Annotated in this window: 51 protein-coding genes and 1 tRNA gene (1 of these 52 running past the window's edge); 22 read left to right on the forward strand and 30 right to left on the reverse strand. The window is 59.6% G+C overall.

Going from position 1 to position 57,323, the window contains the following annotated elements; translation table 11 throughout:
• Nucleotides 1–58 precede the first annotated feature (58 nt).
• Entirely contained in the window at nt 59–1,249 is a 1,191-nt protein-coding gene (locus tag ADM64_RS05240) for an IS1249 family transposase (RefSeq protein ID WP_162838042.1), read from the reverse strand.
• Between the two features lie 199 nt (nt 1,250–1,448).
• On the opposite strand from ADM64_RS05240, the gene ADM64_RS05245 reads away from it, so the two are divergent.
• Nucleotides 1,449–1,841, forward strand: coding sequence for a hypothetical protein (locus ADM64_RS05245; protein WP_187405454.1), 393 nt, complete (start codon nt 1,449–1,451; stop codon nt 1,839–1,841).
• A 3-nt stretch (nt 1,842–1,844) separates the two neighbouring features.
• On the opposite strand, the gene ADM64_RS05250 is transcribed toward ADM64_RS05245, so the two are convergent.
• Nucleotides 1,845–2,726, reverse strand: a complete 882-nt coding sequence (locus ADM64_RS05250) for a VOC family protein (protein WP_005510913.1) — start codon at nt 2,724–2,726, stop codon at nt 1,845–1,847.
• 3 nt (nt 2,727–2,729) lie between these two features.
• Nucleotides 2,730–3,023: an RNA-binding S4 domain-containing protein gene (locus ADM64_RS05255; protein ID WP_005510922.1), complete on the reverse strand. Its 294-nt coding sequence runs from the start codon at nt 3,021–3,023 to the stop codon at nt 2,730–2,732.
• Nucleotides 3,024–3,187: 164 nt separating this feature from the next.
• On the opposite strand from ADM64_RS05255, the gene ADM64_RS05260 reads away from it, so the two are divergent.
• Both ADM64_RS05260 and ADM64_RS05265 read left to right on the forward strand, forming a co-directional pair.
• The gene (locus ADM64_RS05260) at nt 3,188–3,715 is read left to right on the forward strand and encodes an HPP family protein (RefSeq protein WP_049193366.1); all 528 of its coding nucleotides are present in this window, start codon (nt 3,188–3,190) and stop codon (nt 3,713–3,715) included.
• Nucleotides 3,716–3,773: 58 nt separating this feature from the next.
• On the forward strand, nt 3,774–4,469 hold the full coding sequence (locus tag ADM64_RS05265; protein ID WP_049172520.1) for a NeuD/PglB/VioB family sugar acetyltransferase: 696 nt from the start codon (nt 3,774–3,776) through the stop codon (nt 4,467–4,469).
• Here the strand turns inward: ADM64_RS05265 and ADM64_RS05270 are convergent.
• The 6 genes from ADM64_RS05270 to ADM64_RS05295 are packed head-to-tail and all read right to left on the reverse strand — an operon-like array spanning nt 4,453 to nt 12,185.
• Nucleotides 4,453–5,103: a sugar transferase gene (locus ADM64_RS05270; RefSeq protein ID WP_049172523.1), complete on the reverse strand. Its 651-nt coding sequence runs from the start codon at nt 5,101–5,103 to the stop codon at nt 4,453–4,455. The genes ADM64_RS05265 and ADM64_RS05270 overlap by 17 nt on opposite strands.
• A 10-nt stretch (nt 5,104–5,113) precedes the next feature.
• Nucleotides 5,114–6,676: an O-antigen ligase family protein gene (locus ADM64_RS05275; protein WP_049193367.1), complete on the reverse strand. Its 1,563-nt coding sequence runs from the start codon at nt 6,674–6,676 to the stop codon at nt 5,114–5,116.
• Nucleotides 6,673–7,851 carry a DegT/DnrJ/EryC1/StrS family aminotransferase gene (locus ADM64_RS05280; RefSeq protein ID WP_049193368.1) on the reverse strand — a complete coding sequence of 393 codons (1,179 nt, stop codon included), beginning with the start codon at nt 7,849–7,851 and terminating at the stop codon, nt 6,673–6,675. The genes ADM64_RS05275 and ADM64_RS05280 overlap by 4 nt, the downstream gene beginning before the upstream one ends.
• Nucleotides 7,851–9,041, reverse strand: coding sequence for a glycosyltransferase family 4 protein (locus ADM64_RS05285; protein ID WP_049193369.1), 1,191 nt, complete (start codon nt 9,039–9,041; stop codon nt 7,851–7,853). The genes ADM64_RS05280 and ADM64_RS05285 overlap by 1 nt, the downstream gene beginning before the upstream one ends.
• Before the next feature lie 3 nt (nt 9,042–9,044).
• Complete coding sequence (locus tag ADM64_RS05290) at nt 9,045–10,289, reverse strand: lipopolysaccharide biosynthesis protein (RefSeq protein ID WP_049193371.1); 1,245 nt, start codon at nt 10,287–10,289, stop codon at nt 9,045–9,047.
• Between the two features lie 18 nt (nt 10,290–10,307).
• Complete coding sequence (locus tag ADM64_RS05295) at nt 10,308–12,185, reverse strand: polysaccharide biosynthesis protein (protein WP_049193373.1); 1,878 nt, start codon at nt 12,183–12,185, stop codon at nt 10,308–10,310.
• Nucleotides 12,186–12,761: 576 nt separating this feature from the next.
• On the opposite strand from ADM64_RS05295, the gene ADM64_RS05300 reads away from it, so the two are divergent.
• Nucleotides 12,762–15,404: a multicopper oxidase domain-containing protein gene (locus ADM64_RS05300; RefSeq protein ID WP_049193375.1), complete on the forward strand. Its 2,643-nt coding sequence runs from the start codon at nt 12,762–12,764 to the stop codon at nt 15,402–15,404.
• Nucleotides 15,405–15,412: 8 nt separating this feature from the next.
• Here the strand turns inward: ADM64_RS05300 and ADM64_RS05305 are convergent, their stop codons facing one another.
• On the reverse strand, nt 15,413–16,954 hold the full coding sequence (locus tag ADM64_RS05305; protein WP_049193376.1) for a glutamate synthase subunit beta: 1,542 nt from the start codon (nt 16,952–16,954) through the stop codon (nt 15,413–15,415).
• A complete protein-coding gene (gene gltB, locus ADM64_RS05310) occupies nt 16,947–21,569 on the reverse strand; it encodes a glutamate synthase large subunit (RefSeq protein ID WP_049193422.1) in 4,623 nt (1,540 codons plus the stop codon). The genes ADM64_RS05305 and gltB overlap by 8 nt, the downstream gene beginning before the upstream one ends.
• Before the next feature lie 325 nt (nt 21,570–21,894).
• On the opposite strand from gltB, the gene ADM64_RS05315 reads away from it, so the two are divergent.
• Together ADM64_RS05315 and ADM64_RS05320 are read left to right on the forward strand one after the other, a co-directional pair.
• Nucleotides 21,895–22,740 (forward strand): HNH endonuclease family protein, encoded by an 846-nt coding sequence (locus tag ADM64_RS05315; protein WP_049193423.1) that lies wholly within the window; start codon nt 21,895–21,897, stop codon nt 22,738–22,740.
• 539 nt (nt 22,741–23,279) lie between these two features.
• On the forward strand, nt 23,280–24,977 hold the full coding sequence (locus ADM64_RS05320) for an AMP-binding protein (protein ID WP_049193377.1): 1,698 nt from the start codon (nt 23,280–23,282) through the stop codon (nt 24,975–24,977).
• Between the two features lie 82 nt (nt 24,978–25,059).
• Here ADM64_RS05320 and ADM64_RS05325 read toward each other — a convergent pair whose 3' ends face one another.
• Both ADM64_RS05325 and ADM64_RS05330 read right to left on the reverse strand, forming a co-directional pair.
• Nucleotides 25,060–25,791 carry an SDR family oxidoreductase gene (locus ADM64_RS05325; RefSeq protein ID WP_049193379.1) on the reverse strand — a complete coding sequence of 244 codons (732 nt, stop codon included), beginning with the start codon at nt 25,789–25,791 and terminating at the stop codon, nt 25,060–25,062.
• 24 nt (nt 25,792–25,815) lie between these two features.
• The gene (locus ADM64_RS05330; RefSeq protein WP_049193380.1) at nt 25,816–26,577 is read right to left on the reverse strand and encodes an SDR family oxidoreductase; all 762 of its coding nucleotides are present in this window, start codon (nt 26,575–26,577) and stop codon (nt 25,816–25,818) included.
• A gap of 183 nt (nt 26,578–26,760) precedes the next feature.
• Here ADM64_RS05330 and ADM64_RS05335 point away from each other — a divergent pair, with 183 nt between their 5' ends.
• Complete coding sequence (locus ADM64_RS05335) at nt 26,761–28,821, forward strand: FAD-dependent oxidoreductase (RefSeq protein ID WP_049193381.1); 2,061 nt, start codon at nt 26,761–26,763, stop codon at nt 28,819–28,821.
• Between the two features lie 11 nt (nt 28,822–28,832).
• Here ADM64_RS05335 and ADM64_RS05340 read toward each other — a convergent pair whose 3' ends face one another.
• The 4 genes from ADM64_RS05340 to ADM64_RS05355 all read right to left on the reverse strand — a co-directional run bounded on the left by ADM64_RS05340 (nt 28,833) and on the right by ADM64_RS05355 (nt 31,962).
• Entirely contained in the window at nt 28,833–29,495 is a 663-nt protein-coding gene (locus ADM64_RS05340; RefSeq protein ID WP_049193382.1) for a nitroreductase family protein, read from the reverse strand.
• A gap of 3 nt (nt 29,496–29,498) precedes the next feature.
• Nucleotides 29,499–29,999 carry a methylated-DNA--[protein]-cysteine S-methyltransferase gene (locus tag ADM64_RS05345; RefSeq protein WP_049172545.1) on the reverse strand — a complete coding sequence of 167 codons (501 nt, stop codon included), beginning with the start codon at nt 29,997–29,999 and terminating at the stop codon, nt 29,499–29,501.
• A 12-nt stretch (nt 30,000–30,011) separates the two neighbouring features.
• Nucleotides 30,012–30,959, reverse strand: coding sequence for an alpha/beta fold hydrolase (locus ADM64_RS05350; RefSeq protein ID WP_049189819.1), 948 nt, complete (start codon nt 30,957–30,959; stop codon nt 30,012–30,014).
• A 109-nt stretch (nt 30,960–31,068) separates the two neighbouring features.
• On the reverse strand, nt 31,069–31,962 hold the full coding sequence (locus ADM64_RS05355) for a cation diffusion facilitator family transporter (protein WP_049193384.1): 894 nt from the start codon (nt 31,960–31,962) through the stop codon (nt 31,069–31,071).
• 43 nt (nt 31,963–32,005) lie between these two features.
• On the opposite strand from ADM64_RS05355, the gene ADM64_RS05360 reads away from it, so the two are divergent.
• Nucleotides 32,006–34,423 (forward strand): ATP-dependent RNA helicase, encoded by a 2,418-nt coding sequence (locus ADM64_RS05360; RefSeq protein WP_049193386.1) that lies wholly within the window; start codon nt 32,006–32,008, stop codon nt 34,421–34,423.
• Nucleotides 34,424–34,435: 12 nt separating this feature from the next.
• Here the strand turns inward: ADM64_RS05360 and ADM64_RS05365 are convergent, their stop codons facing one another.
• Nucleotides 34,436–35,602, reverse strand: a complete 1,167-nt coding sequence (locus ADM64_RS05365) for a glycosyltransferase 87 family protein (RefSeq protein WP_241486335.1) — start codon at nt 35,600–35,602, stop codon at nt 34,436–34,438.
• Between the two features lie 84 nt (nt 35,603–35,686).
• Between ADM64_RS05365 and ADM64_RS05370 the strand changes: the two genes are divergently transcribed.
• Both ADM64_RS05370 and ADM64_RS05375 read left to right on the forward strand, forming a co-directional pair.
• Entirely contained in the window at nt 35,687–36,409 is a 723-nt protein-coding gene (locus ADM64_RS05370) for a YggS family pyridoxal phosphate-dependent enzyme (RefSeq protein ID WP_049193390.1), read from the forward strand.
• 30 nt (nt 36,410–36,439) lie between these two features.
• On the forward strand, nt 36,440–36,826 hold the full coding sequence (locus ADM64_RS05375) for a Rieske (2Fe-2S) protein (RefSeq protein ID WP_049193391.1): 387 nt from the start codon (nt 36,440–36,442) through the stop codon (nt 36,824–36,826).
• A 14-nt stretch (nt 36,827–36,840) separates the two neighbouring features.
• On the opposite strand, the gene ADM64_RS05380 is transcribed toward ADM64_RS05375, so the two are convergent.
• Nucleotides 36,841–38,088 carry a Fic family protein gene (locus ADM64_RS05380; RefSeq protein WP_049193392.1) on the reverse strand — a complete coding sequence of 416 codons (1,248 nt, stop codon included), beginning with the start codon at nt 38,086–38,088 and terminating at the stop codon, nt 36,841–36,843.
• Nucleotides 38,089–38,255: 167 nt separating this feature from the next.
• A complete protein-coding gene (locus ADM64_RS05385; protein WP_049193393.1) occupies nt 38,256–39,464 on the reverse strand; it encodes an MFS transporter in 1,209 nt (402 codons plus the stop codon).
• 106 nt (nt 39,465–39,570) lie between these two features.
• Between ADM64_RS05385 and ADM64_RS05390 the strand changes: the two genes are divergently transcribed.
• Nucleotides 39,571–40,788, forward strand: a complete 1,218-nt coding sequence (locus ADM64_RS05390; RefSeq protein ID WP_049193394.1) for a saccharopine dehydrogenase family protein — start codon at nt 39,571–39,573, stop codon at nt 40,786–40,788.
• Nucleotides 40,785–41,636, forward strand: coding sequence for an SDR family NAD(P)-dependent oxidoreductase (locus tag ADM64_RS05395; RefSeq protein ID WP_049172563.1), 852 nt, complete (start codon nt 40,785–40,787; stop codon nt 41,634–41,636). Before ADM64_RS05390 ends, ADM64_RS05395 begins: the two co-directional genes overlap by 4 nt.
• Nucleotide 41,637: 1 nt before the next feature.
• Here the strand turns inward: ADM64_RS05395 and ADM64_RS05400 are convergent, their stop codons facing one another.
• The 3 genes from ADM64_RS05400 to ADM64_RS05410 form a co-directional block, all read right to left on the reverse strand.
• Complete coding sequence (locus ADM64_RS05400; protein WP_049189837.1) at nt 41,638–41,973, reverse strand: YciI family protein; 336 nt, start codon at nt 41,971–41,973, stop codon at nt 41,638–41,640.
• Between the two features lie 108 nt (nt 41,974–42,081).
• Entirely contained in the window at nt 42,082–42,567 is a 486-nt protein-coding gene (locus ADM64_RS05405) for a hypothetical protein (protein WP_049193396.1), read from the reverse strand.
• A 79-nt stretch (nt 42,568–42,646) separates the two neighbouring features.
• Entirely contained in the window at nt 42,647–43,975 is a 1,329-nt protein-coding gene (locus tag ADM64_RS05410; protein ID WP_049193397.1) for a PepSY-associated TM helix domain-containing protein, read from the reverse strand.
• A 145-nt stretch (nt 43,976–44,120) separates the two neighbouring features.
• On the opposite strand from ADM64_RS05410, the gene ADM64_RS05415 reads away from it, so the two are divergent.
• A complete protein-coding gene (locus ADM64_RS05415) occupies nt 44,121–45,158 on the forward strand; it encodes an aldo/keto reductase (protein WP_049193398.1) in 1,038 nt (345 codons plus the stop codon).
• On the opposite strand, the gene ADM64_RS05420 is transcribed toward ADM64_RS05415, so the two are convergent.
• On the reverse strand, nt 45,142–46,140 hold the full coding sequence (locus ADM64_RS05420; RefSeq protein WP_049193400.1) for an LLM class oxidoreductase: 999 nt from the start codon (nt 46,138–46,140) through the stop codon (nt 45,142–45,144). The two genes, ADM64_RS05415 and ADM64_RS05420, sit on opposite strands and share 17 nt — an antisense overlap.
• 54 nt (nt 46,141–46,194) lie before the next feature.
• On the opposite strand from ADM64_RS05420, the gene ADM64_RS05425 reads away from it, so the two are divergent.
• The gene (locus tag ADM64_RS05425; RefSeq protein WP_049193402.1) at nt 46,195–47,112 is read left to right on the forward strand and encodes an FAD-dependent oxidoreductase; all 918 of its coding nucleotides are present in this window, start codon (nt 46,195–46,197) and stop codon (nt 47,110–47,112) included.
• Here ADM64_RS05425 and ADM64_RS10680 read toward each other — a convergent pair.
• Together ADM64_RS10680 and ADM64_RS11200 are read right to left on the reverse strand one after the other, a co-directional pair.
• Complete coding sequence (locus tag ADM64_RS10680; RefSeq protein ID WP_318155830.1) at nt 47,069–47,308, reverse strand: GNAT family N-acetyltransferase; 240 nt, start codon at nt 47,306–47,308, stop codon at nt 47,069–47,071. The two genes, ADM64_RS05425 and ADM64_RS10680, sit on opposite strands and share 44 nt — an antisense overlap.
• Nucleotides 47,287–47,430 carry a GNAT family N-acetyltransferase gene (locus ADM64_RS11200; protein ID WP_342585536.1) on the reverse strand — a complete coding sequence of 48 codons (144 nt, stop codon included), beginning with the start codon at nt 47,428–47,430 and terminating at the stop codon, nt 47,287–47,289. Before ADM64_RS11200 ends, ADM64_RS10680 begins: the two co-directional genes overlap by 22 nt.
• A 286-nt stretch (nt 47,431–47,716) precedes the next feature.
• Between ADM64_RS11200 and ADM64_RS05430 the strand changes: the two genes are divergently transcribed.
• Complete coding sequence (locus ADM64_RS05430; protein WP_049193404.1) at nt 47,717–48,946, forward strand: HNH endonuclease signature motif containing protein; 1,230 nt, start codon at nt 47,717–47,719, stop codon at nt 48,944–48,946.
• On the opposite strand, the gene ADM64_RS05435 is transcribed toward ADM64_RS05430, so the two are convergent.
• Entirely contained in the window at nt 48,943–49,269 is a 327-nt protein-coding gene (locus ADM64_RS05435) for a transglycosylase family protein (protein ID WP_005511827.1), read from the reverse strand. The two genes, ADM64_RS05430 and ADM64_RS05435, sit on opposite strands and share 4 nt — an antisense overlap.
• Before the next feature lie 93 nt (nt 49,270–49,362).
• Here ADM64_RS05435 and ADM64_RS05440 point away from each other — a divergent pair, with 93 nt between their 5' ends.
• Genes ADM64_RS05440 through ADM64_RS11135 form a run of 3 tightly spaced genes read left to right on the forward strand, consistent with a single transcriptional unit; the run spans nt 49,363 to nt 51,066 of the window.
• A complete protein-coding gene (locus tag ADM64_RS05440; protein WP_049193407.1) occupies nt 49,363–50,376 on the forward strand; it encodes an App1 family protein in 1,014 nt (337 codons plus the stop codon).
• Complete coding sequence (locus tag ADM64_RS11130; protein ID WP_241486336.1) at nt 50,373–50,801, forward strand: AAA family ATPase; 429 nt, start codon at nt 50,373–50,375, stop codon at nt 50,799–50,801. Before ADM64_RS05440 ends, ADM64_RS11130 begins: the two co-directional genes overlap by 4 nt.
• Entirely contained in the window at nt 50,752–51,066 is a 315-nt protein-coding gene (locus tag ADM64_RS11135) for an AAA family ATPase (RefSeq protein WP_241486337.1), read from the forward strand. The genes ADM64_RS11130 and ADM64_RS11135 overlap by 50 nt, the downstream gene beginning before the upstream one ends.
• Here ADM64_RS11135 and ADM64_RS05450 read toward each other — a convergent pair.
• A complete protein-coding gene (locus ADM64_RS05450) occupies nt 51,050–52,432 on the reverse strand; it encodes a DHA2 family efflux MFS transporter permease subunit (protein ID WP_049193409.1) in 1,383 nt (460 codons plus the stop codon). The genes ADM64_RS11135 and ADM64_RS05450 overlap by 17 nt on opposite strands.
• Before the next feature lie 59 nt (nt 52,433–52,491).
• Between ADM64_RS05450 and ADM64_RS05455 the strand changes: the two genes are divergently transcribed.
• Nucleotides 52,492–52,908: an iron chaperone gene (locus ADM64_RS05455; RefSeq protein WP_049193410.1), complete on the forward strand. Its 417-nt coding sequence runs from the start codon at nt 52,492–52,494 to the stop codon at nt 52,906–52,908.
• A gap of 38 nt (nt 52,909–52,946) precedes the next feature.
• On the opposite strand, the gene ADM64_RS05460 is transcribed toward ADM64_RS05455, so the two are convergent.
• Both ADM64_RS05460 and ADM64_RS05465 read right to left on the reverse strand, forming a co-directional pair.
• Nucleotides 52,947–53,762, reverse strand: coding sequence for a hypothetical protein (locus ADM64_RS05460; RefSeq protein WP_049193411.1), 816 nt, complete (start codon nt 53,760–53,762; stop codon nt 52,947–52,949).
• A 653-nt stretch (nt 53,763–54,415) separates the two neighbouring features.
• Nucleotides 54,416–54,499 (reverse strand) — tRNA-Leu (locus ADM64_RS05465).
• Nucleotides 54,500–54,798: 299 nt separating this feature from the next.
• Here ADM64_RS05465 and ADM64_RS05470 point away from each other — a divergent pair.
• The 3 genes from ADM64_RS05470 to ADM64_RS05480 form a co-directional block, all read left to right on the forward strand.
• Complete coding sequence (locus ADM64_RS05470; protein WP_049193412.1) at nt 54,799–55,698, forward strand: DUF3662 and FHA domain-containing protein; 900 nt, start codon at nt 54,799–54,801, stop codon at nt 55,696–55,698.
• 136 nt (nt 55,699–55,834) lie between these two features.
• On the forward strand, nt 55,835–56,296 hold the full coding sequence (locus ADM64_RS05475) for an FHA domain-containing protein FhaB/FipA (protein ID WP_016421758.1): 462 nt from the start codon (nt 55,835–55,837) through the stop codon (nt 56,294–56,296).
• On the forward strand, nt 56,293–57,323 hold the 5' portion of the coding sequence (locus ADM64_RS05480; RefSeq protein WP_049193413.1) for a PP2C family protein-serine/threonine phosphatase. Its footprint extends 304 nt past the window's final position; 1,031 of the gene's 1,335 nt are visible here — the first part of the coding sequence; it begins with the start codon at nt 56,293–56,295; its stop codon lies beyond the right edge, outside the window. Before ADM64_RS05475 ends, ADM64_RS05480 begins: the two co-directional genes overlap by 4 nt.

Genomic DNA, 57,323 nt, shown 5'->3' on the forward strand with positions numbered 1-57,323 from the left:
GGGTTAAGTAGCAAAAAGTGTGTCCGCTCGGCGTGTTGCGGGGCGGGCACACCGTTTGTTACTTCATGGGGCCTTTTCTGATTCCTATCGAGTGTTCGTACTCGGTTGGGATAGCGTTGTCGTAGAAGGCTGGTCGGCCTGTTTCATGGTCGGCTTTGTTGTGGTCTTCTTCGACAAGATCGTTGACTTTGGCGAGTTGATCTTGGCCGAAATTGCACTGCCTGGCGATCTTTAATGGGTCGTCAGGCAGTTGCGTTTTCGAGTGCAGGTACCACTCGAGCATTTTTCGTTGGCGTTCCCCGGACCTGCCGCGATGCGCGTCGGCGATGCGTTTGAGCCCGGCGTTGATGCCGCCTTCCAGACTGTTTGTCGTTGAAGCCCAGCGTTGAGGCTCAAGCGCATTCGGTGGTGGCTGCAGGTAGGTAAACAGCCATCCTTTCCGTGAGAGGTGCAGCAGGGAGTTGTATGCCTTGCGAACTCGCAGATGGGTCCATTCCCACTGGTTGTTGAGTGTGCGGCGCTCTTTTGACACGGGCGTTTTCTCGTTGAGGAATGCTTTGAATACCTGTCCGAAGTCGTGCAGACGCAGCGTCCACTCCCGTGCCTGGTCGAGTGTGGTGATACGGGTCAGTTTCAACGCCAGGGCGTAGATGGCTTTGCCGGCGTCGGTGCGTGGTCGTGATGTGGTGTAGCGGCGGATGACGCGTTGCGCATGGACGAGGCATCGTTGGATTATCGCGTTCGGCCAGCAGGCTTTAATCGCAGTAAGTGCGCCTTGTCCGCCGTCGAGGACGACGCAGAGCGGCTCAGCGATTTTGCGGAGTAGCTGCGTGTAGGCGTGGGCGGTTTCGTGTTTGGTCCAGTGCCATGCGATGACGTGGTCGTGGCTGGCTGCGACGAGCAAGCATCCGGCGGCGGTGTAGGTACCGTCGATGAAGATCTGGTCGTAGATGCGCTGTGGGTCACCGTCGTTGGGGATGTCGATGAGCCAGAACGGTTTGAATCGGCGGTCAAGTGTCCAACGGCTTACCCCTTGTTGCTGGGCGAGTTCAGACAACGTTGCTGTGGAGGTGGCATAAGAGACGAAGGCTTTAAAGTCGCGGGTCTGCGTGCGGTCGGTGCGGGTTCGTGTCGTGGAACTGCCGCAGTTCGGGTCCTTGCATCGCCACCTGGTTGTGCCTTTAGAAGTGGTTCCGTTTTTCTTCATTTGCCCAGCGCATATCGGGCATCGTGGTCTGTTTTTACTCACCCGGAAAGCACACCAACCCCCGATTAGCACATGCGGGTGCCATTCCGGTGGATTGAACACTAATCGGGCGGATATAAGGTCTTGATGCTTATATCCGCCCGATTTACCCAGCCTAATCAGCAGTAATGCTGAAAGTCAGACACACTTTTTGCTACTTAACCCATGACTGGGATTACTCATAGGGGGAGGGCCAAGAAATATGAGTAGAAACAGATATAGTGCTGCGCGAGCTGTGCCTTTACGCGAGATCACTACAGCAGTGCTTGTTGATGGTGGCTTTTACCGCAAACGCGCGGCAACACTGTTTGGTCATAAGACCGCAGAGGATCGCGCTGATGAACTGGTCAAGTACTGCCATCGCCATATACGTGAATCGCGCGCTGGACTGTACCGAATCTTTTACTACGGCTGCCCACCGTCACAGCGGGTTGTTTATCACCCATTGCTCCAGCAGCAAGTCAACCTTGGTAAAAGTGAACTTTTTACCTGGACCAATGACTTCTTCGCTGCATTGGCTAAAAACGAAGACAATCCTTTACACGTTAACTACACCGGAAAACAGGACCCTGAGGACGACGAAGAAGAGCTCTAGCGCCTACTGGAACTGGCTGAGGTCAATGCCTTCCAGCGGGTCGGACTCGCGGATGTCCTCCTCCGGTGGCAGCGGCACCTCGCAGAGTACAACTGCCGCACCACACGGATCCTGCACAGTTGCCAGCGGGCCGAACTCGGTGGCCTGCGGGGCAACGAGCACGGAACCGCCCAGTTCCTCAGCCTTGGCGACAGCGGTGTCGATGTTCTCCACGCCAAGGTAGGCCAGCCAGCCAACGAAGCTCTTATCTGCCGCATCGGTCTGTGCAGCAACCGAGCTGGCTACCAAGCCAGCGAACGGCGCCCCGTCTTCCATCGCAACTGCGAAAGTGCCGTGCTCGTTCTTGTTGCGCACTGCGATTTCCCAGCCAAAGAAGTTGTGGTAGAAGTCCGCGACCTGCTCAAAGGTCTCCTCTGGGCCTGCGACCAGCTCGAACCACACCGGGGTGCCGGGCTCGCCCGCTGCAATGAAGGCCTGCTCACCCGGCTGTTCCAAAAGTCCAATGAGGCCACCGGCGGGGTCGGAAACGACGGCCATCGTGGATCCGTCGACAAGCGGGGTCGGTTCCTGGAAGACCTCGGCGCCGAGCTCACGCGCCTTCTCGACGGCACCAGCGGCGGAGTCGACATGGAAATTCACGCGCCACTGGTTGACGAAGGCATCCTCAGCGTCCTTATCGGCCTCAAGCAGCACCGACACCGGCATTCCGGACAGCATGGCAACGCGGCGACCAGCGGATGCCTCGCGGGCATCCTCATGGATTGGCGCGGTATTGCGATAAGCCCACCCAAGAACGCCGCGGTAGAAGCGCTCGGTCTTACGCGGTGCGGCGGAGAGCAAATCTACGCGCAGGGGCATGCCAAATTCGGCGGGAAATGCGGGCATGAGTTACAAGTTCCTCCACTTTTCAGGATCAAAGTCATCGTCGGCGGTGGCCTCATCAAAGTAGTCATCATCGACTTCATCGGCGGTGGCCACGCGTGCCGACATACCGGCAACAGAGACGACGTCCCCTGGACGCAGCACCTTGCCACGGCGAGTGTCGACCTCACCGTTCACGCTGACCTGGCCCTCGGCAATGAGTTCCTTGGCCAGACCGCCCGTTTCCACCAGGTTTGCCAACTTCAGGAATTGCCCGAGACGGATGGACTCATCCCGGATTGCGACATCGATAGGCTCCATGCCCTTAAGTGTGTCATATCCGGTGAAAATGGTCGGGGGTTGGTTCGGGTCTGGTTCGGGTTTGGAGGCTTGGGAGACCTGGGCGCCACCCCATTTAAACTTCTATTTCAATAAAAACCTCGAACCGCGACGCAGATGAGGCTGCACACCCTAACATCGTTCTCATGTCTAATTCACGGTCTCCGAAGTGGCCCCGAATCGCCAGCGAAGCGCCACCCCGCCCGCCGCTGCGCCATGTTATCGCCGCCTCGGTAGCCGTGAGCCTGCCGCTGATGACCCTGGCACTCATCTCAACTTCTGTCTCTGACCTGCTATTTTTGCCTCCTATTGGCGCTGCCATGGCACTTATCGTCGGCGCACCGAACTTACCCCTGGCTCAGCCACGAAATGTCGTGGTCGGACACCTCATCGGCTGCACGACTGGCATCGCAACTCTGCACATGTTGGGTTCGACCATCATTGCTGCAGCGGTTGCCGCCGGCGTTGCCTTCGCGCTCATGCTTCTTGCTCGCGCGGCTCACTCCCCTGCCACCGCTACCGCTATGGTCACCGTGCTGATGCCACACGGCCATGGGCTTGCCAACGACTTCCGCTTCATAGGCTTCATTTTCGCTTCGTCAATCATGATCGTGGTGCTTGGCATCCTCGCAAATCGACTGCGCGGCCTTCGGTATCCCACCTACTGGTGGTAGGTGAATTCGCAGTCACGCACTCCGGCTAAATACGGCTATCAGTGGGATAATGACACTCATGCCAAAGCAGTGGATTAACAACACGACGACCGAAAAGATTGTCATCGTCGGCGCTGGTGGTTTTGGCCGAAACGTGGTCAGCTTCATCAAGGACATCAACGACTACGCAGCAGCCAACGGCCTACCACCGCAGTGGGAAATCCTAGGCATTATTGATGATGGCACCCCAGATATGACCTTTTTCCACAAAATGGGCGTGCAACTCTTGGGCAAAACCGAAATCCTCGCGGACTTGCCCGAGGGGGTCTACTACACAGTCGCAATCGGCAGCGGCGCAGCTCGACGTTCGATTGCGCAACGCGCAGATACCGAAGGGCTCGTGCCTGCGACTCTGGTCCACCCAGACACCAGCATCGGCGCGCTGGTCACGCTCGGCGAGGGCACCGTCATCTGCCCCGGAGCGCGCCTGACCTGCAATATTGAGGTAGGCAAGCACGCCCAAATCAATATGAATGTCACGATTGGCCACGATGCGGTGCTGCGGGACTACTGCACAATCTTCCCGCTCAATGCCGTGTCGGGCTTTGTCACGCTTGGCGAAGCCTGCACCCTAGGCGCCAACTCCGTAATCAACCCCGGCCTCACCGTTGGCGAGGGAGCGTACATCGGATCCGGAGCCGCAGTTACTAGCGATGTCGATGACTACACCGTTGTCGCCGGTGTTCCTGCAAGTGTGATTAAGAACCTGCGCTAGCCGAGACGTCCTTCTCCGACGAACCGGTGAACTCGGTCATAGTCACTTGCCCCTCTTCCGAGATCCCTTCACGCTTGAGCACCACCAAGATCGTGTCAAGCAGAATCTTTGCATCGAGCAGTAGCGACCAATTATCCACGTACTGCACGTCGTACTCGAAACGTTCTTCCCAGGTGATGCCATTGCGGCCCGAGACCTGGGCAAGCCCCGTAATCCCCGGTGGCACCTCATGGCGGCGTGCTTGGCGCGGCGAATAGCGCTCTAGGTACTTCATGCGCAGCGGACGTGGGCCAACGAGGCTCATGTCTCCACGCAGGACGTTAAAGAGCTCCGGGAGCTCGTCCAAGCTTGTCGAACGCAGGAATTTTCCCACCTCGGTGAGGCGGGACGCATCGTCGACAAGCCCCTTTGCCGGATTGACGTGGTGCATCGTCCGAAACTTGAGGATATTAAACGGCTCACCATCCTGGCCCGGGCGTTCCTGGCGGAATAGGACTGGCTTCCCCATGGAAAGTCGCACTGCCAGCGCCGTAGCGCCCATAACTGGCGACAGCACAATCAGACCTGCTGCAGATGCCGCGATGTCGACGCCACGCTTAATTACGCGTTGCGCGCGGATGCTCGGTGAATCCATTGGTCATCTCCTACTTTTCGTTGAACATTTCGCGCAGAATATTTTCGGCACGCGCATCGACTTCCGCATTAGAACGGTTCCTGACCAGCCAACCAACCGCACCCACTACACCGGCCGCGGCAAACGACGCTGCCGCAACGCGCAGCTTCCTGTTGTCATTCTTGTTGTCAGGCGCACTTTGCTTGACGACGGCCACCGCTGGCTCCGGCTCCGGCACAACCGGCCCCGCGGTATCGGTGACCATGACTGGTTCGGGCTCGGCTGCGGGTTCTGGTTGCGGCTGCTCATCCAGCTCTGGTTCTGCCGATGCTGCGTCCTTGCGCCGTAGGCTCAGCATTGTAAATGCTGCTGCAAAGCCAAATAGCCATAGCGAACGGGAATCGTAGTAGTAGCCGGAAAAAACCTGTGCCACAAGAACCGCTAACGCCACAGCTGCGGTCAGACCAGCTTGAAGAAACTTGAATAGGTGGCGACAGGCGATTGCCAGCACAACCAGCACAATCACAAACAGGCCGATACCTATGACACCCGCTTCAGACCCGACTGTGTAGAAGATATTGTGCGGATGCTCCAGTGGACGTGAAGACCTCGGTGTCGACAGCACAACGAAGCTATGCAGGCCTCCACCAAAGATGCGGTGTTCACCCATGATTCGGAAAGCTTCATCATGGAGATAACCGCGTCCGGAATCATGTTCTTTTTCGAAGGTCAACTGGATAAAGCGCGTCTTAAAGTATTCTTCAATCTCGGTACCTGCGATGAACCGCGAGTATCCATACGCGACCGCTGCGGCGACTGCGACGTAAAAAACAGTCGCCCACTTCCAACCCCAGTGAAAAAACACAGCTATTGCGGTAAAGAGGACTACCACGGTGGTAGCAACCAGTACACCGCGGCTTCCCGACGCAACGAGACCGTAAGCAAATGGTGCAGCAAACAAGAGAACTGCCCACATGAACTTACGCCACAGCATGAAAAACACAGCTGCCGCGATGCCGTACAGCATGAAACGGGCAAAGACATTCGGTCCACCGCCGAACGCCGTCATGCGCCCGACATATTTCGGACCAGTAATGCCACCGTAGAGAAAAATAAGCGAGCAAATGACTACTGCTAACCACAGCCATACCAGTGCCTGAGGATGCAAATAGAACAGTATTGCTGACATCGTGGCGATGAGCCCAAGCGTTATCAACGCAGTAACGACAGGAGCAACTTCGGCAGCTTCGGGGGCCCACAGTCCGGACAGCATCATCCAGAACAACCAGGCATAGAAAGCCACTAATGCCCACACGGCCATCGGCCACTGCTTTACATTGCCAGCGCCTTTCATCGCATTCAGCCAACTCTGGCGCTGCGCTTCTGGGGTGCCGATGGCGGTAAGGATTGCAACGATTACCAAAATCGGCAATGCAAGAGAGAGATTAGGAAGCGCCGAAGAGACGTCCTTCATCGTCGTGTCGCCAACGTAGAGGACACCAGCAAACATTCCCGCGGCCACCACAATAAACAGCGACTGCAGTATTGGTTTTCGCTGTTTTACAGTTTCTCCAGCTACCTCTGTAGAAGTCATCCCAGCACTTCCTTCAAAACACCTATCACCCGCGCGACGTCGTCATCGTCCAGCGCCGGACCACTAGGAAGAGTAATGCCACGGGAGAAAAGATTCTCAGCAGTGCCGTTGATGGTCGCCCGCGCGCCCTCGTATACCGGCTGCAGGTGCATCGGCTTCCACAGGTGACGAGCCTCAATTTTGGCCTCACCAAGTGCTGCAATCACGCTGTCCGGGGTCAGCACGCCCTTATCGACGGCCTCCTGCGGCAGCACAATTGAGGTCAGCCAGCAGTTTTCGGTGAAACGCTCGTCGGAGTCAGAGAGCAAGCGGGTACCTTTACCAGGGGCATCGTCGTCAAGCGAGGCGAGCAGATCGATGTACGCATCGCGAATCTGGCGGCGGCGAGCAATCATGCCGTCCAGACGCGAGTGCTGCGCCCGCCCCAGTGCGGCAAGGAGATTGGAAAGCCGGTAGTTGTAGCCGATTTCGGTGTGCTCGTACCAAGCGACGGGCTGACGCGCCTGGGTGGACAGGTAGCGCGCGCGAGCGATGAGATCGGCATCATCGGACAGCAGCATGCCACCGCCGGAGGTGGTCATGATTTTGTTGCCGTTGAAAGACAGCGCGGCGGCACGGCCGAAACTGCCGGCCGGCTGACCATCGACACTGGCACCGAGCGCCTCGGCGGCGTCCTCGATGAGCGCGATGCCGAGTTCTTCCAGGCGTGGCGCGAAGGCCGGGTAATCGGCGCAGCGGCCAAAGAGGTCCACAATCATCACGGCGGGAACGCTCTTGCCCTCGGTGAGCAGCTCATCGACGGTGCGGAGCAGCAGCTCAGGGTCGATGTTTCCGTCCTCTGCCGCATCGACAAACACCGGCGTAGCGCCAACGTAAGCGATGGCGTTGGTCGTGGCCGCGAAGGTCATGGTGGAAACCGGAATGTAGTCACCTTCACCGATCCCCAGCGCGAGCAGCGCCAAGTGCAGGCCAGCGGTGCCGGAAGACAGCGCGAGCGCGTGCTCAACACCGCAGCGCTTGGCAATCTCCGCTTCAAACGCGTCTACCTCGGGTCCCAACGGAGCCACCCAACCAGAGTGGAGTGCGCGAACGACAGCCTGTTCTTCTGCTTCGGTGACTGTCGCGAGCGAAAGAAAGATCCGCTCATTGGGCTTGTTAGCGTCAGCGTTAGTCATTACTTCTGCACCTTTCGGACGCGGTTGAGTACCTCGATGAGCTGGGAGTACAGGCTGTCACGGGCAAAACGCTTCTCACCCAGTTCGCGATTTCGCTGTCCCGCTGCGCGCATCTCATCGCGGTCGGAGATGATCTCAGCGAATCGCTTGGCTGCGGCCGGAATATCGCGCGAGAGACGCCAACCGGCATCGTGCTCCGTTGCGGCTTCCTCCAGCCAGCCACCGTGGTTGAACACCACCGGACGCGATGCGGCCATGGCATCGAAGACCTTGTTCAAGGAGTTGCCCTCCAGGCATGGGTCATCACGCAGCGGCGATAGCGCGATATCGGCGGCAGAGACGTACTTGGCGACATCTTCCTTCGGCTGACGGCCAAGGAACATCGCATCGGCATCGAGGCCAGCGTTCTCGGCGCGCTGGTACAACGCATCCGAGTCGCTTCCCTGCCCCAGCAGGACAAAACGCACATTCTCCACGCCATCACGACGCAGCTGCGCCGCCAAATCCACAAGCCACTCCAGCTGGTAGGACATGCCAAAACCACCGGCATAGACAGCTACCACGTCATCGCCCCAACCCTGCTCCTTTCGGAAAGCAGCGCGCTGATCGGCCGGGACATCAAAACGCTCAAAGTCCGACGCATTCGGAATCACGGTCACGCGCTTCTTCGGAGCGACCTCTTTGACGCCATCGGCCATCGACGGCGACAGCGCCACGACCTCGCTCGATGCCGCATAAAATGCCTTCTCCAGCTGCTTGGCCAGGAAAATTGCCACCGGATTATTGAGGTAGCCCAACTTGATCGGCACCTCTGGCCACAGGTCACGAATTTCCGCCACCAACGGCGCACGCTGGGTAAACTTCGCCACGATTCCCGGAACCGCCACAGTCAGCGGGGTCGAGGACGCGTAGATCACGTCGGCAGGCACACGGGCAGCGACCGCAGAGGCTCGCACCAGGAAGTTCAAGAAACTGACGATGCGCTCGCGCTTCGACATTTCATTGCGGTACGGAATCGATAGACGACGCACGTGGATACCATCAACCGTTTTATCCATGGCCTCATCGCGACCACAGATCATTGTCACCTCGTGGCCTGCGGCGGCCATTCGGCGGGCAAACTCGTAGGGTCGGGAACCACCCGGCTCACCGGGGAGAACAAAGTGCTGGTGGATATAAGTGATTCGCATTGTTTAGGCTTCCTCGATTACGTCGACGGGGAGTTCTTCGGTGGTAGTTGATGGATTCTTCTGGCCTCCGGTTGGCCGCATTAGCGCCACTACCGCGACCACGGCTGCTGCAAAATAGACAACTGCGCTGGTCCACGCGAGACCGAGGGCATCTCCGAGAAGAATGCCAATCGGGTAACAAATGACAGCGATGACGGCGGAAATAAGTTCCACTCGGCCAATTCGACGGGGATTGTCACTGCCGAGAATTTCACCGCACAGGTGTCGGTAGCAGCCGAGCACCACGGCCGCGATAGTCAGTGGCAGCACCAACTCCCGGGCAGGCTCAAACTCATGGCCGAATACCGGCACGATAAGGAAGTAGAGTGCCACACCACCGAGTGCACCAAGTGCGCCGTACGCTGCAATGACTATGCCAAGGTGTCGGAGCACACGAGATGGGGTGAGTTCGCGCCCCCTCTGGTCGCTGGTGCGCTGATCGGCGACTGACTGCGCGATCCAGTACAGCGGTTCCGTCGCCGTCGCCACGACTACGAAAAGACCTAACGACGCCGGTGAGGCCAGCGCCGGCAGCAAAACGCGACCCAAGCGTGTGGTCGTCAGCGGCCCCAGGCCCGATGCGATAAATGGGGCATTTGTTCGAGCCGTCTCTACCACTCCGCCAACACGGGAATCGGTGTGTTTGCGTGACTTCGCTAGCGACCAGATTGCCAGTGGCAGTGCCGGGAAGATATAGGCTGCAGCCCACCGGCGCCAGTCTTCGACTCCGGCGAAATATAGCGCAGCGCTAATAAGCAGTACTGAGCCCTGGAAACCGATGAATACTACGACGAAGAAGGACACTCGATGGCGGCTGATAGCCATGGCACGAACCATGGAAAATGACACGGTAACCAAGGCGACGACGCCGGCCATCGCCGTCCATGGTCCGTAGACGACACCTGCAATGGCACAGGCAATCAGAGCGACTACAGTCATGGCGAAACCACTCGGAATGAGACCGTGGTCGTAATCATCGCGGCGCAGCAAAAGCCGATCGGCCCCAAAGCCGACGAATGGCGCCACAATATAGGCGAACTGCAAAACGGTAGCGACCTCGCCTCGACCGGCGGGCCCCAGCACTCGCGCGGAAAGAATACTGACCACAAAGGCGACGACTGCGGCGAGCGCTGAAGCTGCCGAAATCGTCGCAACTGTTCGAACTCTTTGCGCCAGCTGCCCGGAGTTAGAGGAGCTGGTGGTTGTCACGGTGGGGAGTCATCCTAACTATTTTGCTTTCGAGCTAGCGGTTGCAAGTGATTGTGCACCGGTGGGATGCGCCTCAATACTGCTTTGCGCCCCACCGTGCTCTGCAAGCCAACGACGTGCCGCATCGTGATCATGTGTGCACGGAAGAATCCGCGAATTCAGCCGTTCCGGCTCAACACGTACCTCAGTGATTAGCGGATGACGATCACCGATCTTGGGAACCTCGCGGTCATCAACCAAATCCTCGGAGATTTTCTCACCTTCGCGAAGACCCGTGTAGACAATCTCTACGTCTGCGTCATGGAGCCTGATCAGGTTCTCCGCCAGCTCAGCAATCTTGACCGGCTTACCCATCTCCAGCACCAGAGTCTCACCGGACTCTGCAATAACGGTAGCCTGCAGCACCAGCTGCGATGCCTCCGGAATGGTCATGAAGTAGCGCTGAACGTCAGGATGCGTCACCGTCACCGGGCCGCCCTCTTCAATCTGACGCTGGAAAGTCGTAATGACTGAACCGCGCGAGCCAAACACGTTACCGAAGCGGACAGATGCCCAGACACCTTCGTGAGTTTTCCCCATGTGCGCAGTCAGACGTTCCGCAGCGCGCTTGGATTCACCCAGAATCGAGGCCGGGTTCGCAGCCTTGTCCGTGGAAATATTAATAACGGTTGAAACGTTGGCCGCAGCCGCTGCATCCAGGACGTTCTGAGTTCCGATGACATTGGTTTGCACTGCTTCTGCAGGGTAGCTCTCCAGCAGCGGCAGGTGCTTGAGAGCTGCAGCATGGTAGACAACATCGGGCTTGCGCTCGGTGAAGATCTGCGTCAGCATTTCCGCGTCACGGATATCAGCCAGGACGGTATCGGAGCCGTCGAGAAGCGCCGAACCCGTCAGCGACAGCTGCGTGGCATGCAAGCCGCCCTCATCGCGATCCAGCATGATCAGTTCTGCCGGCTCAAAGCGGTGAACCTGTCGGCAGATTTCCGAACCGATAGAACCTCCAGCGCCGGTGACCAGCACCTTCTTACCGCGGATTATGGAAGCGACCTTGGATTCATCCAGGTGCAGAGGCTGACGGCCAATGAGGTCGGCGATGTTAATTTCGCGCACCTGCGAGGTAGCGACAGCACCACGGTGGCGCGAGTACTCTTCCACCGGCGGCAGAATGAGCAGGCGCAGCGACGATTCCTCACAAATGTGGTTGAGGACGTTGATGCACTCAGTGGACAGTGGCTCATCAGTCGCAATGATGACCGACTGCGCCGAAGTACGCGATGCGAGCTCACCCAGCTGATCAATTCCACGAACCACGCGGAGACCATGGATACGAGAAATATGGTTCTCGCCGCTTTCTTTGGGATCGACGATTCCAACCAAGTGGAAGCGGTTCTCACGGGAGATACCGGAATCCGTAAGGCTGTTAATAAAGAATTTGGCTCGACGGCCTGCACCGAGAACAATCAAGCGATCATCCGTCTGACGGGAGCCAAAGTTGTTGGTAATCCAGCGAGCGAGAGTTCGGGTATAGATACTTGCCAAAGTTGCGACACAGCCGCCTGCGAACGGAACGTACCACGCAATTTCCGGGAAGGTCTTCAGGATTTGAGCTAACCCAGTGGCTGCGGTAGCGCCGCCCATGCTGATGCTCAGCAGAACAATATCTTCAGTTCGACTGCCGGGCCATACGCGTTGTGGGTTGGTGTACTCCCCGAGCAGCAGGCCGAGCAGGACGATGACGGCCACGGCGACAGCGACAACCAAAAAATTAGTGCCTGATATTTCAGAGAAAGATACCAATTCACCGCGGACGATTCCGTTAGCGGCGGACAGCGCAATCAGCCAGGCGAGTACGTCAAATACGCACCAGGCGAGCTGCTTCCAGTCTCGGATAAACATTCTTATGCCTTTTACTGCTGGTTAAATTTTCTTACGCACAATGCGTTCCACAGGCTTGGCATACTATGCGATATGAACTACATTTACAGCCCCCTACTACAAAGGGCTACCCCATCGTTCGGGTAGCCAAAAAGCCACCTTTACCACTCATCATTCTCCCTGGTAAAACAACGTTTCACCAACTGTTTACTGAAGCTTCAATCTGTTTACATTCATCTAACTAGCTGTACAAACTAGCTTCTAACGTAACCACTTCCTGACGATTGCAATTAATGCACAATCACCTCTTTATTGAGATATTTATTCAAGGAAGTATTTGCGTGAATACTCAAACAATCGTTTTTGACAAAAGGGTTACACTTCCCCGTGAGCACATCATCAACGCGTCGGGCACGCGCTTTCATCACCCGGAAGCCCTTCCTTACTACCCTGATACTGATTCAAAACCGGATGGGTCAGACACAGAAGACCACACAGTTCTGGCAGGCCCACAAAAACGGCGAAGACCCGACCAAATAAAAGCACTCTTACATGCGCCCATATTAAATGCGCACCCAGTATGCGTATTATTGATATATGTCGTCGCACGCCACACCAGAACCCCAATCCCCCACAACCAAACCGCCTACTAAGCCTGGCAAGAAGCGCCGCATGTCCTGGCATCGCAAGGCCGGTATGCCAGTGCGCTGGTGGTTCGCCTCCATCATTGTGGCAGCACTCATTCACCCTTTCGTCACCGATGGCCGTTGGCTGTTGGTGCATCTCTTTACCCTCGGCGCCGTCACCAACTCCATCCTCATCTGGGGCCGCCACTTCACCGAAAAGCTACTGAAAATCGACGTGCCCGTTGGCAATCGGAAGATTCAGTTGGCAAATATTTACCTGCTCAACGTAGGTATTGTCGCAACGGTCGTCGGCAAGCTCGGTGACTGGTGGCCAGTGACCACCGTCGGCGCGGCGGTCATCGGCGTCGCCGTCGCATGGCATGCGATTTCCCTCGGACGCGACCTGGTAGCGAAGCGCGATCGGCCATTCGCCATCTCCGTTGCGCACTACGTCGCGTCGGCATGCCTACTGCCCATCGGCGCTGCACTCGGCGCCATCCTCGCATCTCCGAAGGGCAAAGCGCTTCACGACGACCTCCTATTGGCACACGAAGCCGTCAACCTCATTGGCTTCCTCGGGCTCGCGGCCTGCGGCACGCTCATCACCATGTTCCCAGCGCTGTGGCGAACCCAGATGTCGCCGCATTCCCGCCCGAAGCTGGCACTAGCAGTACAGCTCATAGGTATCGCAGTTACCGCGATCGGTGCACTGACCAGCTTCAACTGGATCGCCTCGGTCGGCCTTGGCATTATCACTATCGGCTGGGTCATAGCCGCCATCCCGTGGGCACACAACGTCATGACTGTCGCTAAAGACCCGCGCGACCGTCTCAGCTACCCGGCGCTGTCTGTCGCGGCCGCCATCGTATGGCTAATCGGCACACTCGCAGTCGCCACAGTCAAGGCGCTTGACGACGGCTTCGTAATCTCATCCCTCACGCTGCCGCTGGTAATCGGTTTCGGCGCCCAGTTGCTTATCGGCATGATGAGCCAACTCTTGCCCGCCACCATCGGCGGAGGTGCTGGCCCAGTCTCTGCCGGTATGAAGGAACTTGACCGCGCGGGCGCATTCCGCTGGTCAACCATCAATATTGGTCTGGCACTGTGGCTAATGCCGCTGCCTTCCTGGACCAAAGTGGCGGTCTCCGCAATGGTCTCCCTTGCCTTGGTGTCTTATCTGCCACTTGTCGGCCGTGCCGCGAAGGCTCAGATTGGTGCGTTAAAAGAGAGTCAGAAGGCACGAGCTAACAAGGAAGCATCGCCGAAGCCGGTCGAGCTGCAAGCAACCGCGCGTCGTCTCGGTGCTCAAACTACCGCTGCTCTGGCTGTATTAGGCCTGGTAGTAACCGTCGGCGTTGCGCTGAGCGGTGGCGGTGGCGGTACGAGCAGCATTGAAACCACCAGCGATGTTGCGCCCACCGGAGAAACCGTCGAGGTCACGGTTACTGCCAACGATATGACCTATACCCCGAACGTCATTGAGGCGAACCCCGGCGACCGCCTGGTCATCACCATGGTCAACGCGGATTCCCAAGTCCACGATCTGCGCTTGGCCACCGGCGAGGACACCGGCCGAGTCTCCCCCGGCGACTCCGCCACCATCGAAGTGCCGGTCGTCCCTGGCGACATTGACGGTTGGTGCACCATTGCTGGCCACCGCCAGATGGGCATGACGCTCACGGTCAATGCAGGTGGTTCGAATCATTCACACCACACTGGGAACAGCAGCCACTCCGACCTCGCAACGCCAGGCGCACTCGGGAATGTCGGCGAGCTACCCGGCCCGGATTCCCCCACCATCAATCCAATGTTGACGCCCGCCGAGGACGCCACGGTTCACCACGTCACGCTGCGAGCCAGCGAGTTCACCGGCTACGCTGCCCCTGGCGTCGAGCAGCAGCATTGGGTATTCAACGGCAAACCGCTGGGGCCAACTTTGCGCGGCAAGGTGGGCGACGAGTTCGTCGTCACGCTCATTAATGACGGCACCATGAGTCACTCCATCGACTTTCACGCCGGCATTGTTTCGCCGGACGAGCCAATGCGCGACATCGCCCCTGGTGAGAAGCTTGAGTACCGCTTCCGTGCTGACCGCGCGGGCATCTGGATGTACCACTGCGCAACCATGCCCATGTCCATGCACATCGCTGCCGGTATGCACGGTGCCGTCATCATCGACCCACCGAATCTCACTGATGTTGACCACGAGGTTCTTCTGGTGCAGTCGGAAAGCTACTGGGGCGAGGACGGCCCCGACGCCGACAAGACCATGGCCGAGGACCCCGATATCTACAAGTTCAACGGCTACCCCGACCAGTATCTCACCCACCCAATTCGCATTCGCGCAGGTGAGACGGTACGTTTCTGGGTACTTGCCGCCGGCCCCAACAAGGGCACGAGCTTCCATATCGTCGGCACGCAGTTCCATCGCGTGTACAAGGAGGGCGCGCTTTTGCTTGACGACGGCGTGGGCGGTGCCCAAGCCCTTGACCTCGGTGCCGCGCAGGGTGGTTATGTTGAGGCCGAATTCCCGGAGCCTGGCACGTACCGCTTTGTCGACCACCAGATGGTGCATGCCGAAATGGGGGCACGCGGCAACATAGTGGTGAACTAAACCAGGGTTTACAACTTAATTGGAGCATCCTCCGGCTCGACAGCGCGCGGCAGATTGGACTCGCCCATCAAGTACTGGTCCACGGCCTCGGCGCAGGCGCGACCTTCGGCGATAGCCCACACAATCAAACTGGCCCCGCGGCCATTGTCACCGGCCACGAACACCGGACCGTCGAAGTTCTGCTCGATGTCGCTGCGCACGGCGAGGTAGTCGTCGTCACGCATCATCACACCGCGATCGTTGAACTGAATCCCCAGCTCATGCGACAGACCACCGCGCTCCGGACCGGAGAAGCCCAGCGCGATGAGAACTAGGTCGGCATCGAGTTCGAAATCCGTATCCTCCATAGGCACACGCTTGCCATCGATGACCTCGACCTCGTTGGCGGACAGGCCGGTCACGTGACCGTCCTCGCCGTGGAAGGAGACGGTGTTGACGTTGAAGACGCGCTTGCCCAGGGTCTCGCCGGTGACGCGAGCGTTAAGGCCGAGCGCCTCGGTAACCTCTGGCGGTTCGGAACCGGTGATGGTGTACTCACCTTCTTCGTGAGCAGTCGCCACGCGCCAGACCAGCGGGTACATCGGCCACGGAGTCGACGCCGCACGGGACTTCGGTGCACGGGGGCGAATATCGAACTGCGTGACGGACGCCGCTCCCTGGCGCAGCGCGGTACCGAAGCAGTCAATGCCGGTGTCGCCACCACCGATGACGACAACCTTCTTACCTTTGGCATCAATCGGCGGGATGTCGAGCTCGCCTGCGGCAACGCGGTTTGCTCCCGGCAGGTACTCCATAGCCTGGTGAATACCCTCCAGATCACGGCCATCGACGGGCAGGTCGCGGGCCAGCGACGCGCCAGTAGCTAGAACCACTGCGTCAAATTCTGCCAGGTCAGCGGCTGTCGGTGAGACGTTGGTGCGGAACTCGGTACCCTCGATCTCCATCTGCTCGAGACGACGGTCGAGGAAACGCTGCTCCATCTTGTAGTCCGGCACGCCGTAGCGCATCAGACCACCAATCTTGTCGTCGCGCTCGAAGACCGTGACATCATGCCCGGCGCGAGTCAGCTGCTGTGCTGCAGCAAGGCCCGCTGGCCCGGAGCCGATGACAGCGATGTGCTGGCCGGTGTCGAAAGTCGGCACAATTGGCTGAACCCAGCCCTCATCGAAGCCGCGTTCAACGATGGCCAGCTCGATGTTCTTAATGGTCACGGCATCGTCGTTGATGCCGAGCACACAACCGCCCTCGCACGGAGCCGGGCACAGGCGACCGGTCCACTCGGGGAAGTTGTTGGTGGCGTGCAAGCGCTCGAAAGCCTCGTGCCAGCGGTTCTGACGAACCAGGTCATTCCACTCCGGAATGATGTTGCCCAGCGGGCAGGCCGAGTGACAAAACGGCACGCCACAGTCCATACAGCGGGTCGCCTGCTGTTGCACCTGCTCGTTGCTAGCCTCCTCATAGACCTCTTTCCAGTCCATCAGACGCAGCGGAACCGGGCGATGAGCAGGCTCTTCGCGCTGGAATTTCATGAAACCCTTCGGATCAGCCATTGGTTACTGCCTCCATGATTGCCTCGTTGATGTCAGCGTCGTTGTCCTTTGCCTTCGCGACTACGTCGAGAATTCGGGCGTAATCACGCGGCATGATTTTGATGAACTGTGCAGCCGGGAACCGAGTCTTAGAACCCGTGAGCTTGCGGTGCTTCGACAGCGTGGCCTCCAACCAGCTGATGTCCTCATCATCGAGCGGCACAATATCGACCAACTCGGTGTTGATGTTCGCCCGCGTCGCCTCGTTATCCAGCAGGTAAGCGATACCGCCACTCATACCGGCGCCGAAGTTGTGACCGACCGGGCCCGCCACTACGACGCGGCCACCGGTCATGTACTCACAACCGTGATTACCGATGCCCTCGACCACGGCCGTAGCACCGGAGTTACGCACGCAGAAGCGCTCACCGACAGTGCCGCGAACGAAGATTTCACCGCTGGTGGCGCCGAAACCAATGACGTTGCCGGCAATGGTGTCGGTAGCCACATCCGCGGTCGGCGGGGCCGAACGTGAAGGTCGGACCACAATCTTGCCGCCGCACAGGCCCTTGCCGACGAAGTCGTTGGCATCGCCCTCCAGCTTGATGGTCACACCGGCCGGCAGGAACGCGCCCAGCGAGTTACCGGCGGAACCGAGCAGGTTGACGACGATGGAGTCGTCGGCAAGCCCCTGCTTACCTGCGACCTTGGTGACTTCGTACCCCAGGCGCGTGCCCACGGAACGGTTCACATTGCTGATGGCGTGGTGCAGCGATACCGGTGTCGGCGCCAGCCCATTCGCGCGCGCCGTACGCAGCGCTGGCTGCGCTTCATCGATGAGGCGCTCGTCCAACGCACCCTCGAGCCCGTGGTCCTGCGCCTTCGTGCAGTAGGAATCCTGGTCCGCAAAGAAGGGGCTCTCGGCAACGTGCAGGATTCGCTCCAGGTCAAGCTTTGCGACGCGCGGAAGGTTGCCCAGATCCTTGCGCAGACGCAGGCACTCGGCATGTCCGACCGCTTCATCGATGGTACGGAATCCCAGCTCAGCGAGGTATTCACGGACCTGCTGGGCGATGAAGGTGAAGAAGTTGACCACGTGCTCGGCACGGCCGGTGAACTTGCTCCGCAACTTCGGATTCTGGGTGGCAATACCGACTGGGCAGGTGTCCAGGTGGCAGACGCGCATCATGATGCAGCCCTCAACCACCAGCGGAGCGGTGGCAAAACCAAACTCCTCAGCGCCCAGCAACATCGCGACCACGACATCACGACCGGTCTTGAGCTGGCCATCGCACTGCACGCGGATGCGGTCGCGCAGCCCGTTGAGCATCAGGGTCTGCTGGGTTTCAGCGAGCCCCAGCTCCCACGGACCGCCAGCATGCTTGAGACTGGTCAGTGGCGAGGCACCAGTGCCGCCATCGTGGCCGGAGATCAGCACGACGTCGGCATGCGCCTTCGACACGCCAGCGGCGACGGTACCCACGCCCTGCTCGGAGACGAGCTTGACGTGAATGCGGGCGCGCGGATTGGCGTTCTTGAGGTCGTAAATGAGCTGCGCCAAATCCTCGATTGAGTAGATGTCGTGGTGCGGTGGCGGCGAGATCAGACCCACACCCGGGGTGGTGATGCGGACTTCCGCGATCCACGGGTAGACCTTGTTCGGTGGCAGCTGGCCACCTTCCCCGGGCTTTGCGCCCTGGGCCATCTTGATCTGGATGTCGGTGCAGTTGGACAGGTAGTGGCTGGTCACACCGAAGCGGCCCGATGCGACCTGCTTGATGGCAGAGCGCTTCCAGTCGCCGTTGGCCTCCATTTCGAAGCGGTCTGGATCTTCGCCGCCCTCGCCGGAGTTGGACATCGCACCCAGGCGATTCATAGCGATGGCCAGCGTCTCATGTGCCTCCGCAGAGATGGAGCCGTAGCTCATCGCGCCGGTGGAGAAACGCTTGACGATGCTGGAGACCGGTTCGACCTCATCAATGTCGATTGGCTCGCGGTCCGAGGCGAACTCGAGCATGCCGCGCAGAGTTGCCAGCTGCTTGGTCTGCTCATCGACCTTGTTGGTGTAGTCGCGGAAGACCGCGTACTGACCAGTGCGGGTGGCATGCTGCAGTGTGTAGATGGTCTCCGGGTTGAACAGGTGGTACTCGCCTTCGCGACGCCACTTGTACTCGCCGCCGAGATCCAGCTCGCGGTGGGCCTGCTCTTCCGGACGCGGCAGGAATGCGCTGCGGTGACGAGCCGCAACATCTTCTGCGACCTCATCGAGACCGATACCTTCCAGCGGAGAAACAGCTCCGGTGAAGTACTCGTCCAGGAACTCCTGCGACAGACCGACGGTGTCGGCCAGCTGAGCGCCACGGTAGGACTGCAGTGAGGCGATACCCATCTTGGACATGACCTTCAGCACGCCCTTAGAGGCGGCCTTGCAGTAGTTCGAGCAGGCCTGATCCAGCGTCAGATCACCAAGCTGATCCTTCATGCGCAGCTCATCGATGGTTTCGAAAGCCATGTACGGATTAATGGCATCGGCACCAAAGCCCAGCAGCATGGCCATGTGGTGCACCTCGCGGGCGTCGCCAGCCTCAATGATGAGGCTGGCGCGCGTGCGAGTGCGCTCCTCCACCAGGTGGTGGTGGACCGCGGAGGTCAGCAGCAGCGACGGGATGGGCGCAAAGCGCTCGTTGGACTCACGGTCAGACAGCACAATCAGTCGAGCACCGCGGTCAATGGCCTCGGAGACCTCACGGCGGACACGACGAATAGCGTTGCGCAGGCCACGGCCACCGCGGGCGACCGGGTACAGGCCGGAGATGACCTCGGCGCGGAACTCGGAGTACTCCTCGTTCTTGCCCGCCTGACACAGGGTGACAAAGTCGTGGTTGTCCAGGATTGGATGCTCTAGCCGGATACGACGGGCGGCATCGGCAGTGGGCTCCAAGATGTTGGTCTCTGCCCCCAGCAACGTATTCATGCTGGTGATGGACTTTTCGCGCAGCGAGTCCAGCGGCGGGTTGGTCACCTGTGCAAACCGCTGCGAGAAGAAGTCGAACAGCATGCGAGGTCGGTTGGACAGCGCCGCAATCGGCGTGTCCGAGCCCATCGAACCCAGGCCCTCCGCGCCGGTGAGTGCCATCGGGCGGATGATTAGGTCAACGTCTTCTTCGGTGATGCCGAAGACGCGCTGTCGTAACACCGCGCGGGCATGCGGCATGTACTGGTAGCGCTCTCGTGGCAAATCGGCGATGTCGACCAGGCCTTCTTTGATCCATTCCTCGTAGGGCCCAGTGGCGGCCAGCGTGGACTTAATCTCCTTGTCCTCAATAATGCGACCGGCCTTCATGTCCACCAGGAACATACGCCCCGGCTGTACGCGCGTGCGCTGCACAATCTGCTCCGGCGGGATATCCAAGACACCAGCTTCGGAGGCCATCACCACCAGGCCCTCGTCAGTCACCCAAATGCGTCCCGGCCGCAGGCCATTGCGATCCAAGGTGGCACCGATGACCTGGCCGTCGGTAAAGCAGATAGCGGCGGGGCCGTCCCACGGCTCCATCAGGCAGGCGTGGTACTCGTAGAACGCGCGAACCTGCGGGCTGAGGTTGTCATCGTGCTCCCAGGCCTGCGGAACCATCATCATGACCGCATGCGGGAGACTGCGACCACCGAGATGCAGGAGCTCCAGGGCCTCGTCGAAACGCGCAGTGTCAGAACCGTTGGGGTCGCACACCGGCAGCGCGCGGTCGATATTGCCCAGCTTGCCAGAGCGAATCAGCGACTCGCGGGCGCGCATCCAGTTTTCGTTGCCGCGCACGGTGTTGATCTCACCATTGTGAGCGACGTAGCGGTACGGGTGTGCCAGCGGCCAGGACGGGAAAGTGTTCGTGGAAAAGCGCGAGTGCACGATGGCCAGCGCGGAAGTAACTTCCTTCTGCTGCAGGTCAAGGTAGAAATCCTTCAGCTGCGGGGTAGTGAGCATACCCTTGTAGACAATTGTGCGGCTGGACAGCGACGGGAAGTACACGGTGTCGCCGCCAGAGCCCTCGCCGGCGCCCCGTTCGCCCAGCTCACGCTCGCAGCGCTTACGCAGGAAGAACATCTTGCGGTCGAGATCAATATCGCTGAGCTGGCGCCCCTCGTAGTTCTTCGCGGTAACGAAGAGCTGACGGAGCACTGGCATAGCCTGACGGGCCATCTGGCCGAGCCCTTCAGCGTCGATTGGTACATCGCGCCATGCCAGGATCTCGATGCCCTCTTCAGCGCAGATGTCTTCAATAGCCCGAATGGCATCGAGAGTAGCCATCCGCGCCTGCGGCAGGAAGGCGATACCAGTGGCGTAGGTTCCCGCCGGCGGCAAAATAACGCCTTCCTTGCTCAGCTCAGCGCGGTAGTAGGCATCCGGAACCTGAATGAGAATGCCGGCACCGTCGCCGGTGGTCTTCTCTGCACCGGCGGCACCGCGGTGGTCGAGATTGACCAGTGCCTGAATGCCCTTTTCCACAATGTCATGGGTCTGGCGACCGTAAATGTCGGCAACAAAGGCCACGCCACACGCATCGTGTTCGTTCGACGGGTGGTAGAGACCTTCCCTCTGAGGACCACGAGGCAATGTGGTCGCTGTTTCGGTCAGAGTCATGGCTGTCTTAGCTGTCATGGCTGTTTTCCCCTTATAGGTGCAATGTGCCAATTGGGGGACACGGGTTATCTATATTTCCAACTGTTTTAACAATGCACTTTCATCTAGGCGTATTGCAATACGTATTTAGGGAATTAACTGTATTTGCCCACCCCCGAAGGAGCTGGACCAGCCTGCCAGCCCGAATAAAACCAGGCTTTTACTACCCGTTTTAATCTCATAACCCCCTAATCGAGCTACCACCCCCACTATCCACGCACAGTTGTTCGATTCTTTAGCAAACCCCCTCCATACCCAATCCCCTCCTACCGCTATGGTTAGCTCCATGCTCGCCAACCGTCGTTTCCGCTCGCCATTACAGGGCCTCGCCCTCCTTATCGGCGCAGCGACAATCCTCAGCGGCTGCACGGATCCCATAGACCCCACTCCAGAGAGCCAGTCGCATAGCCCGGCCCCGGCACCCGCTTTTACGCCCGAGCCAGCGGAACCCGCGCCCGAGATTCCTGAAGCGCCCCACACCCCAGACTCCCCCGGCACCCCAGCGCCCGGCACATCGCCTATCGACGGCATCCGTAGCGCCCTCAACCAGCTGGAGATAAAAGGGCGCGCACCGAAAACCGGCTATGCGCGCGATGAGTTCGGACAACGTTGGAGCGATGACGTCTCTGCCGAGTTTGGGCACAACGGATGCGACACGCGAAACGATGTTTTGAATCGTGACCTTATTAATAAGGAGTACAAACCAAATAGCCACGATTGCGTCGTGCTTTCAGGGCAATTACTGGATCCCTATACCGGCACGATGATTGAGTTCCAGCGTGGCCGCGATACCTCTTCTGCCGTTCAAATCGACCATGTCGTAGCCTTAAGCGACGCCTGGCAAAAGGGGGCACAGCAACTCCCGCCCGAGGTTCGGCAGGACTTTGCCAATGACCCCCTCAACCTCTTGGCCGTCGATGGCCCCGCCAATCAACAGAAGCGGGATAGCGATGCCGCATCCTGGGTACCCGCCAATAAGCCATTTCGCTGCCAGTATGTCGCTCGCCAGGTGGCAGTAAAACAGAAATACCACCTGTGGCTCACACAGGCGGAGTACGATGCCATCGACCGTTGGCTCTCTACCTGCACACCAGAGGATGAGCCCACACTTGCCGCCCTAACCCTGAATTAGGGCAACTTCCTCCGACGCTCACCGATGCCGCACACCGAGGCTCAAGCCAGCGAATATGCCACCTATTCAGCTACGCACTCGCAACCTCCGCCCCTCCTAGTCTCGAACATTTCTATTTTTCAGAAGATTCCTAGCCCCCTAATTTCTGGGGGCGACCGCCATTCAGCTACTGCCCGCCCCGTCAAACAAACCAACCGAAAACCCCTGGGTTCATAGAGTTATATACGTCAATATCAGAATTGAATTCGTTACCGCAGTGTTATCCTTTCGTTATATTCACTGCTTCCTGTCGGTTTATAACTGTTTGATAACACTGTATCCTCGAGCCCGTACGCGAAAAGGTATCCGTCGTAAAGCATTGCGCACGCCGACTGCGTATTTTTTACTTTTCTTCGTGGAAACTACTTTTTGACGCGGCACAGGTTTGTTAAAGTCTGGTTGTTACAAAATCGCACTACCGTGACTGATGGTGTCAGTGTGACTAAAGAGTCGCTTGGCGCTATTAATCGCTTGTCCATCATCTTGGAGGATTCTCACCCATGGCAGCTGAAATGAAGGCTCCGGAAGTACCACTTGGGCTCCAAATCAAGGCTTTTGCCCAGTCGATTCCACCACTCCTGCGTACTGGTGCCCTGTACATGACTCCGAAGACGGCGCCGAAGATTCTCGATTACCTGCGTCGCCTGAAGTTCTCCGTCGCCAGCCTGATTTCCATGAGTGCGCTGCGCTACCCGGATCGCCTCGCCCTTGTCGACGATGACGGTGAACTCACCTATTCTCAGCTGCTTGACAACGCCCACGCCCTGGCTCGCGCCTTGATGGACCGTGGCATGACCCAGAAGTCCAGCTTCGGCGTTATCGCACGCAACGGCCGCGGCATCATCCTGCCGATGGCCATCAAGGGATTCATCGGCTCCGAAATTATGCTGATGAACATCGGCTCCGGCCCGACTCAGATTCGCGGTGTCGTTGACCAGAATAAGGCCAAGTTCCTGTTCGTCGATGACGAGTTCCTGGGCAACCTGCCAGAAGACCTCGACGATGTCACCGTCGTTATTACCTCCGTGACCAAGCCGGAGACCCGCAAGAACGCGGGCAAGAACTTCGTGTTCATGGAAGACCTCATTGAAGAAGGTCGTACATCGAACGCCAAGCTAGATCCGAAGCCGGAGCAGGGACGCATCATCATCATGTCCTCCGGCACCACCGGCATCCCGAAGGGTGTCCTGCGCAATGAGCCGAAGACACCGGCAACTGTGGGTGCAATCGCCGATCGTATTCCGTGGCGCCGCAACATGGTCATTCACCAGTCCGCATCCATGTTCCACGCCTGGGGCTGGGCAAATGTGCTGATTGGCATGGCTACCGGCTCCACCATTGTCACCATGCGTGTCTTCGACCCGAAGAAGGCTGTTGACCAGTGTGAACAGTACGGCTGTAACGGCATGATTTCCGCGGCCTTCTTCCTGCGCCAGATCAAGGATGTTCTGGATGAGGAGCCGAACCGCAAGATTGGCCCGTTCCGCTTCATTGTCTCCTCTGGTAACGCCATCCCGGGCTGGCTCGTCTCCGCGCTGACTCACCGCTTCGGTCCGGTTATCTGTAACTTCTACGGCTCCACCGAGGCCGGCCTGTGCTCCATCGCATCCGGCGCGGACCTCGCAGCCCGCCCGGACTCCGCAGGTCGCCCGGCAATTGGCGCCAAGGTTCGCATCCTGGGTGACGACGGCAAGGAAGTCGAGCCGGGTGAGGTTGGCATGATCCACACCGCTCAGGAGCTCTCCTTCATCGGTTACCTGAACAAGAAGGACAAGTTCACCACCGTCGATGGCCTGTTCCAGATCGGTGACCTCGGCCGTATCGACCAGGACGGCTACCTGTACATCTGTGGTCGCTCCGACGACATGGTGATCAAGGGCGGCGAGAACGTCTTCCCACGCGAGGTCGAAGAAATTCTCGGCCCGGTGCCGGGTATCGCCGACGTCTTCTGCCACGGCAGCAACGAAAACGACGAGATTTTCGCTGACCTGTTCCTCTACGTTGTCCGCGAGGACAATGAGGCCGGCAAGAACCTCACCGAGGACATGCTGCGCGAGTACGTCCGCGAAACTCTGGCCGAGCACTCCACTCCAGACCGCGTCTTCTTCGTCGACTCCCTGCCGCGCAACGCCATCGGCAAGGTTGTTCCGCGCGAGGTCAAGGCAATGCACGAGCGCCTGAACCTGGACGCTCAGTAAGAAGCGTGTACACGAAAGTGTGCCCACCGGCTATCCGCCGCGTGGGCACACTTTTTGTGTATCTTCGCTACCTTTTGCGCGGCTATCCGCGCGGGCGCACCTGGATTTCATCCACGTTGGCGTCCGCTCCGGTATCAACGGCCAGACGTACTGCGGCTGCGATCGATTCAGGCCGCATGAACTTCGTGCCGTCGTAACGCCAATCCGCATCATCGCGGTGCCAATTCGACTGCAGCTGAACCTGCATATCGGTATCGACGCGTCCGGGGTGCACGGAGCTGACTCGTACCGCGCCACGCTCTTCCTCGCGCAGCGCATCGGTGAACGCCCGCAGCGCGAACTTCGATGCTGCATACGGCGAAGTACCAGCTGAAGCGCGGAATCCCGAGCCCGAGTTGATGGTCACCAGCGTGCCCTCCGCCTTGCGCAGCGCCGGCAGCAGCTGGCGGGTCAGGTCGGCGACGGCGACGACGTTGATGTCCATAATCCGCGACCAGTCCGCACGCGAAACCTCCGCCACGTCCCCATCGACGTACACACCCGCCGAGTGCACGAGCACATCCAGCCCGCGCCCACCGAGCGCCTCCAACAGCTTTTCCACTTCCGCGTTTACGGCGTCGACATCACCCAGGTCAGCAACGAATACGCTTGCCGACGGCAACTGCGACGCCACCTTCTCAGCAGACTCAGCACTGGTAGCGCCCACAATGACGTGGTGATCACGGGAGAGATCCTTGGCAACCGCCAGGCCGATGCCACGGCTTGCACCCGTGACCAGGGCAATCTTGGTGTCAGCGGCAATATCGATGCTCATGTACGGCTCCTCTATGTAGTCGGTTTACTTCTTCGGCTTCGCGCCGCCCACCTGGTCGATGGGGGTCACCTGCAGGAAGTCAATGTTGACGCGCTTCGGACGGGTGGCCGCGAACACGATGATGTCGGCAACATCATCGGCGGTCAGCGACTCAACGCCATCGTAGACCGCTGCGGCCTTGGTCTCGTCGCCGTCGAAACGCACGAGTGAGAAATCGGTGTGGACGCGCCCCGGATCGATTTCGGTGACGCGCACGCCATCGGCAGCAACCTCTTGACGCAGGACTTCCACCAGCGCGCGCTCAGCGTGCTTGGCTGCGTTGTAACCGGCGCCGCCGGTGTAGACCTGACGGCCGGCAATCGAGCCGACGGTGAGCACAATGCCGCTGGTGGACTTCAATGCGGGCAGCAGCGCGCGGGTGACGCGCAGGGTGCCCAGCACGTTGACCTCGTACATCCAGCGCCACTTTTCCTCGACAGCGCCTTCAACCGATTCCATGCCCCAGGCGCCACCGGCGTTGTTAACCAGCACGTCGACGCGCGGTTCGGCCTTAGCCAGCGCCGCCACATCGGCGTCAGAGGTGACGTCAACCTTGTAGACCGTCGCTTCACCACCGGCAGCACGAATCTCCTCCGCGACAGCCTCAAGCTTGTCCTCGCGGCGGGCTCCCAGCACGACGCGGAAACCTTCAGCTGCGAACTGCTTGGCAGTGGCTGCACCAATACCGGAAGAAGCACCGGTAACTACAGCTACTTTCTTGCCATTAGTTGAAGTTTCAGAGGTCATGGGGGCTTAACTCCTTGCTACATGCGTCTACTGATATTCCCGACTGTAGTCATACGACACCCTCCTGCGCCGAAGACTGCGCGTGCTTTACACCTGATGTTCCACGTGAAACGTATATAAAACTGTGCAGGAATTTTCCCGATTCACCTCATACGCAGCTGCTAAAACCGCGATACTGGTTGCATGTCTGACCAGCCTCACTTCCCACATCTTCTCTCCCCTCTCGACGTCGGTCCTCTAACTCTGCGCAATCGCATCATCATGGGCTCAATGCACTCCGGCCTGGAAGATCGCACCCGTGATATCCCCAAGCTGGCTGCCTACCTGGGGCGGCGCGCCGAAGGTGGCGTGGGGCTCATCGTCACCGGCGGTTATGCTCCCAACATCGAAGGTTGGCTGACTCCGGCCGGTTCGATGATGGCGTCGAAGCGCATGGCGGACAATCACCGCCGCGTTACTGACCTCGTGCACTCCCACGGCAGCCACATCGTGCTGCAGGTGCTGCACGCCGGTCGTTACAGCTACAGCCCGCTGGCCCGCTCCGCCAATACCGGTCAGTCGCCGATTAGCCCGTTTAAGGCTCACCGCCTCACCGGCTTTGATGTCTCGCGCACCATTGGCGCCTACGTCCGCGCCGCGAAGCTCGCAAAGCGCGCCGGTTACGACGGCATCGAGGTTATGGGCTCCGAGGGTTACCTGCTCAACCAGTTCCTGGCCGAGCGCACCAACCACCGCTCGGACAACTGGGGCGGCAGCGCCGAGGCTCGCATGCGCCTGCCCATCGAAATTGTCCGTCGCATTCGCGCCGAAGTGGGCGAGGACTTCTTACTGCAGTACCGCATTTCGCTTCTTGACCTGGTGGAAGACGGCCAGACCTGGTCCGAGACCACTGAACTCGCGCAGCGTCTGGTCGAGGCTGGCGTCGATGTCTTCAACACCGGTATCGGCTGGCACGAAGCACGCGTCCCCACCATCGTTACGTCCGTGCCGCGCGCCGCATTCACGGACCTGACGGGTCGTCTCCGTTCGCTTGTCGACGTCCCGGTGGCAGCCTCCAACCGAATCAACCGCCCCGAGGTTGCGGAGAAGATCCTCGCTGACGGCAATGCGGACTTGATTTCCATGGCCCGCCCACTGCTGGCTGACCCGGACTTCGCCATCAAGGCGGGCGATGGTCGAGCTGACCAGATCAACACCTGTATCGCCTGTAACCAGGCCTGCTTGGACCACACCTTCGCGGCCAAGCGCTCCACCTGTTTGGTCAACCCGAAGGCTGCTTACGAAACCGAGTTGGTATCCGTGCCGGTATCGAAGGACAAGGCCAAGCGCGTCGCCGTCATCGGCGCTGGTGTGGCTGGACTCGCTTTCGCGGAAGCCGCAGCTCAGCGCGGCCACCACCCGGAGATTTTCGAGGCCGCCGACCAGATTGGTGGCCAGTTCAACCTCGCCGCAAAGATTCCGGGCAAGGAGGACTACGGCGAGACGCTGAAGTACTTCTCCCGCCGTCTGGAGGTACTCGAAGTTCCGGTTCACCTGAACACGCGTGCCGACGTCGACGAGCTCAAGGCCAAGTTCGACCACGTGATTGTGGCCACGGGTGTTACCCCGCGTATCCCGGGCATTGACGGTATCGACCACGAGAAGGTCATTCGTTACGACGAACTGCTCTCGGGTGCGAAGCAGGCCGGCAACAAGGTGGCCGTCATCGGTGCTGGTGGTATCGGTGTGGACGTGTGTGAGTACCTCACTCGCAAGCCGAACCAGACCATCGAAGCCTGGAAGGACGCCTGGGGCGTCGGTGACCCTGCGGAGTTCCGCGCGGGTCTGACCAAGCCGGGCACGGTCTCTGGCGCAGCTGAGGAGTTTGAGGTTGAGCGCGAGGTGCACCTGCTGCAGCGCAAGACCTCCCGCATCGGTAAGGGCCTGGGCAAGACCACTGGTTGGGTTCACCGTGCGGAAATCAAGAAGGCCGGTGTCAAGCAGTACACCGGCGTCACCTACAACCGTATCGATGACGAGGGCCTGCACATCACCATCGATGAAAAGCCACAGGTCATCGCGGTTGACAACGTGATTGTCTGTACTGGTCAGGTATCCAATCTGGACTGCCTGGGCGGAAAGGATCGCGAGAGCGTCACCGGCGATAACTCCAATGTCACCATCATCGGCGGCGCGGACGTGGCCGCTGAGCTGGACGCAAAGCGTGCCATCCGCCAGGCCGTTGAGGTAGCGCTCGCGCTGTAGGGCTAGGGCTGCTACGCCTCGTAGCGGTCGGTGTAGGCGCGCTGCTCGAACTCGAAACGGCCCGGGTGAGCCGGGAACTCACCCGGGACACCGATGGCCAGCAACAGCGCTACTGCCACATCGGTGTCACCGGCACCGATAGCTTCCTTGACCTTCTGCTCACTAAAGCCCGTCATCGGGGAGCTAGCCCAACCAAAGGCGCTGGCAGTGACCATAGCGAAAGAAGCGGCAATCATGGCGTCGCGGATTGCGAACTCGCGGGAGAGACCCTTTTCCTCGCGGGCCTTATGGAAGGAGGTCATCGAGGCTTCCCGCTCGGCAGCGGCAACTTCGTCCCACAGGCCAGTCGCCTTGTTGGCCTCAACCAGGCGTGGAATACCGCGCTTCCAGCCGGTCGGCTCACCAATGAAGGCGAGCAGCAGCGGCGCATTGGCAACCTGCTTCTGACCACCGGCAGCTTCCACTACCTGCTGGCGCACCTCAGGGTCCTCGATGCGCACGATAGCCCGAGACTGAATGTTAAAGGCGCTGGGAGCTTCCAGAGATAGCTCCAGGAGGCGGCGCACGTCAGCGTCGTCAAGCGGTTCGTCAGCATAGACGCGCGTGGCACGGCGGTTGCGGATGATGTTCTCAAATTCGGTGGCGAACTGGTCGCGCGGAGAATGCGAAGTCATGCATTAAAGAATAACTGTTTGCCAACCTTCGAGTTCGAGCAGCCAGCGCTTCATTTCGCGGCCGCCGGCATAGGATCCGAAAGACCCCGCTCCCCCACTGGCGGGCACCACGCGGTGACAGGGAATCAGAATGCCCAGCGGATTGGTGGCACAGGCCGATCCGGCAGCTCTGGCGGCACGAGGCGATCCGGCCATTTCAGCGAGCTCACCGTAGGTCACAACCTGGCCATACGGCACGTCGCGCAGTGCGGTCAGCGCACGAGCGCGGAAAGAATCCTGGGTGAATATGTCGCAGTCCAGCGGCAGCGCAAACTCGCGGCGCTGCCCGGCAAAGTACTCGCGGAACTGCTGCGCTGCCTGTTCCGCCACCGCTTGCGCTTCGGGGTCGGCGGCGCTGGGGTCGTCGTCAAGCACGGGGCCTAAGAGATTGACTTCGACGACCCCGCGAGCGGAGGTGGCGATTCCAAGCACGCCGAAAGGCGTTTCTACCTGGGAAATCGCCATAAAACCTCCTACTTAGCCCTTGTTGGCCTGGAACCAGGCCAGCAGCTCGTCCCACTCCTTCTCGTGACCGGAGCGGAAGTACCCACCGTAGCCCACGCCCTTACCACCAGCCGGCTGAGCCTGGCGCTTTTCAATCTTTTCCGCAGAGCTCATCACATTGGTGATCAGGTCTGCCGAGGACTCCTCAGTCCAGTAATCATCCGGAACGCGGATGGACAGGAACGGCTGCGGAGCCTTGGAGAAGCGGTTAGCGAAGTCGAACTCGGAATCGTCGAAGAAGTAGCCTTCCTTGCGAGCCCAGCGAGCCCACTGACGCATGACACCATTCGGCGGCTCAACAGCCAGACGCCACGCCGACGCCGGAATGTGGCCGGTAATGAAACCGCTAATCGGGCCGAGAATATTGAAGATGAAGAATGCGCGGACCTTGCCCGCCACGGACGGCACCTTGGAAATACGCATACCGCGGCAGTTGACCAACGCCGCTGCGTCATAGGTGCCCTCGGAGCCGGCGTAGACGATGCCGTGACCGCCAACCGCGTGGCCGACAGCGAAGTGCGGTACGTCCGGGTAGGTCTCCTTGGCCCACTCGATCACACCCGGAATATCCTTGGTGATCCAGTCCGACATCCGGATGTCTTCGTTGTTCTGGTCAGTCTTCAGAGCGGACTGGCCAATTCCGCGGTAATCATAGGTGATAACGCCGTAGCCCTTTTCTGCCACGGTCTCAGCGAAACGGTGGTAGAAACCCTGCGGCACACCGGTACCGGAGTGAACGGTGATGATGCCGTTGGGAATGTTCTCTGGGTTCTCCTTCGGGCGGAACATGGTTCCGCGCAGCAGGACGCGGTCATTAGCCGGAATAATGATGTCCTGCCGAGGGCACGGCTCCGGCAACTTCGGGCTCTTCGCGGAAAAACGGCTATCCCCAGTGGAAGTGGTTGAGGCTTCGGAGGTCATTTATGCAGTTCCTTCGAGTGGACTTAAACAGTGCATGATTTTGTATACACAATCTTAAAGTGTAAGGCTCATCACTTTCAGCGCTTTCGTGGAATTTGCCTCACGCGCGTTACAACTGCACATCCCCATAGGCGCGTTCGTCCTCAATTGGCTCCAGATGCGAGGAAATATGCACACCTGGGAAGCGCTCCCGCAGCTCATCCTCCATCGCGGTGAGCACATCGTGGCCGCGCTCGACGCTCCACGCGCCCGGCACCAGCACATGGAACTCAATGAATTGCTGATGCCCCGACTCGCGAGTGCGGATTTCGTGGACGTCAATGCCACGACTCCGGTCACGGTGCGAGGCCAAAATCTCATCCACCGCCACGCGGTCGTCGCCCTCCATGGCCTTGTCCATCAGGCCGTTACCGGAATCGCGCAGCAGCTTGTAGCCGGTGACCAGGATGTTTACGGCCACGGCCAGCGCGATGATCGGGTCAAGCCACCACAGGCCGGTAACCCACACCAGCGCCACACCTACGAGCACTCCGGCGGAGGTCCACACGTCGGTCATCAGATGCTTGCCGTCGGCGGTCAGCGCCAGGGAGTTGTGTTGGCGCCCGGCCTTAAGCAGAATCAGCGCCACCGCACCATTGATCACCGAGGCAATTACGGTCACGACGAGGCCCTGGCCAATCTGCTCAATCGGCTGCGGGTTCACCAACCGCTCGATGGAGACATAAATAATGGCCGCCGCCGCCACGAAGATCATGGCACCTTCCAGCCCGGCCGAGAAGTACTCTGCCTTGGAATGGCCGAACTCATGGTCGCGGTCTGCGGGCCGCGCGATAACCTTGAGCACGATAATTGCGACAACTGCCGCAACCAGATTGACAATCGACTCCGTCGCGTCGGAAAGCAGGCCCACCGATCCGGTTAGAGTGTAGCCCCAAAACTTCAGCGCGATGGTGACGACCGCCGCCCCCACTGAAAGCCAACCAAAACGAGATAAGTCCTGCATATGCGGGCACTTTACCCGCCTTTCCGGAGTTACTACCAGTTCTATGAGCACCGATTTCCAGTTCAATTTGCAGAACATTTCTGCAGGCCTGCCGTTCGCGTCGCAGCTCGCCTCGCTTGCCGACGCCGTGCGCGACCACGACGTAGTAGTCCAGGCCCCACCGGGCACCGGCAAAACCACGTTGGTTCCACCGGCGGTGGCCAACACCCTGGGTGGCCGCATTGTGGTCACGGCTCCCCGGCGCGTGGCGGTGCGCTCGGCGGCGCGGCGGTTGGCGCAGTTGTCGGGCACGAAGCTCGGTGAGGAAGTTGGCTACTCGGTGCGTGGCGACGCAAAAGTTTCCCGCACCACCCGCGTTGAGTTTGTCACTCCCGGTGTGCTGCTGCGCCGACTGCTGCGCGACGGCGACGTGGATGCCAGCGCGGTGCTCATCGATGAGCTGCACGAGCGCGGCTTGGACACCGACCTGGTGTTGGCGATGGTGCGCGACTTGCGGGATATCCGCGATGACCTGCGCATTGCCGCTATGTCGGCAACGGTGGACGCGCCGAAGTTCGCGGCCTTGCTCGGCGGCTCCACCCCGGCCCCCATTGTGGCGGCGGAGGCGGAGATCTTCCCGCTGGACATCCGCTACGCGCCCTTTCCGCAACGGCTGGATGCACGCGGTGTGACCGACGACTTCCTGCAGCACGTTGCCGCCCAGGCCAGCACACTCACGGAAGAAGCCGCCGGTGATGTGCTGGTTTTCCTCCCCGGCATCCGCGAGGTGGAACGCTGCGCGGGTTATATCGCGGATTCCTCGGAGGTGGCGGTGCTGACGCTGCACGGCCAGCAGAGCTCCGAGGAGCAGGACCGCGTGTTCCGTCGGCAAGCGGATGGTAGACGCGTAATTGTGTCCACCGCGATTGCGGAATCATCCGTGACTGTGCCGGGCGTGCGCGCCGTTGTCGACGCCTGCCTCGCGCGCGGACCGCGACTCGACATTGCGCGTGGCTTCTCCGGCCTGGTCACCAGCTCGTGTGCGCAGTCCTCCGCGAACCAGCGCGCTGGCCGAGCGGGACGTGAGGGCCCGGGCATCGTGGTGCGCTGCGTCTCCCAGTCGGAATTCGCGTCCTTTCCCGCCTGGCCCGCGCCGGAAATCGAGGTCGCCGACCTGACCCAAGCGCTCCTCGACGCCGCCGCGTGGGGCACGCCGGGGATGCAGGGACTGAAGCTTCTCGACGCCCCACCACCCCACCACGCCGAGGCTGCAAACCGCATTCTCGCTGGCCTGGGCGCTGTTGATGAGGCCGGTGACATCACGGAACTCGGCCGCACCCTGGCTACCCTGCCGGTGCATCCGCGCATGGGACGCGCGCTGCTGACCGCCACGGCCATGATGCCGCAGCACGCCGACGCGGTCGCACGCGCGGTGGAGAAACTCACCGATGCCCGCGGCTTGGCCAAGCAGGTGCGCCGCATTGAGCTGGATACTGAAGCCCCCGCCAACCTGCTGCCCTCGGACATCCCCGCGCTGGTCACGGCCCTGGCGTGGCCGGATTTCATCGGGCGACGGCGCAGTGCGAATTCCGACGAGTACCTTTTCACCGGCGGCACCGCAGCGGAACTCGCCCGCGGTTCTGACCTACACGGCCACGAATGGATCGCGGCCGCCGACATCTCGCGGCTCTCACACGGCCGCGCACTGATTCGCGACGGCGAGGCGATCGACCTGGAAATCGCCATGCTCGCCGCCGGCCACCTCGCCCGCACGGAGACCACGGCGCGCGTCGAACAGGGCCGCGTTCGCGCCCGCGAGCGTGACCTGCTCGGCGCCATCGAGCTGTCCTCCCGCCAGGTCTCCCCAACACCTGAGCAGTGCATTGCTGCCAACTCCGCCTGGCTTGCCGACGCGCTTGCCGACGCCGCCCCCAACCTCGACCGCGACACCGAACAACTCCGCCGCCGCATGGCCTTTCTCCACACTCATCGCGGTGCCCCATGGCCGGATGTCTCCCCCGCAGGGCTCGCGGCCCAGGCCGAGCTCCTCTTTGCTGGCGAGCTGGACCGCCCGACCCCTCCCAAGCTAGATGCCGAGCACCTCCGCCGCCTGCTGCCCTGGCCGGAGGCCACGGACTTCGACCGGCTGGTGCCCGAACGCCTGGAGGTCCCCTCCGGTTCGAAGATTCGCCTGGAGTACCCGGAGGACCCCACGGACCCTGAGGCAAAGATTGTGCTCGCCGTGAAGTTGCAGGAGTGCTTCGGCCTGGCGGAGACCCCGCAGGTATTGGAAAAGCCGGTGACAATGCATTTGCTGTCACCGGCTCAGCGACCCCTCGCGGTCACTCAGGACTTGGAAAGTTTCTGGAATGGCGCCTACGCACAGGTTCGCTCCGAGATGCGGGGCCGTTACCCCAAGCACCCGTGGCCGGAGAACCCGTGGAAGGAGCAGGCTACTGCGAGAACGAAGCGTCGTCGTTAAGCAAGCCCGTCGTTAAGCAGCTGCCTGTGCCCGCACGCGACTGGGCTTGCGCCAGAGGTAGATTGCGTAGCCCAGGCAGGTGAAGAAGAGCACGCCGCCCATGATTCCCTGCATGTTGCCGTAGAACCACTGCCCCACATTGGCAGCGTGGCCGAAGTCATTGCCCACGAACACCTCGTACGGTGCCCACCAGTGGGCGATCATGAACAGGACACCGACAATAATGTGCCCGATCTCGCGGACGAAGAGCACCAGCGGCACGAAGACCATGACGATCGACCAGTGGTGGCTGACCGCGTATGGCCCGGCGAAGCTGACCGCCAGCGCAGCGAAACCAAGGGCTGCGACATCATAACCATTGCGGTGGTAGATCCACGCCACGAAGGCGGCGGCGATGGCACCGATGAGGAAGAAACCGTAGATGCCAATATCGAGCGCGGTACCCTCCACCCCGGCGCGGGCGAGCAGACCACTGAACGCCTGGTTGGCCTCATAGGTCGGGGCGCCACCGCGGTTGCCGGCGAAGAACTCATCGGTCCAGAAGTAGATGGACTCCTTAAAGCGCACGGCGAAACCAATAGCGACGGTCACCAGGAACCAGCAGAAGCTCTTGGCCACGGCCGCAAAGTCACGGCGCATGAGGAACACCAGCGCATATGCCGCGGGAGTGATCTTAATTCCCGCCGCGATACCCACGCCCAGTCCACGCAGTTTCTTGGGCAAAAAGCCCAGCACATCGGAGACCACCAGCAGCGCGAGGAAGACGTTGATCTGCCCGAAGAGTACGTTGGCGCGCAGCGGGTCGAGTAGCATCACAACACCGAGCACGCAGGTAGCCATCAGCTTCGGACGCTCAGAACCGAGACGAGTGAAGACCATCCACAGCATCGCCCACACCGCTGCCAGCGTGGCGAACGTCCAGATGATCTGCAGGGTCACCGGCCCCGCCCAGGTCAGCGGGTAAAACAGCAGCGCCGCAAACGGTGGGTAGATGAAGCGGAAACCCGATCTGGTGGGAAACTCTGGTGAGTAGAGATCCTGGTCTCGTCGTAGTGCCCAGCCGGCGTCCTGGAAGACCTCGAGGTCCATCATGTAGGCAGTTGCCGCAAGATAGATGAGGTCGATGACAACGACCAGCGACACCAGCCCAAATACAATTGCCAAGATCCGTCTCTGCATGACGGAAAGCGTCGAGAGTCTGTCCATGAGCATGATTCGACACTACCGCACAGTTCTTCCTACTCAGGCCTTAGAGTGGGAGGTATGTTCGTGGAAAACTATCGCAAGGTTCGCTCCGAGATCGACGACGCTTGCCGACGAGCTGGGCGCCAGCCCTCCGAGGTCCGCCTGCTGCCCGTCAGCAAGACTGTGCCTGTCGATGCCCTGGTGGAATCCTGGCCGGAGCTCGCAGCAGCCGGCTGCGCTGGCCTGGCGGAAAACCGCGTCCAGGAAGCGGTGGCCAAGGCGGAGGCATTCCGGGAGGCCTTCGGCGACAAGGCACCGCATATGGCCATCATTGGTCCACTGCAGACGAATAAGGCCGGCCACTTGGTCAGCTGTGCTGATGAGTTTCAGGCGCTGGATCGCCCGAAGGTGGCCGGGGCGCTGCAGCGTCGCTTGGCCGATTCCGAGCGCAAGCTCGATGTGTTGATTCAGGTCAATGCCTCCCGCGAGCCGCAGAAGTCGGGTCTGGCGCCGAGTCACGCGGCGGAGTTTGTCCGCATGTTTGGCCCCGATGGCGAATACCCGAACCTGCGTCTGCGCGGGTTTATGACCATCGCGGCCCAGAATGATCCGAATGTGCGCGAGACCTTCGCGGAGCTGCGGGAGCTGCGGGACAGTCTGCTCGGGGATTTGCCGGACGGTGTCAGCCTCAACGAACTGTCAATGGGTATGTCCGGCGACTACCGCGAAGCCATCGCCGAGGGGGCGACCACCGTCCGTGTGGGACGCGCCATCTTCGGTGAGCGCTCCTATCAGAAATAAAGGTCGCGAAATAGAGGTAATCTCAATGCCATGAGTTCTGATGTCTCCCCGTGCTCCCGTCGTCGTTTCCTCCTGGGAACTGCCGCCACTGCAGCTGGCGCACTCGTAGCCGCTTGTGCACCAAAGTCTGCGGTGGAAAAGGTTGACGCTGCCGACATTCCGGTTGGCGGCGGTGTGGTGATCGGCAATTACGTCGTCACGCAGCCGGAGGAAGGCAAGTTCGCCGCTTTCTCCAGTTCCTGCCCGCACCAGAATGGTCGCATCACTGAGGTCAGCAATGGTGTGATGATTTGCCCGAACCACAACTCCCAATTTGACATTGCTACTGGTGAGGTTGTTTCTGGCCCCTCGCGTAAGCCCGCTGGCCAGGCATCGCTTTCAGCCGAAGGCACTGAGCTGATTGTGGGCCAGAAGTAGGTTCCGGAAGCAGATTAGTGTTCGGTGGGTTCAAGGCCTAGAAGGTCTACGCCAGCCGGCGCCAGCTGGAATCGCAGCGGGCGGCGGCTCGTCGGCGTTGCCAGTCCTTGAGCCTCTAACTCGGCGAGATACTTTCGCGCTGTCCGCTTCTCCTTGCCGATGGTGTCGGCGACGTGTTCGAGCTTGATTCCATAATCAGGTCCGAACAACCGAGCCTGTGCCAGGACAAACAGCGTCCCGATCTCGTTGTCTGTCAGCGACACGGATAGTGCCTGCTCGGGCGAGTTGGTTAGCTCAGCTACCCGCTGTTCAAGCTTCTCGCACTGGTGGGACTTCATCTGCAGCTCTTCCAGCAAATACTGCTGAGCATTCAGAATGACATCAGCCATCACCTCGACGAAGAACGTGACTTCGCCCCGGTTCATTGGGTCTTCCGTAGTGGTAAAAGCCTTGTAATACTTCGCTTTATCCTCAGCGAGTTGGCGAGAAATAGTCAGCGCTGTGGCAGGTGAGAGTGTCTCCCGCAAAGCCACTGACAGCAGAAAACGCCCCATCCGACCATTGCCGTCATAAAACGGGTGAACGAACTCGAACATGAAATGGCTTGCCAGGATTCGAATAAGCCGATTGTCCTCTGAGGAATTCACCGTTTCCAGGAATTCATTGAGAAGTTGGTGAATGGCAGCTTCACTTTCAACACCGCGATGAATCTGTCGCTGCCCATCGGTAATTGTGACCGTTGATGCTCTAAAGAGTTCACCGTCTAACTCGTCCTCGGCGCCAATTTCATCGCCGAGAAGTTGATCGTATTGCTGCCGGATCCCTGTGAGCGTTGTCGGAAACTCAATCCGCTCATCGTTTGCCAGCCGGAAATAGAGCTGACTGAACTCATGAAAGCGCTTGTGCTGGGTTCCCGAAGTGTTGTCCAACGCTTCGGCGACTTCTCGCCGTGTGGAGTGGATTCCCTCAATCTCATTGGTGGCTACCACCTCGGCCAGGAGCAGATTGAAGAGATAGTGAGTCCGCGCTGCACCCGGCAGACGATTCCACAACTGTGAAATCTGCAGCTCTAGAGACAGAATCTTTTCAACCTTGGCTGCGAGATCGCTTGTAATGCAGCAAAAGAGTGGCCACTGCCCCAGCGGAAAGTGCCACTGAATCGTCGACGGGGAGTCTTTGCGTGACTGGTACTCGCTCTCCACTGCCTGTTCCGCATCGTGTGCAGACATGTGGAAGATCCTCTTAAGCGGATAGTGCTTCACGGCGAGTCTCCCCCTTCTGTTTCCAATGCTTTTTACATGATGCTTTCTACATATAGTGCCCTAAAAACGAACCCTTAATGTAAAAAATCACCGTTTTTTACATTAAGGGTTCGTTTCTTGGTGTCTAAATGTACCTTGCTGGCGATTTTCCCCCTACCGCGTTACCCTTAGCGCCGCGGCTTCAACCCCGCTACGGCACACGCGCCCGCGATGAAGGACAGCGCCACCAGCCACGGAATCAGCCCTGCCCACTCAAAGCGGCTGAACACCATGCCGGATACCCAACCGACAATGGACGAGCCCGCGTAGTAGCTGAACAGATACATCGATGATGCCTCGGCGCGGTCGCGCTGCGCCACCAGCCCCACACCGGACGAGGACAGCGAGTGGGCCACGAAGAACGATGCCGTGAACACGAGCACGCCCACGATCAGCGCGGGCAGCCACGGCAGCAGCGCCAGCCCCAGGCCCATGCACGCCGCCAGAGTCGCAATGGCGATGAGGCGACGGCGGCTCACCGTCTTCGCCCACACACCCGCGCGTGCCGACGACCACGTGCCCGACAGGTAGAGAATAAATACGAACCCTGCCAGTGCCGGGGAGAGCCCGAACTTATCGCCCAGCCGGAAGCCCAGGTAGTTGTACAGGGAGACAAACGCTCCCATAAACAGGAACGCCAGGGCGCACAGCGCCAGGATGCGCGGGTCGCGCAAGTGTCGCGCAATGGCCTGCCCCTCCCCTGCAAACGACAGTTTCTTCGGCTTAAACCTGCGCTGTTGCGGCAGGAAGTACCAGGTCAGAATGGCGAAGATGAACGCCACCGTCGCCGAGACCGCAATCGCCACCCGCCAGGAGGCGAACTCCAGCACAATGGACGGAATGATACGGCCGAGCAGGCCACCGACCGTCGTGCCCGAGATATACAGCCCCATCACGCGACTGACGTGGTCGGCGTGGACTTCCTCACTGACATACGCCATAGCCACTGCGGGCACACCGGCAATGACAATGCCCTGCAACAGGCGCAGCGCAATCATCGAACCGATGCCCGGCGCGATTGACACCACGAGCCCCAGTAGCGTTGCCACAAATGCGCTGATGACGATGACGCGCCTGCGCCCAAAGCGTTCCGACAAAATGGACACCGGGATAATCGCACAGGCCAAGCCACCGGTGGTGGCGGATACCGTCAGCGCGGCGGTGGCGGGGTCGACCGATAGCTCGTCGGAAAGCGTGGGCAGTAGTGCCTGCGTTGCGTAGAGCGCTTGGAACGATGCCAGGCCGGCGAAAAGCACAGCGATAAGCGCGCGACGGAATCCGGGATCTTCTGGCCGCAGTCCTTCGATCTGTTCGGGGTTTTCGTTAGCGCTAGTCACTTGTCCTACGTTAGCCCTCCCTCCAAACCCCTCGCTGAATACACGGATTCAGAAAACCTTTTTAATTCGCCCGCGGTATCGCTTTCGTTTTATTAGTTTCGTAGGCATGACTACTTCTTCCGCACAGCCACAGAGTCGCAATCACGACCGCGAGTACGACATCGTCGTCTACGGTGCCACGGGTTTCGTGGGCCGTTTGATTGTGGACTATCTGGCTAAACACGCCGGTCAGACGAAGGTGGCGCTTGCAGGCAGGAACGCCCAGAAGCTTGCCGACGTCGCGGAGAACGCAGGCGTATCGGACTGGCCGGTCATTGTTGCGGATGCTGCCGACCAGCCGGCGGTGGCTGAGCTTGCGGCCAGTACAAAGGTGGTGCTGACCGTTGTGGGGCCGTATGCGAAGTACGGTCGCACCCTGGTGGCCGAGTGCGCCAAGGCCGGTACTCACTACGTCGACCTGTGTGGCGAGGTGCTGTTCGTCCACGACTCCATCGCGAATAACCACGAGGTGGCACAGCAGACCGGAGCGAAGATTGTTCACTCTTGCGGCTTCGACTCGATTCCTTCCGACGTCGCTGTCCGCGAGCTCCACGAGGCGGCCCACACCAAGCTCGGTGAAACAACCCTGCTGTTCAAGCACGTCAAGGGCGGTGTCTCCGGCGGCACTATCGATTCGGTCCGCGTCCAGCTTGCACAGGCCAAGAAGGACCCCAAGCTGCGTCGCATCATCGCCGATCAGTACGCCCTGGCTGAGCCGGGTCCCGACCAGGGTAAGTTCGGCGTCGACCTGCGCCCGGCGCGCTTCCGCCGCCACTGGCGAGCGCCCTTCTTCATGTCGCCGTTCAACACCCGAATTGTTCAGCGCTCGGCGATGCTGGCGGATTACGGTGATTCCTTCCGCTACCGCGAGCTACTCAATGTCGGCCGTGGCCCGAGGGCTTTCGTCCGCGCAAATATTTTTGCGGCTGTCTGCAGGTTGGCGCTGGCGGCGATGGCGTTCGGGCCGACGGCCAAGCTCATTGATAAGAAGCTGCCGAAGCCGGGTGAGGGCCCGAGCGCTGAAGAACAGGCCGAGGGTCGCTTCACCATCGAGGCCTACACTGTCGATACCTCCGGCATTCACTGGCGTTCCAAGGTGTCTCTCGAGGAAGACCCGGGGTACGCAGGCACCGCGATTATGATTTCCAGCGCCGCCCTCGCACTCGTCCACGACGATCTGCCGGACGCTACCGGCGTGCTCACTCCTACTGTCGCGCTTGGCGACGCCCTGTCCCGCCGTCTCCGCGCGGGCGGCATGACCATTGAGGCGGTGCAGGCTCGATGACTGATGGCCTGACCGGTGCTTTTGCGAATCTCACCCGCGGACCGAAACTGCCGAGTGTAGGTGGCGGCCGTGCGTTAGTGACCGGCGCTTCCTCCGGCATCGGTTGGGCATGCGCGGAGGCACTGGTCAAGGACGGTTTCGAGGTCGTTGGCACGTCCCGCAGGGGCGCCGAGGCGCCGCACCCCGAGGGCGTGCAGATGGTGGCACTCGACATGTCCAGCGCCGACGACATCGCTGCTGTGGTCGCCCACGGGCCTTACGACGTCGTCGTCGCCAACGCCGGTGAGAGCCAGTCGGGCGCTTTCGAGGAGCTACCCCGCGAGGCGCTTGAGCGTCTCTTCCAAGTCAATGTTCTGGGGCAGGTGGAGCTGTTACAGCAGCTGCTGCCTGGCATGCGCGAGGCCGGTCGTGGCCGAATTGTGCTGGTTGGCTCGATGCTCGGCGGGTTGCCGCTGTCCTACCGTTCTTCCTATGTGGCGACGAAGGCCGCTATCCGCGGCTTTGGGCTTTCGTTGCGCGGTGAAGTCGCGCAGTTCGGTATTGGGGTGACGGTTGTCGAGCCGGGTGCCATCAACACGGGGATTTCTACACGTCGGACGACGTATGGCGATGAGGGTTCCGTTTACGCTGCTGATGTCCACCGCATGCTGACGAAGTTGAATGCCAATGAGGAAGATGGCATTCCCGCTTCGGAGATTGCTGAGGTGGTTATGCGCGAGGTATCTGCCGAGCGACCTTTGGCTCTGGTGGCGCGGGGGTCGTCGGCAAGCGTTGCGGTGCCCTTCATGCGGCGAATCCCGACGCAAGCGATGTTGACCATCATGCGCCGGGTGCACGGGCTGCGGTGAGTTAATCGGCGACGGCGCGCATTTCAACGGCCTGCGCACACGCCTCCGCGGCTTCGTGAGCCAGGTTGATGGCCTCTTGCTCGTCTGCGACTTGGACAATCCAAAAAGCTGACGGGAACGTCATCGCGTTGTAGTACGGCAGATCGCTATGTGAACCATCCGGCAGCACCGTCATGGCATCCTCCGGCGGTACCAGCCCGCCGGACATAACCCAGTGGCCTTCGTCCTGGAGCTTCTGATTGAAGCGTCCAATCCGTTCAAAGGCAGCGTGCATTTCCTCATCAGAGTCATACGCGTTGATATCTCTGCGGCCATGGACCGTGAAAAAGTACTGCACACCAAGCTCCTGGGTTTCGTTTTGCTAAGTGTAACAGATTGAGTGGGGATGGAACCGGGAATTTGTGAGGAATTTAGAGCTTTGGTTGAGCGTTTTTGCGGCCAGGGCCTAGTTCTCCTGTTGCGCGGCGGCGGCTCGCTGTGCCCTAATCTCCGCTACCTGCTGCTTGCGGGTATTGAAACCCATGCGCCACGGGGCGGCTAGACCTGAGTCGGGGGCATGCGGGTTATCGCGCCAAGATTTGCCCTCGTTGTAGGCCTGCGCGCCCTCACGGTATGCGGCGGACTGCTGAGAAAAAGTTGGATACGGCTGTTCGTCAGCCTGCCTGGCCTGCGCACCGACCGATTTCATTCTCGCGCGCAGTTCCTTGATTTTGCTCTTCACCCTTTCGTCATGCTGTTCCTGCTGCTCTGCGATCTCAGCGAGTGCTTGCTGCTCGGTGATGGGGTCGAACGAGTCTTGGCCTGCCTTGTCGTAGGCTTCCTTAGCGCGCGGGGTGCGCTCCCAATCACGCAAAGACGGATTGTAAACGCACCAGTCTTCCTGACCGTCGTCTTTGTAGATACTGCCGCTGTGGTCCCAATACCTTGTCATGCGTTTACCCTCCTGAGTGTTTTTCATGGGTCTTACCACGCCGTTAGGTACAGGGAACCCGAAGGCGACAGAACCTACACTAACCTCTCCGCAGCTTCCGCCAGACCCAATCAACGATCACGAAGCCAACGAGAGTCACACCAAACAGTGGTGCAACCACCGAGTAGGCAATCAGCAGCGCCACAACGGCCGCTGCAACTCCCGGGCGAATGTCCCGCCAACGCGTCGGCGCCGGGAGCCTGCCAGGACGGCCACCTCGACCGCGCCCAAACCACATGGCGTAACCGCGCACAATCATCGCCAACAGAGCGACACCAATCAGCGCCAGGATCAGCTGATTCACCCACCCGAACAGGATGCCCATGTGCGCGTTAATCAGCCATTCGGTCAGTTTCGCCGGCAGCGGCCAGTCCGCAAAATGAATCCGATCGACCATCGCTCCGGTCGAGCCGTCAACGGTGACGGTCTCAATGCCCATCCGCCATTCCTCGCGGGCTTCCTTGGCCATCCACACGGTGCCAGCTTCCGGTGGTGTCAGTTCGACTTTCCCGGCCAGCCCCTCGGCACGTGCGAGTTTCATAACACTATCTGCCTCTGACCAGTCATAATTCGCTGGTGCAGTCGCAGTCATAGCTGGTTTCGGCGCGTACCAGTCCATCGTCTCGCGCAGCTTTGCGATGCCCGTTCCAGCCACCCACGACCACGTCAGGCCGGTGACGGTCAGGAACAGAAGTCCAACGCTAACCGCCACGCCAACATTCGCGTGACGACGCATATGATGCGCCCTCTTACTTGTTCCCTGTGTCCGCTTGCGACGCGAACGGTCCCACCAGAGCCAGAGGCCACCGATGGCCAGTGCGCCCATCCAGGATGCTGCCGTCTCGGAGTAGAGGCGACCAAAGTTGCTATCAATCCAGAGCCGGCGGTGCCCTTCCGAGATCCACGCCCGCAGTGGCAGCGCCGCCGAGGAACCGTATTGCACCAGGTCACCCTTGATGCTCAAGTCGCCTGGGTCAACGAACACCGCATGTCGGTAGGACTCCGACTTCAGCTGCTCGTCATTGAACATGACTCGCGTTGTCTGCCCCGGCTTTTCCGGGACCTGCACTGCGGTCACCGGCAGGTCAGGGTGCACGCGCTGCGCGACCTCAACCTGCTTTTCCAGCGGTTGTGCGGGAAGGCTTGATGTTGCGGTTAGCTCTTCGTGGTAAACCACCTTTTCTATGCTCGGGGCGAGGGCATACGCCACGCCTGTGATAGCTGCAATAACAAGTAGTGGCGCAACGAGGATGCCTGCAACGACATGGATTCGGTGCAGTAATGCTCGTGGCCCACCATTTTTCTGAGTCTGTGCGACGGGGTTTGCGGCTGGCGTTCCAGCGGCATCGCCTGTGGCTATTGAAGTCATGCCTTATTAGTCGGACGAACTGCCCCAGTTGTTCCCCAGCAAGCTCACTTTTATTACTTCCAGGGGTAGCCATTCGGCCACGCGCCTCGTTGTCGGCCACCTTGTGCGCAACTACCCGTCGTTAAGCACGCGTACCCTCGTAGACATGGCTTACCCAGACGTGTACCGCGCCGATGAAAACCGCTACGAAACAATGCCGTACAACCGCTCCGGCGGCACGGGGCTGAAGCTTCCAGCCATTACGCTGGGACTTTGGCATAACTTTGGTGATGACCGGCCGCTGGAAACGCAGCGTGAGATCCTGCGCACCGCGTTCGACCACGGCGTCACACACTTCGACCTCGCCAACAACTACGGCCCACCGCAGGGCTCTGCGGAGGCGAGTTTCGGTCGCATCATGGCCAAGGATTTCGCTCCTTACCGCGATGAAATGATCATTTCCTCCAAAGCCGGTTGGTACATGCAGGATGGTCCCTACGGCTTCGGCGGCTCGCGGAAGTACCTCGTGGCCAGCTGCGATGCCTCGCTGAAGCGCATGGGCCTGGATTATGTGGACATTTTCTACCACCACCGCCCCGACCCGGATACGCCTATCGAGGAAACCGTCGCCGCCCTCGACTTCCTCGTCCGCTCCGGTCGCGCGCTCTACGTCGGCGTGAGCTCCTACTCCCCCGAGCTCACTCGTCGCGCGCAGAAAATCGCCCGTGAGCTGGGCACACCGCTGACCATTCACCAGCCGAGCTACTCCATGTTCAACCGCTGGATCGAGGACGAACTGCTGGCAACCTGCGCCGACGAAGGCATGGGTGTCATCGCCTTTTCCGCGCTTGCGCAGGGGCTTCTCACCGACCGCTACTTGGATGGCGTGCCGGAATCCTCGCGTCTCGGGGCGCACAAGATGAACTCGGGGTTCCTCAACGACGACACGCTCACCGCCATCCGCGAGCTCAACGCCATTGCTTCACGACGAGGCCAGTCCCTGGCACAGATGGCCATCTCGTGGGTGCTCCGCCGTGACGAAGTGACCTCAGCCCTGATCGGTGCATCCTCGGTGAAGCAGCTGAAGAACAGCCTCGGCGCCCTGGACGCTGCACCGTTTAGCGATGAAGAACTCGCGGAAATCGACAAGTGGGCTGTCGACCGCGGGATTAATCAGTGGCAGGGCGCTACGGAGTCTGTGTAGGGAGCTCATCGAGCGCCGGCAGCACATACTCAATCAGCTCATCAATCTGCTCTTCCGCATCCCGCTTCGAGGTACGAAAGTTGATGCTGACGTGGTTGATACCGAGCTGGCGCTGGGATTGCAGCAGTTCAATGAGCTTGTTGCGGCCAAGGCGGTACCCGAAGTGGCCACCCTGCGCGGGGGCGTCGGGGTCTTCATGCAGGTCAATCCACAGTGATTCCAAGAAGGGCTTGAACACGCCCTCGCCGCACTCCTGGGCCACCGCCTCCTGCCAGTTGGCGATGTTTTTCTTCTGCATCTCCAGGCCTTTGTGGTACATGAACCACCCGTCGGTATGCGCGGCCTTCCACTCCAGGCTCTGCTGACAGGAGCCGGTGGCCAACAGCGGAACTCGGCGGGCCAGCGGCTTGGGCACCACATCGGATCCGCCCATCTTGCCCTCGGACCACCGGATAGGCCGGTAGCTAGTGCTCAGGGCCTTTTTATAGACCTCGATATGCTCGCGGAAACGCTCACCCCGCTTGCCTTTGTCCTGGTTAAAGGCGGGAAACTCCTCGGGTCGGTCCCCAGTGGCAACGCCGAAGAGGAAACGACCGTCGGAAAGCCTGTCCAGTGTGGCAGCGCGCTTGGCCATCACCAGCGGATGCTGGAAGGGCACGACGACTGCGCCGGTGCCGAGCGCGATATCGGTGGTGTGTGCGGCGATGTAACTGAGGTACATCCAGGGGTCGTAGACCTGGCCGACGTCGCCGAATGTTTCCACGCGCAGCGGGATGTCGCGTGCCCACACCGCCGCGATGCCTGCGCGTTCGACTTTCTGAATCAGCCGAATCTGGTTGCTCAGCGCGTCCTTGGGCTCGGCTTCGGCGTCCTGCTCGATGGGCAGGCTGAGCCCCACCGTGAGTCGGCCCGGCGCGAATGTGCGCTGGTAACCGGGTAGTTCGTCGATGGGCTTGTCCGAAAGATCAAACAGCGAGCTCATGGTGCTCCACGGTAGTACAGCTCGAGGTGCGGCACTCGTCGTTAAGCTGGAAACATGCTTGAGGATGTCATCATCGTCGGTGGCGGCCAAGCTGCCCTCGCTACCGCCTATTACTTGCACAAACGCGGCATTGATCCGCTCATTCTGGACAATCAGCCCGCTCCCGGCGGCTCCTGGCGCAATGTCTGGCCCTCACTGACGCTCTTTTCCACCCCGGACTTTTCCAACCTTCCGGGCATCCAGATGCCCAATTATGACGGTTTCCCGCCCGCTTCCCACGTGATTGACTACCTCAACTCCTACGAAAAGCGCTACGAACTGCGCGTTCAGCGCCCGGTCGCCGTCACGCACGTCTCCCATGACGGCACCTTCCACCTCACCAGCGATGCCGGTGACCTCGAATCCCGCCAGCTCATCGCCGCCACCGGCAACCGGCCCTTCGTCCCGCACTACCCCGGCACGACCGCCGCAAAACAGTGGCATTCGGCCAACTACCCAGGTCCCGAGCCATTCGAAAGCTCCCGCGTTGCCGTTGTCGGCGCGGCGAACTCCGGCGCACAAATTGCCTCTGAACTGGTACTTTCCAACATCGACACCACCTGGTTCACCCGCCACGAACCACGCTGGATGCCCAACGACGTCGACGGCCGCGTCCTGTTCAAACGCTACCGCCAGGGCGCCACCGACAGCATCGGCGACATCGTCGTCCTACCGCCCGTCCGCAAAGCCCGCGACTCCGGCGCACTCACCTGGACGCCCATGTTCTCCTCGCTTGACGACGTCCACGCGGACCACCTCATCTGGTGCACCGGTTTCCGCCCAGCGCTCGGCCCTTTCCGCAGCATCGACTCTGACCTCATCGAGTTCGTCGGCTACGGCGACTGGGTTGGCCCCGGTGCCGCCACGATTATGGGCGTTGGCCCCTTCGCTAAGCGCGCGGCCGAGCGGGTGGCTGCCCGTCTGTCAGCATGACCTGCATCAACAGCATGTCCAACCATCGCCCGTTCTTCGTCCCCACCTGCGGCAGTAGCCCAACACGCTGAAAGCCATACTTTTTGTGCAGCGCAATCGACCCCTCGTTACTGCCTTCTATCGCCGCAGCCAAGACGTGCTTTCCCGCCTCGCGAGCAGCATCGATGGTCGCGCTTAACAGTGCGCCGCCATCCATGCGATGCGATCCTCCGCACTGACAGTGTCATCATTCCAGATGGCGACGGTGTTGATTACGGCTTCGTTGTAGATCTCCGCGATTGCCGCGGCGTCCTCCCGCGTTGCGTGCCGGATGATCATGGTTTTGCTCCCCGCTGTCTGTGCTGTTTATCTGCGCTCTGCTTTTATGAAAGCGAGATTACCAAGCTTTCGTTTTCGAACTGGTGTTTTATTTATGTTTTTGGACCAGGGCCTAGCGTACGCCCTGCAAATGCCCAGCTAAACGGTGCCTTTATAGTCGGCTAACCATCTTCGAAAACTCCTCAAAATTCTCTTTCATTTCTCTTTACAAGCCAGAAAAGCGCCTGTATGATAGCAAGTAAGTTCGAAAGAAAACCGACAACCATTGGAGCACCAGGGGGATCCAATGAAGTCCGAACAAGTACCCGAACCATATTGGGCTCACGAAAATCCTGAAGATGAGCTCTCAGCACTCGCGCGGGCTACCAACCGCGCCCAACTTGAGTTAATTAAAGCCTGCTGCCCTGCAGGTGATGATGACGTTGAAAACCATGCCGCTCGCATCAGCGTTCGGTTGGGAATCACTCGCAGTGAGGCACTACGTATCTGTGACATTGGCCTGTTGCTGGAGAAAATGCCACAGTTGGCGGAATATGCCCGGGAAAGCTGCGCATTATCCATGCGGCAACTCGGCATCATTGCACATGGCGTAGTCGGCATCGAGCCTGATCAAATACCCGATGCAGAGAAGAAGATTCTGGCATTGGTTACGCCACGGAAGCGTCGTCAAGCAATGATTGGTCCTCGCACGCTCACCACCAAAATTGGTGATATTGCTGCGGATTTGGATGACCGCGCTCGTGCCGACGGCACAATTCCCACCATCACCGATACGGAATCGGTGACTCTGGTGGAACGTCCCGACAGCTACTCCCAAATCATTCTCACCCTGCGGCCGGACCGCGCCTATTTCGCCATGTGCGCAATTGAAACGGTCTTCCGCGCGAATGAGGAAATGACGCAGGCGGATGCATTTGTGGAACTGATCCACCAGCGCACCAATGCGGAAGTTGTGCTCAATGTTTTCCGCGAGCCCCACAGTGATGATGCCTGGCTGGACGGCGCCGGCTGGCTTGGCGCGCTGGTCACGGAGGAGTGGATGCAAAAGGTGACGCATGTCCGCCTCTCAGCAGACAGCGCCACCAATGGTTACCGTCCAACTCCAGCGCAGGTCGCCCGCGTCCACGGTCGCGACGGCACGTGTCGCTTCCCCGGCTGCGAAGTCCCAGCGTACAAGTGCGATATTGACCATATCGCGCCGTACAACCAGGAAGACCCCGAAGCCGGTGGCCCCACCGACACACAGAATCTGCACTGCCTATGCAGGAAGCACCACAACCTGAAAACCCACAAGCTCTGGGATATCACCGCTTATGAGGACGGCTCAGAGGTGTGGTCCTCTGCCGACGGCGTTACCGCGGCGACCGTCCCGGCCGGACCATTAGCCGGGTTCGGGCGACAGACATTTGACAAACGCGCTACTCAGAAGACGAAAGCACGCCATGACCACTACATGAAGTGGTGGCTGTCATTCGCGGCTGTGCCAGATCTGGTCTTTGATGATGGGGAGGATTAACCCAGCGGACCACCGCAGTTCGGCCATGCGCCAGCACCCTGGGAGGCAAGCACGCGCTCGCCAATCTCAATCTGCTGCTCCTTGGTGGCCTGGTCAGCCGTCGGTGCGTACTGGTCACCGCCGTGGCCGCTCCAGGTCTGCTGCGAGAACTGCAGTCCGCCGTAGTAGCCGTTACCGGTATTGGTCTGCCAATTTCCGCCGGACTCACAAGCCGCAACCTGATCCCAGGCGCTGACTGATGCAGCGTTAGCGGCCGCGGTCGGGGCAGCAATCATGCCTGCTGCCACAGCGGCGGATGCGATGAACTTACCGGAAAAACGCATAAAAAGAGAACACTCCTAAAGGGTTGACTTTTCTCTTGGGCGACCAACCTACGCGCACCCTCCCCCGTCCTGTCAACCCGTATCCTGGAAAGCATGTCCGTGGCAGATGTCGTCCGCAAGACCGAGAGAAGGATCAACGCGCTGGCCGCCAAGCGTTCCAAAAACGCTGGTTGGGAACCGGAAATCATCGGTTTCACCGGGTACGGAAATGCAGAGCGCGTGCGCGTATTCGGCCGTGTCCTCCTGAAGGATCCGGCCAAAAAACGAGACGAAGAACGAAACAAAAAACGCGGATTTTGGCAGTTCTTTACCGTCGAACTCGCGGACTTTCCCGTCACCATCACTGCCGGCGACCGCACGGTGGAAACCACCACGGATAGCAACGGCTATATCGAGGTACTAATCAGGAATCACGGCCTCGAACCCGGCTGGCACGAAATTACCATCAACGACACTCCTGCAGAGGTCCTCATCCTCTCCCCGGAGACCAAATACGGCATCGTCTCCGATATTGATGACACCGTGTTGGTCACCATGCTGCCGCGCGCCCTCATCGCCGCCTACAACTCCTGGGTCAAGGAGACAGACGAGCGCAAGGCCGTCGCTGGCTTCAGCGAGTTTTATGCGCAGCTTCGCCGTCGTTACGCGAGCAAAACCGACGAGGACACGGACGTCCCCGTCATCTATCTCTCCACCGGAGCGTGGAACACCTTCAGCACCCTAAAAAAGTTCCTGCACCGCAACAACCTGCCGAAGGGCCCACTGCTTCTCACCGATTGGGGGCCAACGCCCACCGGCCTGTTCCGCTCGGGCAAGGAACACAAGAAGGTGCGACTTCGCGACCTGTTTATTGACTTCCCCGAAATCAACTGGATTCTCGTCGGCGATGATGGCCAGTACGACCCGCTCATCTACGGCACGGCCGCGGCGGAGCATCCGGACAAGGTCGCGGCAATCGCAATCCGCAACCTCACTCCCAGCGAGCACGTGCTCTCTCACGGCACGGCGGTGCCAATTGAAAAGCTGGAGAACAAGGAGGTCCCGTTCATCGAGGGCGCAGACGGCTTTGAACTGCTCAAACAGATCGACCAACTGCCGCAACCATGATCTACCTCCGCCATGCCCGTATTCACGATGATGCCGAGCTCCCGGCGTACGTCGTAAAGCTCGCCCTGCCCTTCCCCATGGCCTTCACCACGCCGATTACCATTCTGACCGGCGAAAACGGCAAGGGAAAGTCGACGGTGCTGGAGGCGTTGGCGTCGGCGATGGGTGTCGATACGGACGGTGGCTCGCGATACAAGACGCAAGAGCGCACCTCCCCGGTCCCACTGGCGCTGACCAGGCGCAATCCCCCGGACACGTTCTTCTTTCGCGGCGACGCGCACCTGAACCTCGCGCGCTATTACGAGTCGCTTGGGGCAGCTACCAGGTGGCAGAGAAATGGCAGACCTCACCCAGATGAGCCACGGCCAATCCATCATGACGCTGGCCGAACGCCGCTTCAGTCCCGAATCACTGATTTTCCTTGACGAACCCGAGGCCGGACTGTCGGTCCTACGCCAACTGGAGCTCCTCGGCCGCCTCGGCGCGCTCGCGGAAGCCGGCGCACAAATCATCATGGCGACGCATTCCCCCATCCTGCTCGCCACGCCAGAAGCAACGATTATTTCGCTTGACGACGCCGACACCACCCACTTCGAAGACACCCTCGCGGTACGGGCAACCAGGGATTTCCTGGCCGATCCGGTCGGCATCGCAGACTACATGGTGGAGCGTTTTACTTCGGATTCTTAAGCCCCAGCGCCGCCACGACACCCAGGGCCGACAGTGCCACCGGCAACCACATCGCGTCACTCATGGCGGTGGTGAAGTCGCCACGGTTGCTGCTGAGAGCTGCGGCCATGACGGTAGCAATCAGCGCGCTGCCCAGCACACTGCCAATCTGGCGGATGGTGTTGTACACACCGGAGGCGGCACCGGCGAGGGACGGGTCGATGTTGCGGGTGGCAGCCGTCGACAGCGTGCCCCAAATAAACGCGTTTGCCACACCGAATGCGGCGCCCGGCAGCAGCAGCCACAGCACGGAGAGGTCCTCGTGGATGAGGTAGTGGAACCCGAGCATGCCCACCAGCGAGGACCCAAAACCAATCAGCGCGAACTCGCGGAACTTCAGCCGGTCCAGCATTCGCCCAGTCCACGGTGCCATGACACCGGAAATGACCGCCTGCGGCACGAGCAGTAGTGAGGCCTGGATGGTCGATAGGTCGCGAGCATTCTGGGCGAAGAGGATGATTGGGAAACCAACCGCGACCACCAGCGCCCCCGTCACAGCAATCGCCAGCGAGGAGATGGTGAAGTTGCGATCCTTAAAAAGGGACAGTGGCATCAACGGTTCGGCCGTGGTCTTGGCCTCCCACGCGGTGAATAGTCCAAGAACCACCACGCCACCGGCAATCAGTGCCCAGATCCAACCGGACCAGCCGGCACTCTCCCCCTCCTGAATGCCGAAGACCAGCAGGAACATACCAATCGCGCTGAGTACAACACCGAGATAATCAATCTTGTTGCGGTGTGTCTCAAATGTCGGCAGATAGCGGAACGCAAAAACCAGCCCGATCAGCCCAATCGGCACATTAATGAGGAAAATCCAGCGCCAACTCAGCAGCTCAATCAACACGCCACCGGCCAGCGGCCCCGTCAGCGAGGCAATTCCGGCCGCCGCACCCCACAGGCCCATCGCCGCACCGCGATGCGCCGGCGGAAACATCTGCGTAATCAGCGCCATCGTCTGCGGCGTCAGCAGCGCGGCCCCCAGTCCCTGCACCACGCGGGCAATGATCAGCATGCTTAACGACGGCGCCAACCCACACGCCAGCGACGCCAACACGAAGATAACCAGGCCCGCTACATAGGTGTGCTTGACTCCCCAGAGGTCACCGAGCCTGCCAGTAATGAGCAACGGCACGGCATAGGCCAGCAGATAACCACTGGTCACCCACATGACCTGGTTGAGCTCACCGCCCAGTTCATGCTGGATGGTGTTGATACCAACGGTGACAATGGTGGCGTCGACCAGGATCATGAAGAAGCCGAGTAACACGGTCCATAGCGCTGGCCACGCCTTTTTGGGATCAAACTGAGTATTCAAATCTGTAGCCACTCGGAGTTATGTTAGTTGATGGCTCGGGTGTTAGTTGATGGCACAGTAAAATCCAGGCTATGGCTGTTCAGCATATGACCGATGAAACCATCGCCGAGTTCTTCGCCAATCACCTCTCGCGGGTAGATGATGACACGCAGCGTGCTGTCGCTCTCGAGGTGTTGGAATGGGTTCACGAAAAGTACCCGGAACTCGGCGTTCGCATTGCCTGGAATCAGCCGATGTTCACGCTCGATGGCACTTTTATCATCGGTTTCTCCTACGCCAAGAAACACATGGCGATCGCCCCGGAACGCGCTGGTATTGAAAAGTTCTCCGACGAGTTCGATGCCCGCGGCCTCTCCTACGGAAAAATGATGGTCCGCTTCCCCTGGCCAAAGGACGGCAAAGCCGAGTCGATGCCGCTCGACCTGCTGGCCAAGATGATCGAGTTCAACATGGAGGACAAGCGCGGGATGACCAAGTTCTGGCGATAGGTCGGGGTCGATTACCAGCCCTGGAAGCTACCAAGCACTTAATGAGCATTCCTTTTCTCAGCGAGATCGCGCAGGAATGTGTCTTTGTCGTCGCAGTAAATCTCAATCGAGGAAACCATCATTGGTCCCTTGTAAAGATCTTCTGCCACGACCTGCGAATCGACTTCTAACCTGACGTTCACTTCACTCAAAACAGGCACCCTGAGATTGCCGTGCTCGTCAATTGCTACGTCCCCTCCTTCACCTGCCGTTACGGAGCTCGCATGACGTAAGTGTGACCACGGAATTTCACAAATAAGCCTTCGCCCATTTCGCAGTACGAGTCCTTGCGGTGTTATTAGATGGGGATGGTCCCGAACAGTTACGTAAAATCCAGATAAAAGAACTACGGCATAAACACTAATTACCAGAAATAAATATCGCCAAAATGCATTAGAAATAGCAAAATGCACTATGCTTATTTCTGCAACGCTCAGCGCCAGTATCATAAAAACAACAGTTCGAAGGTTTCTATGTACAGTGAAGGATCTGACTTCACTGTCGACATTTCTCTGAGGCTTAAAAAAGGTGAAAGCAGCTAGCAGCGAACCAACTTCCGAAACGAGTAACGCTAGTATTTTTCGAGGTACGCCAAATTTCTTTGACGTCTCGGACAGCGAAGCAGCCCATGACCTGCCATTTCTGAGATAGTCTTGCCACATACCTCCAAACAGTAAGAGAAAAGCCGCAACCACCACGGCAAGTGGTAACAGGAATACCCAACCCGGCAAACCAGATACCACATTCATAAGAAGGAAAAGAACTGCTTCAAGAATAATTGCGGTAACCAGAATTGCTCTAAATATAATTTTCATGCCTACATTCCGACTATGAATTGACAGGCTTTCCTCGGAAGAAGATTCCTCACCATGCAAGCTCTCTCTTAATATTTCTTACACATTCTTGAGTTGATTTTTCACGATATAAACAGGTACCAAACAATCGTTAAAATATGGCCGTGAGCCAAATTCATGACTGAACACCGCTATACCAATGTCGCAGATGGGGGCCGACCGCCCTCATGCTCATCTCAAAACTATTCAAGTTTTCTTCTACTTTCAATACAAAATGAGTTTTGAGATTTCTACATTTCTTCTCGCGAGCTGGCTGCAATGCTCGCTGGCCCACGCATCCGACGACTTGTGGCCACGCTATTCACCTATCGATGCGCTGTAGCGTGTCCACAAGTGAATAGTGCATCGACAAGTGAGAGGGCCTGGCCCACAGCGTGCGCATAAGTGCCGAAAAACCATCGATAAGTCAGGAGAATCCATCGATAAGTGAGAGAAATACATCGATAAGTCCCCGAAACCTGGCCATAAGTGCCGGACAGGGTTAAAGGAGGGTTACAGGACAAGCCAACAACCTCGGCTCAGCATCCGCCCCTGCTTCAATCCAACCCCCATGCTAACCCCCACCACAAACAAAAAATCCTCGGAAGCTTTTACACTTCCGAGGATCTTCACTGTGGGCGAAGGGGGACTTGAACCCCCACGTCCGTAAAGGACACTGGCACCTGAAGCCAGCGCGTCTGCCATTCCGCCACTCGCCCGTGGGAACGAATAGAACTATAACACCCCGCGCTAATACACCACCAAATCCCCAGGCCAGCGCGCGTTTTTCACCACTTTTCAAGCACTTTCCAACGGAATTTAAAACGCCTTTTCAGCACTTAGCAATAGCAACTTCCCCCACAACCGTCGTCACTATTTGATAAACCTCAGCAGTTCCTAGCCCTTAACTGAAGGTGTAGGGCTCTATACTGTTGCTTAAGTATCGATAATTTTTGTGCACATTTTTTTCACGTAACCCGCCGCGGTTTGGCGGGAGAAGGCGAATTTCTTTAGTCAGATGGATTTCCTAGGACGCATCCGCAAGCTTGATAGCTCGCTTCAGCGCGGGCTCGATAACAGCTTTGCGCGCGTGTTCGGCGGCAAGGTTGTCCCGAATGAGTTAGAAGAATGCCTGAAGCAGGAAATTGAAGACTTCCTGATGCAGGACGCCAACGGTCAGTACTTGGCACCCAATGATTTCCGCATTGGCATCAGCGCTGCCGACTACAAGAACCTTTCTGCGTCCGAGCCCAACCTGCCGAATCAGTTGGCTGACCGCATGACACGCTACTGCCGTAACAACGGCTGGGGCTTCACCGGTTCCATTAGCGTCCACCTGCAGGCAGTGGAGTCTCTCCACACCGGCCAGTTGAAGACGGCCAGCACTTTCACCGAGGACACCGTGGGCACCTCGGAGTTCGTCCCATTCGAGGACAGTGCCGATGATGCCAACACTGACGCAGCCCCGTCGCAAAGCGATGATGAACCCCAAGCTGCAGAGACCTCTGCCGCCTACCACCCGCAGCCGGAAGCTGAGCAGTTCCCCACCGCTTCCCGCCCCATCCCCGCGGTCGACCCAGAGGCTGCAACTGAGCTGAGCAGCGCGGCCGTGGGTGAAGACCAGTCCCAGGAAAAGACCGTCACCCTGCTGTTGCAGGACGGCTCCTCGCGCGTATTTGAGGTGCGCCATGGTTCGAACATCATCGGCCGCGGCACCGCTTCCGACTTCCGCCTCCCGGATACTGGTGTTTCCCGCCAGCATGCCGAGATCACGTGGGATGGCCAGGACGCTGTGCTCGTCGATTTGCATTCGACCAACGGCACCATTGTCAATGGCGAACCCATTGAGAACTGGCTGCTGGCCGACGGCGACGAAATCTCGCTAGGACATTCTGTTCTCGAAGTTCAGATCCGCTGATTCAGATCCGCTAAGTAGTGAGGTTCACCAGGTTCACATGCCACTGCCCTAGGTTTGCCGACACATTCCTGGAATAATTACGTCCGTGTGTTCGGTTTGCGGACCCACCAGCTCTACATAAGGAGGTTCCTCGGACGTGGAAGCTATCGTTTTTCTGCTTTCGCGCATCGGCGTGCTGGTCGTCCTGTGGTTTTTCATTTGGATGACGCTTCGCACCCTGCGTACAGAAACAACAGGCTCGGCTCCGCTGCGCCCACTTCGGCAGGCCAGCAGTGCTCCGGCCAAGCGTTTCCAGCGCTCGCAGACTCCACATCAGCTCCTTGTCACCTCCGGGCCGCTGGCGGGTTCGCGCATGAACCTAAACAACCAACGCGACATCACTATTGGCCGTTCAGAGTCGAATGCCTTCGTCCTCAACGATGACTTCGCCTCGGGCCAGCACGCTCGCGTCATCAACCGCGACGGCATCTGGTACTTGGAGGATCTGGACTCCCGCAATGGCACATTCCTCAATGGCCAGCGCGTGGAACAGCCGGAACGCCTGGCTTCGGGTATGGAATTTCGTATTGGCCGTACAACTTTGAGGTTGCAACCATGAGTCTTGCTCTGAATTACACGGCCCGCTCTGACCGCGGCCTCATCCGACAGAACAACGAGGACTCCGCCTATGCGGGTTCGCGTCTGCTCGCGCTTGCCGACGGCATGGGTGGCCACGCCGCCGGAGAAATCGCATCCCAGCTGATGATTGCGGCCGTCTCTCGGCTGGACAATGATCAGCCCGGCCCCGATTTGCTCGAGTCCCTGCGCAGCGCCTGCATGGAGGGCAATAACTCCATTGCGGATGAAATTGAGCAGAACCCGTCTACGCAAGGCATGGGCACTACGCTGACTGCTCTGCTTTTCGACGGCACCCGCCTGGGCATGTGCCATGTCGGTGACTCGCGTGGCTATCTGCTGCGCGACGGGGAGCTCATCCGCATTACCCGGGATGACACCTATGTGCAGTCCCTGGTGGATGAGGGCAATCTCACCGAGGAAGAAGCGGCAATTCACCCTCAGCGCTCACTGATTTTGAAGGCTCTCACCGGTCGCCCGGTGGAGCCTACTTTGTCTTATCGCGATGTTCACGAGGGCGATCGCTACCTGCTGTGCTCGGATGGTCTATCCGATCCAGTGTCCGCGGACACCATCAAGGATGTGCTCTCGGAGGGCACTCCGGACGAGGCCGCTACCAAGCTCATTGACTACGCGTTGAAGTCCGGTGGTCCGGATAACATCACCGTGGTGGTTGCCGATGTTGTCGATTCGTCGGCACGCACGCCTTACGAGCCCGCCCTGGCCGGTGCCCTGCAGAGTGCGGAGGAGGAACTCCCCCGCCCCAATACGTCAGCGGGACGCGCGGCGGCACTCCGCCCGCGGAAGTCACAGGAAATTGCAGTGACTTCGGCGCCGGAGAAGAAAGCTTCCAAGGGCAAGTGGCTAGTTATTTCTGTGGTGCTGGTGCTGGTGGCCGGGTTGGTCGGCCTTGGTATTTGGGGCTGGCAGAAGAAGGAGTCGATGTACCATCTCGCGGTGGTCGACGGGCAGGTGCAGCTGATGCACGGCGTGCCCGGCAGTTTGCTGGG

Origin of the sequence: Corynebacterium sp. 401_CJEI, assembly GCF_001076435.1 — a bacterium.
Taxonomy (GTDB): Bacteria; Actinomycetota; Actinomycetes; order Mycobacteriales; family Mycobacteriaceae; genus Corynebacterium; species Corynebacterium jeikeium_D.

Bases quoted from the DNA above. Each gene is read 5' to 3' on its own strand.
- ADM64_RS05245 (WP_187405454.1), top strand. From the start codon at position 1,449: ATGAGTAGAAACAGATATAGTGCTGCGCGAGCTGTGCCTTTACGCGAG.
- ADM64_RS05250 (WP_005510913.1), bottom strand. From the start codon at position 2,726: ATGCCCGCATTTCCCGCCGAATTTGGCATGCCCCTGCGCGTAGATTTG.
- ADM64_RS05255 (WP_005510922.1), bottom strand. From the start codon at position 3,023: ATGGAGCCTATCGATGTCGCAATCCGGGATGAGTCCATCCGTCTCGGG.
- ADM64_RS05260 (WP_049193366.1), top strand. From the start codon at position 3,188: ATGTCTAATTCACGGTCTCCGAAGTGGCCCCGAATCGCCAGCGAAGCG.
- ADM64_RS05265 (WP_049172520.1), top strand. From the start codon at position 3,774: ATGCCAAAGCAGTGGATTAACAACACGACGACCGAAAAGATTGTCATC.
- ADM64_RS05270 (WP_049172523.1), bottom strand. From the start codon at position 5,103: ATGGATTCACCGAGCATCCGCGCGCAACGCGTAATTAAGCGTGGCGTC.
- ADM64_RS05275 (WP_049193367.1), bottom strand. From the start codon at position 6,676: ATGACTTCTACAGAGGTAGCTGGAGAAACTGTAAAACAGCGAAAACCA.
- ADM64_RS05280 (WP_049193368.1), bottom strand. From the start codon at position 7,851: ATGACTAACGCTGACGCTAACAAGCCCAATGAGCGGATCTTTCTTTCG.
- ADM64_RS05285 (WP_049193369.1), bottom strand. From the start codon at position 9,041: ATGCGAATCACTTATATCCACCAGCACTTTGTTCTCCCCGGTGAGCCG.
- ADM64_RS05295 (WP_049193373.1), bottom strand. From the start codon at position 12,185: ATGTTTATCCGAGACTGGAAGCAGCTCGCCTGGTGCGTATTTGACGTA.
- ADM64_RS05300 (WP_049193375.1), top strand. From the start codon at position 12,762: ATGTCGTCGCACGCCACACCAGAACCCCAATCCCCCACAACCAAACCG.
- ADM64_RS05305 (WP_049193376.1), bottom strand. From the start codon at position 16,954: ATGGCTGATCCGAAGGGTTTCATGAAATTCCAGCGCGAAGAGCCTGCT.
- gltB (WP_049193422.1), bottom strand. From the start codon at position 21,569: ATGACTCTGACCGAAACAGCGACCACATTGCCTCGTGGTCCTCAGAGG.
- ADM64_RS05315 (WP_049193423.1), top strand. From the start codon at position 21,895: ATGCTCGCCAACCGTCGTTTCCGCTCGCCATTACAGGGCCTCGCCCTC.
- ADM64_RS05320 (WP_049193377.1), top strand. From the start codon at position 23,280: ATGGCAGCTGAAATGAAGGCTCCGGAAGTACCACTTGGGCTCCAAATC.
- ADM64_RS05325 (WP_049193379.1), bottom strand. From the start codon at position 25,791: ATGAGCATCGATATTGCCGCTGACACCAAGATTGCCCTGGTCACGGGT.
- ADM64_RS05330 (WP_049193380.1), bottom strand. From the start codon at position 26,577: ATGACCTCTGAAACTTCAACTAATGGCAAGAAAGTAGCTGTAGTTACC.
- ADM64_RS05335 (WP_049193381.1), top strand. From the start codon at position 26,761: ATGTCTGACCAGCCTCACTTCCCACATCTTCTCTCCCCTCTCGACGTC.
- ADM64_RS05340 (WP_049193382.1), bottom strand. From the start codon at position 29,495: ATGACTTCGCATTCTCCGCGCGACCAGTTCGCCACCGAATTTGAGAAC.
- ADM64_RS05345 (WP_049172545.1), bottom strand. From the start codon at position 29,999: ATGGCGATTTCCCAGGTAGAAACGCCTTTCGGCGTGCTTGGAATCGCC.
- ADM64_RS05350 (WP_049189819.1), bottom strand. From the start codon at position 30,959: ATGACCTCCGAAGCCTCAACCACTTCCACTGGGGATAGCCGTTTTTCC.
- ADM64_RS05355 (WP_049193384.1), bottom strand. From the start codon at position 31,962: ATGCAGGACTTATCTCGTTTTGGTTGGCTTTCAGTGGGGGCGGCGGTC.
- ADM64_RS05360 (WP_049193386.1), top strand. From the start codon at position 32,006: ATGAGCACCGATTTCCAGTTCAATTTGCAGAACATTTCTGCAGGCCTG.
- ADM64_RS05365 (WP_241486335.1), bottom strand. From the start codon at position 35,602: ATGCAGAGACGGATCTTGGCAATTGTATTTGGGCTGGTGTCGCTGGTC.
- ADM64_RS05370 (WP_049193390.1), top strand. From the start codon at position 35,687: ATGTTCGTGGAAAACTATCGCAAGGTTCGCTCCGAGATCGACGACGCT.
- ADM64_RS05375 (WP_049193391.1), top strand. From the start codon at position 36,440: ATGAGTTCTGATGTCTCCCCGTGCTCCCGTCGTCGTTTCCTCCTGGGA.
- ADM64_RS05390 (WP_049193394.1), top strand. From the start codon at position 39,571: ATGACTACTTCTTCCGCACAGCCACAGAGTCGCAATCACGACCGCGAG.
- ADM64_RS05395 (WP_049172563.1), top strand. From the start codon at position 40,785: ATGACTGATGGCCTGACCGGTGCTTTTGCGAATCTCACCCGCGGACCG.
- ADM64_RS05405 (WP_049193396.1), bottom strand. From the start codon at position 42,567: ATGACAAGGTATTGGGACCACAGCGGCAGTATCTACAAAGACGACGGT.
- ADM64_RS05410 (WP_049193397.1), bottom strand. From the start codon at position 43,975: ATGACTTCAATAGCCACAGGCGATGCCGCTGGAACGCCAGCCGCAAAC.
- ADM64_RS05415 (WP_049193398.1), top strand. From the start codon at position 44,121: ATGGCTTACCCAGACGTGTACCGCGCCGATGAAAACCGCTACGAAACA.
- ADM64_RS05420 (WP_049193400.1), bottom strand. From the start codon at position 46,140: ATGAGCTCGCTGTTTGATCTTTCGGACAAGCCCATCGACGAACTACCC.
- ADM64_RS05425 (WP_049193402.1), top strand. From the start codon at position 46,195: ATGCTTGAGGATGTCATCATCGTCGGTGGCGGCCAAGCTGCCCTCGCT.
- ADM64_RS10680 (WP_318155830.1), bottom strand. From the start codon at position 47,308: ATGGATGGCGGCGCACTGTTAAGCGCGACCATCGATGCTGCTCGCGAG.
- ADM64_RS11200 (WP_342585536.1), bottom strand. From the start codon at position 47,430: ATGATCATCCGGCACGCAACGCGGGAGGACGCCGCGGCAATCGCGGAG.
- ADM64_RS05430 (WP_049193404.1), top strand. From the start codon at position 47,717: ATGAAGTCCGAACAAGTACCCGAACCATATTGGGCTCACGAAAATCCT.
- ADM64_RS05435 (WP_005511827.1), bottom strand. From the start codon at position 49,269: ATGCGTTTTTCCGGTAAGTTCATCGCATCCGCCGCTGTGGCAGCAGGC.
- ADM64_RS05440 (WP_049193407.1), top strand. From the start codon at position 49,363: ATGTCCGTGGCAGATGTCGTCCGCAAGACCGAGAGAAGGATCAACGCG.
- ADM64_RS11130 (WP_241486336.1), top strand. From the start codon at position 50,373: ATGATCTACCTCCGCCATGCCCGTATTCACGATGATGCCGAGCTCCCG.
- ADM64_RS11135 (WP_241486337.1), top strand. From the start codon at position 50,752: ATGACGCTGGCCGAACGCCGCTTCAGTCCCGAATCACTGATTTTCCTT.
- ADM64_RS05455 (WP_049193410.1), top strand. From the start codon at position 52,492: ATGGCTGTTCAGCATATGACCGATGAAACCATCGCCGAGTTCTTCGCC.
- ADM64_RS05460 (WP_049193411.1), bottom strand. From the start codon at position 53,762: ATGAAAATTATATTTAGAGCAATTCTGGTTACCGCAATTATTCTTGAA.
- ADM64_RS05470 (WP_049193412.1), top strand. From the start codon at position 54,799: ATGGATTTCCTAGGACGCATCCGCAAGCTTGATAGCTCGCTTCAGCGC.